56 protein-coding genes are annotated in these 57,671 nt (G+C 46.9%); 39 read left to right on the top strand and 17 right to left on the bottom strand.

Annotated features, from left to right (window positions below; all coding sequences use genetic code 11):
- Positions 1-311 precede the first annotated feature (311 nt).
- Entirely contained in the window at positions 312-560 is a 249-nt protein-coding gene (locus HP568_RS18260) for an SOS response-associated peptidase family protein (RefSeq protein WP_309142228.1), read from the top strand.
- On the opposite strand, the gene HP568_RS18255 is transcribed toward HP568_RS18260, so the two are convergent.
- Positions 506-1,114 carry a DUF4269 domain-containing protein gene (locus HP568_RS18255; RefSeq protein WP_048033339.1) on the bottom strand — a complete coding sequence of 203 codons (609 nt, stop codon included), beginning with the start codon at positions 1,112-1,114 and terminating at the stop codon, positions 506-508. The genes HP568_RS18260 and HP568_RS18255 overlap by 55 nt on opposite strands.
- Positions 1,115-1,221: 107 nt before the next feature.
- Between HP568_RS18255 and HP568_RS18250 the strand changes: the two genes are divergently transcribed.
- On the top strand, positions 1,222-1,707 hold the full coding sequence (locus HP568_RS18250) for a DUF456 domain-containing protein (RefSeq protein ID WP_173629859.1): 486 nt from the start codon (positions 1,222-1,224) through the stop codon (positions 1,705-1,707).
- A 51-nt stretch (positions 1,708-1,758) separates the two neighbouring features.
- Here the strand turns inward: HP568_RS18250 and lexA are convergent, their stop codons facing one another.
- On the bottom strand, positions 1,759-2,382 hold the full coding sequence (gene lexA, locus HP568_RS18245; protein ID WP_007718939.1) for a transcriptional repressor LexA: 624 nt from the start codon (positions 2,380-2,382) through the stop codon (positions 1,759-1,761).
- 162 nt (positions 2,383-2,544) lie between these two features.
- Between lexA and yneA the strand changes: the two genes are divergently transcribed.
- The 4 genes from yneA (at position 2,545) to HP568_RS18225 (ending at position 5,908) form a co-directional block, all read left to right on the top strand.
- On the top strand, positions 2,545-2,883 hold the full coding sequence (yneA, locus tag HP568_RS18240) for a cell division suppressor protein YneA (protein ID WP_173629858.1): 339 nt from the start codon (positions 2,545-2,547) through the stop codon (positions 2,881-2,883).
- Positions 2,884-2,959: 76 nt separating this feature from the next.
- The gene (locus HP568_RS18235) at positions 2,960-3,157 is read left to right on the top strand and encodes a DUF896 domain-containing protein (protein WP_007718933.1); all 198 of its coding nucleotides are present in this window, start codon (positions 2,960-2,962) and stop codon (positions 3,155-3,157) included.
- A gap of 97 nt (positions 3,158-3,254) precedes the next feature.
- On the top strand, positions 3,255-3,620 hold the full coding sequence (gene crcB / locus HP568_RS18230) for a fluoride efflux transporter CrcB (RefSeq protein WP_173629857.1): 366 nt from the start codon (positions 3,255-3,257) through the stop codon (positions 3,618-3,620).
- Between the two features lie 38 nt (positions 3,621-3,658).
- Complete coding sequence (locus HP568_RS18225; protein WP_173629856.1) at positions 3,659-5,908, top strand: HelD family protein; 2,250 nt, start codon at positions 3,659-3,661, stop codon at positions 5,906-5,908.
- A 63-nt stretch (positions 5,909-5,971) separates the two neighbouring features.
- On the opposite strand, the gene HP568_RS18220 is transcribed toward HP568_RS18225, so the two are convergent.
- The gene (locus HP568_RS18220) at positions 5,972-6,274 is read right to left on the bottom strand and encodes a HesB/IscA family protein (RefSeq protein WP_048033335.1); all 303 of its coding nucleotides are present in this window, start codon (positions 6,272-6,274) and stop codon (positions 5,972-5,974) included.
- 124 nt (positions 6,275-6,398) lie between these two features.
- Here HP568_RS18220 and ltaE point away from each other — a divergent pair, with 124 nt between their 5' ends.
- The 3 genes from ltaE to HP568_RS18205 all read left to right on the top strand — a co-directional run bounded on the left by ltaE (position 6,399) and on the right by HP568_RS18205 (position 9,641).
- Complete coding sequence (gene ltaE, locus HP568_RS18215; protein WP_173629855.1) at positions 6,399-7,424, top strand: low-specificity L-threonine aldolase; 1,026 nt, start codon at positions 6,399-6,401, stop codon at positions 7,422-7,424.
- A 230-nt stretch (positions 7,425-7,654) separates the two neighbouring features.
- Positions 7,655-9,298 carry a peptide ABC transporter substrate-binding protein gene (locus tag HP568_RS18210; RefSeq protein ID WP_173629854.1) on the top strand — a complete coding sequence of 548 codons (1,644 nt, stop codon included), beginning with the start codon at positions 7,655-7,657 and terminating at the stop codon, positions 9,296-9,298.
- Positions 9,299-9,449: 151 nt separating this feature from the next.
- Positions 9,450-9,641: a hypothetical protein gene (locus HP568_RS18205; RefSeq protein WP_007718905.1), complete on the top strand. Its 192-nt coding sequence runs from the start codon at positions 9,450-9,452 to the stop codon at positions 9,639-9,641.
- 3 nt (positions 9,642-9,644) lie between these two features.
- Here the strand turns inward: HP568_RS18205 and HP568_RS18200 are convergent, their stop codons facing one another.
- A complete protein-coding gene (locus tag HP568_RS18200) occupies positions 9,645-10,379 on the bottom strand; it encodes an alpha/beta hydrolase (RefSeq protein WP_173629853.1) in 735 nt (244 codons plus the stop codon).
- 328 nt (positions 10,380-10,707) lie between these two features.
- Between HP568_RS18200 and pdhA the strand changes: the two genes are divergently transcribed.
- The 5 genes from pdhA to HP568_RS18175 all read left to right on the top strand — a co-directional run bounded on the left by pdhA (position 10,708) and on the right by HP568_RS18175 (position 15,967).
- Positions 10,708-11,793 carry a pyruvate dehydrogenase (acetyl-transferring) E1 component subunit alpha gene (pdhA, locus tag HP568_RS18195; protein WP_015891588.1) on the top strand — a complete coding sequence of 362 codons (1,086 nt, stop codon included), beginning with the start codon at positions 10,708-10,710 and terminating at the stop codon, positions 11,791-11,793.
- Between the two features lie 3 nt (positions 11,794-11,796).
- Positions 11,797-12,777 carry an alpha-ketoacid dehydrogenase subunit beta gene (locus tag HP568_RS18190; RefSeq protein WP_173629852.1) on the top strand — a complete coding sequence of 327 codons (981 nt, stop codon included), beginning with the start codon at positions 11,797-11,799 and terminating at the stop codon, positions 12,775-12,777.
- Between the two features lie 103 nt (positions 12,778-12,880).
- Entirely contained in the window at positions 12,881-14,266 is a 1,386-nt protein-coding gene (locus HP568_RS18185; protein WP_173629851.1) for a dihydrolipoamide acetyltransferase family protein, read from the top strand.
- A gap of 6 nt (positions 14,267-14,272) precedes the next feature.
- A complete protein-coding gene (gene lpdA / locus HP568_RS18180) occupies positions 14,273-15,682 on the top strand; it encodes a dihydrolipoyl dehydrogenase (RefSeq protein ID WP_056488154.1) in 1,410 nt (469 codons plus the stop codon).
- Positions 15,683-15,805: 123 nt separating this feature from the next.
- A complete protein-coding gene (locus tag HP568_RS18175) occupies positions 15,806-15,967 on the top strand; it encodes an aspartyl-phosphate phosphatase Spo0E family protein (RefSeq protein ID WP_048033329.1) in 162 nt (53 codons plus the stop codon).
- On the opposite strand, the gene HP568_RS18170 is transcribed toward HP568_RS18175, so the two are convergent.
- Complete coding sequence (locus HP568_RS18170; RefSeq protein ID WP_173629850.1) at positions 15,962-16,717, bottom strand: hypothetical protein; 756 nt, start codon at positions 16,715-16,717, stop codon at positions 15,962-15,964. The genes HP568_RS18175 and HP568_RS18170 overlap by 6 nt on opposite strands.
- A 130-nt stretch (positions 16,718-16,847) precedes the next feature.
- Positions 16,848-16,997 carry a hypothetical protein gene (locus tag HP568_RS18165; protein ID WP_015891582.1) on the bottom strand — a complete coding sequence of 50 codons (150 nt, stop codon included), beginning with the start codon at positions 16,995-16,997 and terminating at the stop codon, positions 16,848-16,850.
- 235 nt (positions 16,998-17,232) lie between these two features.
- Here HP568_RS18165 and HP568_RS18160 point away from each other — a divergent pair, with 235 nt between their 5' ends.
- Together HP568_RS18160 and HP568_RS18155 are read left to right on the top strand one after the other, a co-directional pair.
- Positions 17,233-18,090: a HEPN domain-containing protein gene (locus HP568_RS18160; protein ID WP_048033327.1), complete on the top strand. Its 858-nt coding sequence runs from the start codon at positions 17,233-17,235 to the stop codon at positions 18,088-18,090.
- Positions 18,091-18,128: 38 nt separating this feature from the next.
- On the top strand, positions 18,129-19,700 hold the full coding sequence (locus HP568_RS18155; RefSeq protein ID WP_048033326.1) for an ABC-F family ATP-binding cassette domain-containing protein: 1,572 nt from the start codon (positions 18,129-18,131) through the stop codon (positions 19,698-19,700).
- Between the two features lie 44 nt (positions 19,701-19,744).
- Here the strand turns inward: HP568_RS18155 and HP568_RS18150 are convergent, their stop codons facing one another.
- Both HP568_RS18150 and HP568_RS18145 read right to left on the bottom strand, forming a co-directional pair.
- Complete coding sequence (locus HP568_RS18150) at positions 19,745-20,260, bottom strand: DUF6886 family protein (RefSeq protein WP_173629883.1); 516 nt, start codon at positions 20,258-20,260, stop codon at positions 19,745-19,747.
- A 37-nt stretch (positions 20,261-20,297) separates the two neighbouring features.
- Positions 20,298-21,362 (bottom strand): phosphodiester glycosidase family protein, encoded by a 1,065-nt coding sequence (locus tag HP568_RS18145; protein WP_173629849.1) that lies wholly within the window; start codon positions 21,360-21,362, stop codon positions 20,298-20,300.
- Positions 21,363-21,496: 134 nt separating this feature from the next.
- Between HP568_RS18145 and HP568_RS18140 the strand changes: the two genes are divergently transcribed.
- The 3 genes from HP568_RS18140 to HP568_RS18130 all read left to right on the top strand — a co-directional run bounded on the left by HP568_RS18140 (position 21,497) and on the right by HP568_RS18130 (position 23,229).
- Positions 21,497-21,640 (top strand): hypothetical protein, encoded by a 144-nt coding sequence (locus HP568_RS18140; RefSeq protein ID WP_162837736.1) that lies wholly within the window; start codon positions 21,497-21,499, stop codon positions 21,638-21,640.
- Positions 21,641-21,792: 152 nt separating this feature from the next.
- Positions 21,793-23,037, top strand: coding sequence for a DEAD/DEAH box helicase (locus HP568_RS18135; protein ID WP_173629848.1), 1,245 nt, complete (start codon positions 21,793-21,795; stop codon positions 23,035-23,037).
- 36 nt (positions 23,038-23,073) lie between these two features.
- Entirely contained in the window at positions 23,074-23,229 is a 156-nt protein-coding gene (locus HP568_RS18130; protein WP_173629847.1) for a hypothetical protein, read from the top strand.
- A 33-nt stretch (positions 23,230-23,262) separates the two neighbouring features.
- Here the strand turns inward: HP568_RS18130 and HP568_RS18125 are convergent, their stop codons facing one another.
- Complete coding sequence (locus tag HP568_RS18125) at positions 23,263-24,093, bottom strand: serine/threonine protein kinase (RefSeq protein ID WP_254551325.1); 831 nt, start codon at positions 24,091-24,093, stop codon at positions 23,263-23,265.
- Between the two features lie 122 nt (positions 24,094-24,215).
- On the opposite strand from HP568_RS18125, the gene HP568_RS18120 reads away from it, so the two are divergent.
- The 3 genes from HP568_RS18120 (at position 24,216) to HP568_RS18110 (ending at position 26,940) form a co-directional block, all read left to right on the top strand.
- On the top strand, positions 24,216-25,331 hold the full coding sequence (locus tag HP568_RS18120; RefSeq protein WP_173629845.1) for a DUF3900 domain-containing protein: 1,116 nt from the start codon (positions 24,216-24,218) through the stop codon (positions 25,329-25,331).
- 27 nt (positions 25,332-25,358) lie between these two features.
- Positions 25,359-25,946 (top strand): DUF1444 family protein, encoded by a 588-nt coding sequence (locus tag HP568_RS18115; RefSeq protein WP_173629844.1) that lies wholly within the window; start codon positions 25,359-25,361, stop codon positions 25,944-25,946.
- A gap of 64 nt (positions 25,947-26,010) precedes the next feature.
- A complete protein-coding gene (locus HP568_RS18110; protein ID WP_173629843.1) occupies positions 26,011-26,940 on the top strand; it encodes a sugar phosphate isomerase/epimerase in 930 nt (309 codons plus the stop codon).
- On the opposite strand, the gene HP568_RS18105 is transcribed toward HP568_RS18110, so the two are convergent.
- The 3 genes from HP568_RS18105 to HP568_RS18095 all read right to left on the bottom strand — a co-directional run bounded on the left by HP568_RS18105 (position 26,907) and on the right by HP568_RS18095 (position 29,137).
- Positions 26,907-27,851 (bottom strand): prenyltransferase/squalene oxidase repeat-containing protein, encoded by a 945-nt coding sequence (locus tag HP568_RS18105; protein WP_173629842.1) that lies wholly within the window; start codon positions 27,849-27,851, stop codon positions 26,907-26,909. The genes HP568_RS18110 and HP568_RS18105 overlap by 34 nt on opposite strands.
- A gap of 21 nt (positions 27,852-27,872) precedes the next feature.
- Positions 27,873-28,928, bottom strand: coding sequence for a DUF2515 family protein (locus HP568_RS18100; RefSeq protein ID WP_173629841.1), 1,056 nt, complete (start codon positions 28,926-28,928; stop codon positions 27,873-27,875).
- 68 nt (positions 28,929-28,996) lie between these two features.
- Entirely contained in the window at positions 28,997-29,137 is a 141-nt protein-coding gene (locus HP568_RS18095; protein ID WP_173629840.1) for a hypothetical protein, read from the bottom strand.
- 101 nt (positions 29,138-29,238) lie between these two features.
- On the opposite strand from HP568_RS18095, the gene HP568_RS18090 reads away from it, so the two are divergent.
- Positions 29,239-29,547 carry an iron-sulfur cluster biosynthesis family protein gene (locus HP568_RS18090; protein ID WP_254551323.1) on the top strand — a complete coding sequence of 103 codons (309 nt, stop codon included), beginning with the start codon at positions 29,239-29,241 and terminating at the stop codon, positions 29,545-29,547.
- Here HP568_RS18090 and HP568_RS18085 read toward each other — a convergent pair whose 3' ends face one another.
- Positions 29,548-29,997 (bottom strand): DUF441 domain-containing protein, encoded by a 450-nt coding sequence (locus HP568_RS18085; protein ID WP_048033316.1) that lies wholly within the window; start codon positions 29,995-29,997, stop codon positions 29,548-29,550.
- A gap of 99 nt (positions 29,998-30,096) precedes the next feature.
- Between HP568_RS18085 and HP568_RS18080 the strand changes: the two genes are divergently transcribed.
- Positions 30,097-31,134, top strand: coding sequence for an RCC1 domain-containing protein (locus HP568_RS18080; protein ID WP_173629838.1), 1,038 nt, complete (start codon positions 30,097-30,099; stop codon positions 31,132-31,134).
- Positions 31,135-31,180: 46 nt separating this feature from the next.
- On the opposite strand, the gene HP568_RS18075 is transcribed toward HP568_RS18080, so the two are convergent.
- A complete protein-coding gene (locus tag HP568_RS18075; RefSeq protein ID WP_048033314.1) occupies positions 31,181-31,492 on the bottom strand; it encodes a YfhH family protein in 312 nt (103 codons plus the stop codon).
- Positions 31,493-31,593: 101 nt separating this feature from the next.
- On the opposite strand from HP568_RS18075, the gene HP568_RS18070 reads away from it, so the two are divergent.
- Positions 31,594-32,358 (top strand): SDR family NAD(P)-dependent oxidoreductase, encoded by a 765-nt coding sequence (locus HP568_RS18070; RefSeq protein ID WP_173629837.1) that lies wholly within the window; start codon positions 31,594-31,596, stop codon positions 32,356-32,358.
- Positions 32,359-32,669: 311 nt separating this feature from the next.
- Here HP568_RS18070 and HP568_RS18065 read toward each other — a convergent pair whose 3' ends face one another.
- Together HP568_RS18065 and HP568_RS18060 are read right to left on the bottom strand one after the other, a co-directional pair.
- Positions 32,670-33,293: a cell wall hydrolase gene (locus tag HP568_RS18065; protein ID WP_048033312.1), complete on the bottom strand. Its 624-nt coding sequence runs from the start codon at positions 33,291-33,293 to the stop codon at positions 32,670-32,672.
- Positions 33,294-33,520: 227 nt separating this feature from the next.
- Entirely contained in the window at positions 33,521-34,216 is a 696-nt protein-coding gene (locus HP568_RS18060; protein WP_173629836.1) for a peptidylprolyl isomerase, read from the bottom strand.
- A gap of 126 nt (positions 34,217-34,342) precedes the next feature.
- Here HP568_RS18060 and HP568_RS18055 point away from each other — a divergent pair, with 126 nt between their 5' ends.
- The 8 genes from HP568_RS18055 to HP568_RS18020 all read left to right on the top strand — a co-directional run bounded on the left by HP568_RS18055 (position 34,343) and on the right by HP568_RS18020 (position 41,938).
- Positions 34,343-35,500 (top strand): trans-sulfuration enzyme family protein, encoded by a 1,158-nt coding sequence (locus tag HP568_RS18055; RefSeq protein WP_173629835.1) that lies wholly within the window; start codon positions 34,343-34,345, stop codon positions 35,498-35,500.
- A gap of 137 nt (positions 35,501-35,637) precedes the next feature.
- Positions 35,638-36,192, top strand: coding sequence for an RNA polymerase sigma factor (locus HP568_RS18050; protein ID WP_007718835.1), 555 nt, complete (start codon positions 35,638-35,640; stop codon positions 36,190-36,192).
- On the top strand, positions 36,189-37,265 hold the full coding sequence (locus HP568_RS18045) for a TolB family protein (protein ID WP_173629834.1): 1,077 nt from the start codon (positions 36,189-36,191) through the stop codon (positions 37,263-37,265). The genes HP568_RS18050 and HP568_RS18045 overlap by 4 nt, the downstream gene beginning before the upstream one ends.
- Before the next feature lie 14 nt (positions 37,266-37,279).
- Entirely contained in the window at positions 37,280-39,508 is a 2,229-nt protein-coding gene (locus HP568_RS18040; protein WP_173629833.1) for a hypothetical protein, read from the top strand.
- Positions 39,502-40,434, top strand: a complete 933-nt coding sequence (locus tag HP568_RS18035) for an ABC transporter ATP-binding protein (RefSeq protein ID WP_048033307.1) — start codon at positions 39,502-39,504, stop codon at positions 40,432-40,434. Before HP568_RS18040 ends, HP568_RS18035 begins: the two co-directional genes overlap by 7 nt.
- On the top strand, positions 40,431-41,297 hold the full coding sequence (locus tag HP568_RS18030) for an ABC transporter permease (RefSeq protein ID WP_173629832.1): 867 nt from the start codon (positions 40,431-40,433) through the stop codon (positions 41,295-41,297). The genes HP568_RS18035 and HP568_RS18030 overlap by 4 nt, the downstream gene beginning before the upstream one ends.
- Complete coding sequence (locus HP568_RS18025; RefSeq protein ID WP_017249136.1) at positions 41,287-41,499, top strand: hypothetical protein; 213 nt, start codon at positions 41,287-41,289, stop codon at positions 41,497-41,499. The genes HP568_RS18030 and HP568_RS18025 overlap by 11 nt, the downstream gene beginning before the upstream one ends.
- A 139-nt stretch (positions 41,500-41,638) precedes the next feature.
- Positions 41,639-41,938, top strand: a complete 300-nt coding sequence (locus tag HP568_RS18020; RefSeq protein ID WP_007718819.1) for a DUF1292 domain-containing protein — start codon at positions 41,639-41,641, stop codon at positions 41,936-41,938.
- Between the two features lie 68 nt (positions 41,939-42,006).
- Here the strand turns inward: HP568_RS18020 and HP568_RS18015 are convergent, their stop codons facing one another.
- On the bottom strand, positions 42,007-42,384 hold the full coding sequence (locus HP568_RS18015; RefSeq protein WP_048033305.1) for a YflT domain-containing protein: 378 nt from the start codon (positions 42,382-42,384) through the stop codon (positions 42,007-42,009).
- Between the two features lie 485 nt (positions 42,385-42,869).
- Between HP568_RS18015 and HP568_RS18010 the strand changes: the two genes are divergently transcribed.
- The 6 genes from HP568_RS18010 to HP568_RS17985 all read left to right on the top strand — a co-directional run.
- A complete protein-coding gene (locus HP568_RS18010; RefSeq protein ID WP_375154942.1) occupies positions 42,870-44,885 on the top strand; it encodes a DNA gyrase/topoisomerase IV subunit B in 2,016 nt (671 codons plus the stop codon).
- Positions 44,886-44,887: 2 nt separating this feature from the next.
- Positions 44,888-47,383 (top strand): DNA topoisomerase IV subunit A, encoded by a 2,496-nt coding sequence (gene parC / locus HP568_RS18005; RefSeq protein WP_173629831.1) that lies wholly within the window; start codon positions 44,888-44,890, stop codon positions 47,381-47,383.
- Positions 47,384-47,447: 64 nt separating this feature from the next.
- On the top strand, positions 47,448-47,768 hold the full coding sequence (locus tag HP568_RS18000) for a hypothetical protein (protein ID WP_048033303.1): 321 nt from the start codon (positions 47,448-47,450) through the stop codon (positions 47,766-47,768).
- A gap of 186 nt (positions 47,769-47,954) precedes the next feature.
- The gene (locus HP568_RS17995) at positions 47,955-48,602 is read left to right on the top strand and encodes a nitroreductase family protein (RefSeq protein WP_173629830.1); all 648 of its coding nucleotides are present in this window, start codon (positions 47,955-47,957) and stop codon (positions 48,600-48,602) included.
- 173 nt (positions 48,603-48,775) lie between these two features.
- Positions 48,776-49,456 (top strand): metallophosphoesterase family protein, encoded by a 681-nt coding sequence (locus HP568_RS17990; protein WP_048033301.1) that lies wholly within the window; start codon positions 48,776-48,778, stop codon positions 49,454-49,456.
- Between the two features lie 726 nt (positions 49,457-50,182).
- On the top strand, positions 50,183-57,671 hold a 7,489-nt coding region (locus tag HP568_RS17985), incomplete at its 3' end, for an aminotransferase class III-fold pyridoxal phosphate-dependent enzyme (RefSeq protein ID WP_173629829.1).

The following is a 57,671-nucleotide window of genomic DNA, read 5'->3' as shown; positions in this document are numbered from 1 at the left end:
GGTCCATTACCCGATAAATGTCACGGGAACAAAAGTTGTAGACTGGAGTTATTAATACTACACATATGTTGAATAGTAACTTTGGCAACTTTTTTAACATAAGTTATAGACTGATCCCTATAAATAAGCAGCATCAGACTAAGACTTGGAAAATAAGGACTTTGACTGCTGCTGTTATATAACGTTATCTCTCACAACGAAAACATGAAGAGGAAGGTCAATCAATGCAAATACTAAAATCTTCATGCTTAGAATGTTAACAATGTGTTACATCATATATAAAGTCAAGTAAATTAATAACTTTAACGATTTTGTTGACACTTAATATAAATGAGCGGATGCCTGTCATCTTAAAAAAAGAGGACGAGGACTTATGGCTTGATCGAGAGAAGTATGATCGGTTGCAGCTCCAGTCGCTGTTTACCCCCTATGATTCCAGCGAGATGATGGTGTATCCGGTATCCACCAAAGTGGGCAGCCCGAAAAATGATGATCCTTCCTGCATTCAAGAAGTAGAGATCGACTCATTGTTTGAAGATGAATCCTTTCGTAGGACCTGAACTCTTTGTCGTAATTCCTGTTCGGTTAACGACTCTAATTGCAACAAAGCCTCGTATGGATCATCACCCGGAATATGAAAGTATCGAGCAAATGCAGGCTCTGTTTTGATGCCGTTTTGCTTCAGAGCTCTGATATGTTGGTACGCATGCACGCCTCCTATGTCTAGCAATCGTGCTTCGATGTCCATATGACGATAGGCATTTTGCTTTTCGACAGCTACCGGTTGAGCAAACAATTCAAACCAAAAGTCAGCTGTGAAAAACGAGATTACGCACGTAGGAGTAGTTTTTACATCTAGGTGTGTCACTTCAAATCCGGGAAAGCATCCAAACGCTGTACGAACAGCTTGCTCAAACTGTTCCAGATCGTGACTCTCGCAAATAATATCCAAATCGCTTTGCACAACGTCAATATCTAATGGGATGGTTCCGGCAAGCACAGGACGGAATTCGGATAGTACCTCCATGATGTGGGTCTGTTGTATCGCGTCCCACGCCGCTTTTTGGCGCATCGTCCCTCTACCCAAGTAAGAAAGATCATGCCAATTTCTCATGAGACTACCTCCAGTCTACTTTCTTTTAAAATAGTTTAGACAAAAGTGAATAAGTACGCAACGAAATTGGTCATCACTCGTATACCTAGATGAAGGGAGTGTAGTAGATGGAAATATTTTTGTGGGTAGTGGTTGTGTTATTGTTCTTGCTAAGCATCGCAGGAATTTTTTTACCCGTTTTACCTGATACGATATTACTGTGGGCGGGCTTCTTGCTCTATCACTTTTTCATTGCAGATCCGGGAGCGGGATTGCCGGCCTCCTTTTGGTGGGGAATGGTCGTTCTAAGTATTCTGCTTTACGGTGCTGACTTACTGACGAACATGTACTTCGTGAAAAGGTACGGAGGGTCCAAATGGTCGTCCATTGCTGCGGCGGTCGGAATTATTCTTGGGATTTTCGTTTTCCCACCGTTTGGTATGCTGATTTTGCCGTTCGTATTCGTCGTTCTTGTAGAGTTAATGGTGCAGAAGCAATCGATGGAGCGAGCAGTGAAAGCGGGCGTAGGTTCATTGATCGGATTTTTGGGCAGTGCAGTCGTAAAAGTCATCTTGCAAGTTTCGATGATCATCTGGTTTTTTGTCGCCAGATAACATATAGAAAACGAAAAGGACAGCCGAGGCTGTCCTTTTTTTACGTGGAAACTAGTGAATGAGTCGATAAACACCGATGACTTTACCGAGAATGGTGACATGCTCCAGAATGATCGGTTCCATCGTGGCATTTTCCGGTTGGAGACGGAAGTGGTTCTTCTCTTTGAAAAATCTTTTGACGGTCGCTTCGTCTTCTTCTGTCATCGCTACGACAATGTCACCATTGTTTGCTACGTGCTGTTGGCGAACGATTACGTAATCTCCGTCGAGAATTCCGGCATCAATCATACTGTTCCCGGAGACGCGCAGCATATAAACCTTGTCAGAAGTCACGATATTGTCTGGAAGAGGGAAGTATTCTTCCACATCCTCAATGGCAGTAATCGGTTGTCCAGCGGTTACTTTTCCGATTACTGGCACACGGACGACAGAGTCTTCGAAATTGTCTTGAAAACGATCTTCATCGGATAGCAATTCGATGGCGCGAGGTTTGGTAGGATCTCGACGAATGAGGCCTTTTTTCTCTAAGCGTGCCAAATGCCCATGTACCGTTGAGCTGGAAGCTAGTCCAACAGCCTCTCCGATTTCACGTACAGATGGCGGATATCCTTTATCACGAACTTCCTTTCGTATGAACTCGATGATGGCTTGTTGTCTACTCGATAATTTTGACATAGAAAGACACCCCTGATTTCTCGAACATATTTTCCTATATTATACCATGGGAGCTTGCGTTCGACAAACATAAGTTCGATTCTTTGTTGACATGAACATATGTTCTCATTTATCATGAGGTTATAAGTGATCAGAACGTATGTTTGTGAGGAGGCTATTATTATGAATTCATCGACTGTTCGTAATCGTTTCGAGAAAAAAGAAGAACGCCGTGTTCGTTTTGGTATCACGAGAGGACAAGCTCTCTTGTTTCTTATTACATTTACTCTCTTTTTTTATTTGTTGACCGAACTAGTGTTTGCTTCTTCGCCAATAGAGGAGCCACAAGGTATAGAAGTAACCGTACAATCTGGAGATAGCCTATGGTCATTAGCTGTTCAATACAATCCAGATCCGCATATGGATGTTCGAGACTATATAATAGAGATTAAAGATGCGAACGGTTTAGAGAGCAACAGGATTTATCCAGGTCAGACTCTCATCCTTCCTGATACTCCGTAAGTGTTCGGCTGTCTTGCGGGATCATTCGAATGTGGTATAATGAAGCGGCACTACTACAGAGTGGGAGGAACCAGCAGTGGTATCTGACGCAGAAATTAAACGCATTAACGAATTGGTCAAAAAATCTCGCGAAGAAGGTTTGACCGAAGAGGAAAAGCTTGAACAAAAAGCATTGCGCCAAAAGTACATTGACGCCGTTAAGCTTTCATTGAGAGCAAATTTGGATTCCATCCGTTATGTGGAAGACCTTGAAGAAAATAAGCCAAAACAGTAAGATAACAATTACTGATACGACAGACATCCTCGCTTGACGCTAGGGTGTCTTTTTCTGTGACATACATAACAGCTTTGATAGCCAAGGAGGGAAAGCGATGGCCTGGATAGCTGTGGCGGTTGGAGGAGCAGTTGGCTCTCTTTTGCGCTACCTATTGTCTTTACTCGCAAACCAACCGGGATGGCCGTGGGGAACCTGGATCGCCAATGTTTGTGGATCTTTGATCATCGGCATCTTGTTCGTGCTAGGGAAAGAACGTGGCATTTTATCTCCGACACTCTATCTTTTATTTGCAACGGGGGTCATGGGAGGATTTACGACGTTCTCTAGCTTCTCCTTGGAAGTGGTCTCTTTTTGGGGAGAAGGCCACTTGTTGCGTGGCACTTTGTACGCTCTTCTCAGTTTGGGAGTCGGACTACTTTCTTGTGCGGTTGGAATATGGTTGGCTAGGCAATGGTCCTAATACGTTCAATGACACGATACATGTGAGGGGGAATGATTGTGAGTACACAGCATCGTGATTATGAATTGGAACAAAAAAAGCTGGATGATACCATTTCAGCGATCGACGAAGAAATGGAGCAGCTTCGTAATGATATTCGCGAGGCAACAGATGACTATGTGAAACAGGTCGTTAACTATAATAAGGCAAAGGATTTGCGTTACCTAGAAGATCAGGGGCGAGAGAAGCCTTATTTCGGCAGAGTGGATTTCTTGAAGGATGAAATCTACGAGCTGGACCAGGTCTACATAGGAAAACGGGGAATTGTACGCAGTGATACGTTTGATTCTGTCGTCGTGGATTGGCGTGCGCCTATCGCCAGTCTTTATTATTCCGGTGAGAGCAAAGACGCGTTTTACCGGATGGGACGCGAGATCGTACGTGGTGAAGTTCGATTAAAGCGTAATTTTGCGATCGAAGACGGAAAGATCGTCGGCATCTATGATGGAGCAGTAAAAGAAACGATTAACCGTGAGATGGGGCATCCCGACGAGTTTTTGCAAGAGGGCTTCATCGATGAATTTTTGGCAGCCAATCTGAATCAGGCGAACGATAGCAGACTAAAAGACATCGTCGCAACGATTCAATCTGAGCAAAATGATATTATCAGGGCGGAAAAAGAACGGCCCATTGTTGTGCAAGGAGTAGCAGGGAGCGGAAAAACGACCATCGCGCTGCACCGACTCTCCTATTTGATTTATAACTACCAGGATTCCATGATGTCCAAAAAGTTCATGGTGTTTGCACCTAACCGGATGTTTCTTACCTATATATCCGAGGTTTTGCCTGAGTTGGGGGTCGATGACGTTCAACAGTCTACCTTTGTAGATTGGGCAGCACGTCTTGTGAAGCCTCTGCTGCCAAAAGGATGGAAAATCGTGAGTCCTGATAAGCCCCTTCAATTGTTCTTCGAAGAGGGGCAGGATGAGCGCCAGCAAGAAATGACGCGAAACAGACTTCGCTTCAAAGGATCACTCGCTTGTCGGGAGGCGCTTGAGCAATACATTCGTCATATCGTCGACACAAGAATTCCTTTTAAGAAGCTCAGCTTTTTATACAACAAGACGAAGCAAGTCTTTTCCATTCCGGGTGATTTTATTCGTCAATGCTTCCTGGAGTTATTCGCGAATATGCCGTATCATCGCCGGGTAGAAGCGCTTCGCAAGCATTTGAAACAAGAAATGAACAAGCAATTGTTTGCTCATTTGCGAGAGCGAAAAGTCGATTTGGACAAAGAAGGCTTGTACAAATTCGAGAAAATGCTGGAGCAAATACTGGATTCGTACCTGACTTCGTTTCCAAGACTGGAAATCTTTGCGGCTTATCGCGAGTTGATTGCTGACGAGGAATTGCTGCGCAAGCTCGTACCTGCTGACATTTCAGACGAAGTTGTGCGTGATGTGACGCAGTCAAGTGCTGCGCTGTTTGCAGAGGAGAGATTGGAGCCGGAAGATATCGCGCCATTGCTATACTTGCAGCATATTGTTGAAGGAATGAATAAGGCAGAGCATTTTGATCATACAGTTGTGGATGAGGCACAAGACTTGAGTGCGCTGGAAATAGCCGTCATTGCATTGGCAACCAAGCGAAACTCGTTAACGATCGTGGGAGATATTGCGCAAGGTATTCATAGCTACCGGGGGATTCATGCCTGGGAAGAGTTGACGAAGGGCATTTTTGCACAGTTGTTTCCTTCCTATTACACGTTGTCGCAAAGCTATCGTTCGACAATTGAGATCATGCGTTGTGCCAATGAAGTATTGCGGCAGATTGAATTGCCCGAGACGGTATTGGCAAAACCGGTTTTGCGACATGGCGAAAAACCAAGCATGGTCAAGGCTCGTTCACGAGCGCAACTGTGGGAGGACATCTCTTCGCGTGTGGCTGCCTACCAGTCGGAAGGCTTCAAAACGATAGCGATCGTAGCGAAAACCATTCAAGCGAGTAAAAAAGCACATAAAGGACTGCAAGACAAGATAGCTGATCTGACCCTGTTGGGCAGCAAAGATAACCAATTTCCGGGTGGCGTAACCGTCATGCCTGCTTTTCTAACGAAAGGTTTACAGTTCGATGTGGTCATTTTACTGGATGTGGACGCCTATCAAAGTAACGAATGGGACGCAAAACTGTTGTATGTCGCAATGACACGTCCGGTCCATCGCCTTGTTATGACGCAGGTGGATAACGTTTCTTCGCCGTTGCTGAAAGATTTATCGACAGAGCTGTACACCATGGCTACTGACGAATAAGAAACTAGGTATCAAAGAAAACCCTCTGCCTGTAAAAAAGCAGAGGGTTTATCTGTATCATGCTTAGTGGTCACCTGTGTTACCTTTGGAAGGGTTGGTAATAACAAACCCTTCTTGTGGCAAGAAGAGGTAATCAATGATGACGCCATCGAGCAATGGCTCATCCTTTTTCACGATCACATCGATCTCTTTATCTGTCGAGATCACAACATCTTCTTCTGTTGGCTTGTCCAGAGCGAGTCCGTAGTGTGCATGATCACCGTGAGCGTGAGTAATATAAAGGCGCAGTTTCAACTCTTTGTCTTCTTCTGCCTCGATGATTGGAGTCAATTGCTTGGCAGCGTTACGAGTGATTTTTAGTTTCACAGGTCAAATCCCCTAACTGTATGTAAGTTACCCCTCCATCTTAGCAAGAGGGAAATCAGGATGCAATGTTGAAAGTGTTACGATATGTCTAGAGAATGACAACAGGGTGGAAGGAGAGTCATCTATGAAAATCGATTTGCGCAGTGATACCGTTACGAAACCAACCGAGGAGATGCTTCGAGCAATGGCAGAAGCGGAGGTTGGTGATGATGTTTATAGAGAGGACCCAACTGTCAATCGTTTGGAAGCGATCGCGGCTGAAATACTCGGAAAGGAAGCTGCCCTGTTCGTAACAAGTGGTACGCAAGGCAATCAGGTCGCTGTTTTGACGCATTGTGTCAACGGAGATGAGGTCATTGCTGAAGCGGATTCGCACATTTTTTACTATGAAGGCGGTGCTATGTCGGCATTGGCTGGTGTGCAAACACGGACGCTGGTTGGAGAACGTGGTGCTTTGCGTGCAGAAGAAGTGGAGAGGGCGATTCGGGGCAATAATATCCATTTTCCTCGCACAAAATTGATCTGTCTTGAAAATACACATAATCGCGCTGGCGGGGCGGTAATCTCTGTCGCGCAAATGAAGAGTGTCTATGAAATCGCCAAAAAACACGGTATTCCCGTTCATTTGGACGGTGCTCGTCTCTTCAATGCGGCTGTGGCCCAAGGGGTTGCAGTCAGTGAGCTAAGCGCTTTTGCCGATACCGTTCAGATTTGCATGTCCAAAGGGCTGAGTGCTCCAGTTGGTTCCATTTTGGCTGGAGATCGTGCATTTATCGAAGAAGCGAGATGGTGGAGAAAAAAATTAGGAGGCGGGCTGCGTCAAGCAGGATATTTGGCAGCACCAGGCATCATCGCTCTGACGCAGATGACCGAACGATTGGCAGAAGACCATGAACGGGCACAGCAATTGGCAAAAGGCTTGCGCCAGCTATCGCTTCAGGTCGAGCAAGTCGAAACGAATATCGTACTGGTGAAAACAGACTCGATTGGACAAACAGCTGTCGCCTTCTTGGAACGTTTGGAGGAAAAAGGAGTGCTCGCTGTTGATTTTGACGAGTATGTCATTCGCTTTACGACGCATCGACACATTAGCGAGCAACATATCGAGACCGTTGTTGCAGCAGTAGAGGCATTATTGGAAACGGTGTAATCGTTTCAACCGATTGTAGCCAGTCGAAGGGGAGACTGGCTTTTTTCTTTGTTTCAATAACGAATTCAAAATAATTAGACAATTTGTATAAAATAAGAGTCTATACGCGATCTGTTTTTCGCCATACCGTCTGATTTGTTTCGTCCGCACTTGCGTTATCATGGTAGTGTGATAAAGCACTAGCGTTTACTGGTGTGTGGAATCGAATGGAATCAAGGGGGATGGTCTCGATGAGAAAGAGGATGAGCTTGATTTTGGGCTGCTTCTTGCTGCTTCAAGTTTTAGCGGGATGTAGTTCAAGTGAAACGGCGGTAACGAATAAACCGAATGATCAGGCATCTCAACCAACGCAGCCAACGGGAAAAGAGATGGTGTTGAATTGGAACGCAGACGGTGGAGAGCCTCCGACAGCAGATCCCGGACTTGCTTCCGATGGCACTTCCTTTGATGTCATTACTGCCTGTTTTGAAGGGTTGACTCGCTATGGACCGGATGGGAAAATTGCCAACGCCATTGCCGACAGTTATACAGTATCCGAGGATTTGACGACGTACACGTTCAAATTGAAAACGAATGCGCAATGGAGTAACGGAGATTCGGTAACCGCCCATGATTTTGAGTTCGCCTGGAAACGAAATCTCGATCCAAAGACAGCATCCGAATATGCCTACATGCTTTATTTCATTAAAGGCGCTGAAGAATTCAACACAGGGAAAGGTTCGCAGGAAGGTGTAGGGGTCAAAGCGCTTGACGATTTTACATTGGAGGTCAAGCTCAATTCACCAGCACCGTTTTTTTACGAGCTAACGGCTTTTCCGACATTGTTTCCTTTACATAAAAAGACCCTGGAGGCACATCCGGACTGGGCAGCGTCTCCAGACAACTACGTGGGCAACGGCCCATTCAAAATGGAGCTATGGGAGCATAAAAACAAAATAGTTCTTGTGAAAAACGAGAAGTATCATGACAAAGATGCTGTGAAGCTCAACAAAATCGTTTGGAGCATGATTACCGATACCAACACCGCTCAAGCGTTGTTTGATTCTGGTGATTTGGATTGGGGAGGGCATCCAAGCTACGTGTTGCCCGTCGATGTGATCCCAGCATTGCAGGATGAAGGAAAAATCGTAATGGCGCCGTATCCGAATACAGTTGCCGTCACCTTTAATACAACCATGCCCCCCTTTACGAATAAAAAGATTCGGCAAGCCTTCTCGTATTCGATTCAACGGCAGCCTCTCGTAGACGGAATCGTACAGACAGGGGTACCTGCGGCGTTTGCATGGGTTCCGCCCTCTATGCAACTCAGCGGAAATGACTATTTTCAAGAGGATGTAGACAAGGCCAAACAGTTATTGGCTGAAGGGTTGAAGGAACTGGGGCTTTCAACGATGCCGGAAGTGACATACACGTATGGTTCAGGTGACGATCGTCAGAAAAAGCTGGCTGAAGCTCTTCAGGATCAATGGAAAAGAAGTCTGGGTGTAGACGTAAAAATCAGTGGCTTGGAGGAAAAAGTTTTTTTACAAAACAAGCGCGCCAAAAACTATCAGTTTGCCTACCGCAATTGGGGTGCTGATTTTAACGACCCCATCAATTTCCTGGAAATTTTCAAGGACAAAACAGTGGGGACGAACGACGCTGCTTGGGAAAACGACACGTACCGAGAGCTAATCGTTCAGAGTTACTTGGAAAAAGACCTGACAAAGCGTAATGCGATCATGCGTGAGGCAGAGACCATTTTAATGGAGGAAATGCCGATTGCTCCTGTGTACTATGGCGCTAGACCTTATATAAAAAATGACAAAGTCAAAGGATTTTTGATCAACCCGTTTGGTGGTAGAGATTTTAAATATACAACCATCGAACAATAAGTAAAGTCGTATAAAAGTCTTGCCGTGACCGGAAAATGGGAGAGCGGCAAGGCTTTTTTTGGTTCCCTTCGGTTGACTAACTTGCGTGTAATTCAGACCCGCCAATGAAATACTATAGCTATCCAACACAGGGGAAAAGAGGGATGGATATATGATCTCGGCCAAAGAGCGAGAACGCATTCTCAATCAAATGAAACGGGATGAGAGTAAGATTGTCAACATCGTCCTAAACGACGCCAATCAGGTTGCGGGTGAAATTGAAAAAGCCAACCACCAAGGCATTTTCCTGGTGGATGGCCGGTATTACGGGTACGAGGACATCAAAGAAATCAATGGCTCGTAATGGTTACAGACGGGGAGGTGGGAAGAAGTAGCGCAAGGCGTCAGGAAGCTCTTTTTGCCACAAACCCCAGACGTGATTCCCTGGTTTTTCTCGATACGACAAGGTTGCTTGTTTGTCCTCAAGAATCTGTTTTGCCTCGCGATTCCATTGCACGAAATCGAAGGTGCCCGCACTTGTTTCCACTGCTGTCTCATCGAGGCCAACGACCATCCAGATTCGCAGCCAGGATAGGCTGGACTGCTTCAAAAGCGGATCGAGTGTCGTTTGGAAAAACGCCCCTGACAGCGCGAGTACTTGTGGAAAGAGGTCGGGGTGTTCCAATGCGAGATGCAAAGAAACGGTTCCGCCCAAAGAATCTCCTGCCAGTATTCGTGAAGCAGGATCACGGCGCACAGGATAACGCTCCTCTATGTAAGGAATCAGCTCTTCGGTGAAAAAACGCTGATAGGCTGCATTTCTCGACCCCGCTGGAGAATACTCGCTCGTGCGTTTGTTGCGATCGACTGAGACACCGACGACGATGTAGGGTACGATACCTTCTTCCAGAATCAATTGATTGGAGATGGTCGCAATTCGCCCCATTGTAAAGAAGTCGTTCCCATCCTGGCAATACACAACAGGGTAAGAAAGAAGCTCATTGTACCCCGGCGGTAGGTATACTTTGACCGAGCGGGGAGTGTCCACGTGGATGCTGGGCACTTCTTCTTTTATTATGGTTCGCTTTACATAGTCAGACATCGATTCACACTCCCTGTTTGCTCAAATGAAAAACTAAGCCTTGAAAAAAACTGATACAGCTTATATAGTAAATGATAACAGAGAGGAAATAAACCCTGTAATATCAATACTGTAACACATTAAACAGGTATTTTGACTGCAATATAACAGGGTGTTGCAAACGGCGCTGTAAGCCCTTTCTTGCACCATGCAACTTTCTTCTGGTTTTTATCAGGGTCACTTCCGCCGCGTATGGCAATCGTCGCTCATCGAGCAGATGCTCAGATTGAGGCGACAAAGGGCAACGCGGGAAAAGGAAGCCCCTTATTCTAGTGACGAGGTGAATGTGATGAGCGTATCCACTGCTGTTGAACAAACAGAGAACAACGCCCCGCTGCAAATTCTTGCCCCGGATGGTACGGTTGTTCGTCCTGACTTGATGCCTAAGCTCTCCGATGATGAATTGCGTGAACTGATGCGTAAAATGGTATTTACCCGTGTATGGGACCAACGCGCAATCAGCTTGAACCGCCAAGGTCGTCTTGGTTTCTATGCACCAGTAGCTGGTCAAGAAGCAAGCATGATCGGTTCCGAGGCTGCACTTTCCAAAGAGGACTTTGTCCTGCCTAGCTACCGTGATATTCCACAAATGGTATGGCATGGATACCCTATGCACAAAGCATTCCTGTACTCCCGCGGACACATCGAGGGTGGCAAGATTCCTGAAGGTGTAAACGTATTGATGCCACAAATCATCATCGCAGCTCAATGTACACAAGCAACAGGTGTTGCAATGGGTTACAAGCTGCGCGGTGAAAAGAAAGTGGCGATCAACTACTTCGGTGACGGTGCGACCTCCCAAGGTGACTTCTACGAGGGTATGAACTTTGCAGGGGTATACAAGCTGCCTGTTATCTTCTTCTCTCAAAACAACGGTTATGCGATCTCCCTGCCGTTCGAAAAGCAAACGGCTTCTGAAAATATCGCAGTCAAAGCAGTTGCGGCTGGTATTGCTAGCGAGCGCGTGGACGGTATGGATATTCTCGCCGTTTACTATGCGGTTCAACAAGCAAAAGAGCGCGGCGTGAATGGCGAAGGTGCGACTCTGATCGAAGCAATGACGTACCGTTATGGTCCTCATACCATGGCTGGTGATGACCCAACTCGTTACCGTACAGGTGAAGAGCAAAGCGAGTGGGAGCTGCGCGATCCATTGATCCGCTTCCGCAAGTTCCTCGAAGCAAAAGGTCTCTGGAGCGAAAAAGACGAAGAAGCTGTCATCGAAGAAGCGAAAGCAGCAGTTGCGGACGCAATCAAAAAAGCGGACGAAACACCTAAGATGAAAGTTAGCGAACTGATCGATGTAATGTTTGAGACACTGCCGCCTGCACTCGAAGAGCAAAAGGCAGAATTCCTGGCGAAGGAGTCGAAATAAGCCATGGCACAAATGACAATGGTTCAAGCCATTACGGATGCAATGCGCGTAGAGTTGAAGCGCGATGAAACCGTTCTTGTCTTCGGTGAAGACGTAGGTAACAACGGCGGGGTGTTCCGTGCAACAGAAGGTCTGCAAGCTGAGTTCGGCGAGCAACGCGTTTTCGATACACCGCTCGCTGAGTCCGGAATCGGCGGTTTGGCTGTTGGTCTTTCCGTAAACGGCTTCCGTCCAGTAGCAGAAATTCAGTTCTTTGGTTTCGTATTTGAAACGTTCGATGCAATTGCATCTCAAGCTACTCGTATGCGTTACCGTTCCGGCGGTCGCTTCACGAGCCCAGTTACATTCCGCTCCCCATTTGGTGGCGGTGTGAAAACGCCTGAGCTGCATGCTGACTCTTTGGAAGGCTTGATGATGCAAACTCCGGGTTTGAAAGTGGTTATCCCTTCCAACCCGTATGATGCAAAAGGACTGTTGATCTCCGCGATTCGCGACAACGATCCAGTTGTATTCCTCGAGCACATGAAGCTGTACCGTTCCTTCCGTCAAGAAGTTCCAGAAGGCGAGTACACAATTCCACTCGGCAAAGCAAACGTAGTAAAAGAAGGTAGCGATGTTACCATCATCACCTATGGTGCGATGGTGCATACCAGCCTGAAAGCAGCAGAAGAAATCGAGAAAGCGCGTGGAGCAAAAGTAGAAGTAATCGACCTGCGCACCATCAGCCCACTCGATATCGATACCATCGTAGCTTCTGTGAAGAAAACAAACCGTGCGATCGTTGTTCAAGAAGCACAAAAAACGTCTGGTGTTGCGGCAGAAATCATCACGCAAATCAACGAGCGTGCGATCCTGCACCTCGAAGCACCAGTACTGCGTATTACAGCACCAGATACCGTTTACCCGTTTGCTCAAGCAGAAGATGTATGGCTGCCTGACGTAAAACGCGTAGTAGATGGTCTGACACAAGTACTCGATTTTTAATTGAGAAACAGACATAATGGCGGAAAAGTTGAAAGCTTTCCGCCTTCTTTTGGCCGATAATAACTAAAAATAAATGATAAATCTCTATTAAGGAGGAGATACTGTGAGTCGTTTTACATTCAGGCTCCCGGAGCTCGGCGAGGGTATCCATGAAGGCGAAATCGTCAAATGGCACGTACAGCCCGGAGATTCCGTAGAAGAAGACCAAGTCATCATGGAAGTACAAAATGACAAGGCGGTTGTAGAAGTACCATCGCCTGTTAAAGGGAAAGTTATCGAACTGAAAGTAACCGAGGGTACGGTTTCCGTAGTCGGCGATCCACTGATCGAGTTTGACGTAGAAGGCGAAATTCCGAACCTGCCAGACCATGGTCATGGCGATTCCCACGCTGCTGAAGCGGCACCAGCGCCTCAAGCTGCAGACAAAATGGAGCCAGGCTGCGACATTGGTTCCCAAGTGAGTGCAAATGCGAACCAAACTTTGGAAACGCCAATGGCACAAGCAACGGCAACAGCAGTAGCGGCACCAATTGACCGTAAGCATGTGTTGGCTACCCCTTCCGTTCGTAAATACGCTCGCGAAAAAGGCGTTCAATTGGCTAATGTACCTGGTACAGGCAAATTGGGTCGCATCACACGCGAAGACGTAGATCGCTTCGTATCTGGCGGAGCAGCAGCACCAACCGCAGTGGCAGCTCCAGTAGCAACTGAGGCTCCTGCAGCAGCAGCTACAGGTGTAGCACAAGCAGCAGCGGCTCCAACTGTTCACCACGCACCTACAGCAGGCGAGCTGGAAGAGCGCGTTCCGCTGAAAGGTATGCGTAAAGCAATCGCGAAAGCAATGGTGAAATCTGCATACACAGCACCACACGTAACAATCTTCGACGAAGTGGATGTTACAGCCCTTGTTGCGATGCGTAAAGATGCGAAGCCACTTGCTGAAGAGCGTGGTGTGAAGCTGACTTACCTGCCTATGATCGTGAAAGCAGTTGTAGCTGGTCTGAAGAAATTCCCAGAACTCAACGCTTCTATCGACGATGAAAAACAAGAAATCATCTTCAAAAAGTACTACAACATCGGTATCGCTACCTCGACAGAAGACGGTTTGCTTGTTCCAGTTGTGAAATCCGCTGACAGCAAATCCATCTTCCAAATCGCAGGTGAAATCGGCGAGCTGGCGAAGAAAGCACGCGACCGCAAAGCGACTGCTGACGAGTTGAAAGGTTCTACTTTCAGCATCACAAACATCGGTTCTGCGGGCGGTATGTTCTTCACGCCTATCATTAACTATCCAGAAGTAGCTATTCTGGGTGTTGGCCGCATTAGCGAAAAGCCGATTGTGAAAAATGGAGAAATCGCGGTAGGTCAAATGTTGCACCTGTCCTTGAGCTTTGACCACCGCTTGGTTGATGGCGAACCTGCACAGCGTTTCGTCAACTACGTGAAGCAGCTCCTCGAAAACCCAACGCTGCTCGTCATGGAGGGATAAGAGACAATGGTAGTAGGTGAATTTACTACAGAGGTTGACGTACTCGTAATCGGTGCCGGTCCAGGTGGATATGTTGCAGCGATTCGTGCAGCTCAACTTGGTAAAACAGTAGCAGTCGTGGAAAAAGCTGAGCTGGGCGGTGTTTGCCTGAACGTAGGTTGCATCCCTTCCAAAGCAATGATCCACGCTGCACACACATATGAGCACACACAACATACAGAATCCATGGGTATCACCATGGAAAATGTAAAAGTGGATTTTGCCAAAGTACAAGAGTGGAAAAGCGGCATCGTGAAGCAACTGACTGGTGGTGTAGGCTCCCTCTTCAAAGGCAACAAAATCCAGGTAATCCCTGGTGAAGCGCTGTTCGTAAGTGAAAATGAAGTACGTGTATTCCACGGTTATGATGTCAACCGTTATCGCTTCCAGCATTGCATCATTGCAACTGGTTCGCGTCCAATCGAGTTGCCTGCCTTCCCGTTTGGCAAACGCGTAATGTCTTCTACAGAAGCGCTGTCCTTGACTGAACTGCCGAAGAGCCTCGTGGTAATCGGTGGCGGATACATCGGTATCGAGCTTGGTACGGTGTTCGCTAAGTTTGGTACAAAAGTTACGATTTTGGAAGGTTCCGATCAAATCTTGCCAGGATTTGAGCCAGACATGCCACGTTTGGTGGAACGCAAGCTGAAAAAGCTCGACGTTACCATCCATACAAAAGCATTGGCACAAGGAATGGAAGAGACAGAAAACGGCGTGATCGTGACTGCAGAAGTAAAAGGCGAGCAACAAAAAATCGAGGCGGAATACGTACTCGTTACTGTTGGACGCCGTCCGAATACGGATGAACTCGGTATTCGCGACATCGGCATGAACGTGACTGACCGTGGGTTGATCGTTGTTGATAAGCAAGGCCGCACGAGCATTCCTAACGTGTACGCGATTGGGGATATCGTAGCAGGCCCTGCATTGGCTCACAAAGCTTCCTACGAAGGTAAGGTTGCTGCTGAGGCGATTGCTGGCCATCCGGCAGAAGTAGATTACAAGGCAATTCCAGCGGTTGTATTCTGCGATCCAGAAATCGCAAGCGTAGGAATCAATGAGAAAGAAGCAAAAGAAAAAGGCATCGATTACATTGTAGGTCGTTTCCCATTCGCAGCAAACGGTCGCGCTCTGTCTGTAAATGCAGGCGAAGGCTACGTGAAGCTGATTGCAGAAAAAGAAACGAATCTCGTATTGGGTGCGCAAATCGTTGGTCCAGAAGCATCCAACATCATCGCAGAGATCGGATTGGCGATCGAAATGGGCGCAACACTCGAAGATATCGAGCTGACCATCCACGCACATCCAACACTGGGTGAAGTAACAATGGAAGCTGCTGAATTGGCTCTGGGTCGTCCGATCCACGTTATGAAATAAGAAGTGGAAAAAGCCTTGTGCCGGAAAATGGGTACAAGGCTTTTTCTTCGACATCTTACCCTTTCCACCTGTTCTGAAATAATGTAAAATAGTGGGAGACAACGTTAGGTGGGGGTCTACAGCATGGAAACAATGAGTAAGATGATTGATGACTTGCGACTAAAGCTAGAGCGCGCAGCAAAAGATGCAGGTTACAATTTTCTTGACCCTGAAATCGTGAGAATCAGTCAACAATTAGATAAATTGATTGTCGCACATATGCAACATGAAAAACGCCCTTCATGAGGGCGTTTTTCGTTGAGGGGGAACTTCCGAGATGGAATACAGCAAATGGGCATTCCAACCCTTTTTCGTAAGCGTGGGTTCTTGGGCATAATAATAGCTAGGATAAAGAATGAGATGCTGTGCATCGTAGCTTGGACCATTACTCGGACAGGTGAGTTGATGAGTTTCTGTGTCATAGGTAATTGCGGGAGAAATGGTTTGAAGATAGGTAGTAAGGGATTCGATTCCTTGTAAAGAGTAATAAATCCGTTCTGCTTCACGTACGAATTTTGGAGCAATCGCCTCCCAATTCGCCTCAAAAAATAACTGCCAATAAGATGAAACGAACAGGCTGAAACGGCCTTTCACATAATCGGCATCCTCTTCTAAATCGAAGGCAACCATAGGAGCATCGTGATGGGATATCCACTCCTCCAGGATCGGTTTCATGCTACGCACAAAATGATCGGTGGGAAGTGTTACGAAGTACTCATATTGATCATCGACAGCCATCACACCTTTTGTATGTAGGGGGTCAAATGAGTCTGGGATCCCATATCGAAAGAGGGGAACAAAATAACCCCATTCTTTTAAAAGACGGGCTGACTCAAACTGCTCTACCTTTTCTTCGGTCCAATACGCAAATCGCTCGGGAGGTGTCTCTTGGGCAAGTGTGTACAAACTAGCAGCCATCTCGTACAGCGGAGAAACACTATAGCTGATCAAATTGGAAAGAGGGCTTTGGTTGCCCGGAAGTGGAATGGTGATCATCTTCACTTAACCTCCATCAAGGATACTAAATTTATCATAGTGCATCCTTGTAGGACAATTCAATCTTTTTCGATGTAAAAAAAAGGAAAAGGCAGTGGCACCCGACTGCAATGGAGCCGGGTGCCATACATTATCCTTCGCGTGTTTGAATGGAGCGCGAATGATTTTGCTGCTTCACTTTTTTAGAGCCGGGCTGGGGTTCGCCAGTCTGTTCCAGAGGTCGAGCTACATTATTGTAAGTTTGATGCGGATTTTCATCAAGAATATGGTCCTTTTCCATAAAATCAACTCCTTCTTTACCTAGTTTGGCGTAAACACATGATGACGAATCATAGGAAATGCTGGTATTCTATAGTGAGGTTGTTCCAAACACGTATGGTGAGGAAGCATGTCCACATATTAGAAGGAATTGATATGTTGTCAAAATGACAGAATGGCACGATACTGTTTATAGAACATAATATTTATTATGTAAATAATAAACGAGCTCTGCTGGTCTGGAAGGAGCGAGAACTATGCCGGTCTTAATCGCCCCCGTATTCAATTCAACAACAGCTCAGCCCGTTCGGATCGATTTGCCTAATTCGTACACGCTCATATCAGGCGCAAAGAGACCATATGAGATCGCATCTCGTTTCTTACGTAATGAGATGGACGAGAACAAGCGAACCTTTGATTTGCGTGTAGATCCCAACAGTTTATTTTTAGTCGCGGATCACGAAGAGATGAAAGTAACGGATGATCGGGTGTGGATTGAAGAAATCGAAAGTAAGTTGAATCTAGCTTCCACAACGGGGACTTGTTCGATTCCTTACATCATCACCGTCAATGGCAATATGTATGGCATTACGTATTTGAAGCGATCGCTTGATGGGGACAAGTACACATTTGATGATGAAGCGGCGGGCATTTTTACTTCATTAGTCGAACAGAAGCTGCCATCCCTTGCTTTTCGTCGCTATGCGCTTTCGCTGGAGAAGAAAAACTACGAGGATCAGTTGTTGGATCTGTGGATAGCATTGGAATCGTTGTTCGTTCCCGACGGCAAAAAAGGCGAAATTACCTATAAATTGCGTGTACGAATGGCGTACTATTTTGGAGATACCGCCTTGCAGCGTGAACGGATTGCGCAGTTTGTAAAAAAATCGTACAATCATCGCTCAGAGATTGTGCATAGCGGCAAGTTGTTCGGTGACAAGCTGGCTACTGAAGTCACTATTCTGAGGGCGATGACACGAGCCGCGATCTTGAACATCGCCGGGGAAAGCATCAATCTTCAGGATATGCGTGTCCGGCTAGACGAATTGGTATTTACGGGCGAATCTTATGTGGCAAGGTACGCGCCTACTTTTTTTGAAAGAATTTTGTTGTAAGCCTCATAGAGGAAACAGATCAGGAGGAAGAATAGAGCATGAGTGTTTTGATTGTAGAGAATTTGTCCCATGGTTTTGGGGATCGTGTTTTGTTTCGCGATGTGTCTTTCCGTTTGCAACCGAATGACCGTGTAGGACTCGTAGGCGCAAATGGTACCGGAAAATCTACGATGATGGGGATTTTGACAGGCCAAAACTTGCCTGATAACGGGCGGATTGAATGGATGCCCAAAATCGAATACGGATATTTGGATCAGCATACCAAGCTGCAAGCTGGCAAAACGATTCGCGACGTACTCAAGGACGCCTTCCTGCCGCTGTTGGAGCAAGAGGCTGAACTGATGACGATTGGTGAAAAGATGGCCGAGGCAACGCCAGAGGAACTGGAAGAATTGCTGGAGCGCATGGGCGAAATTCAAGACAAGCTGGAAACAAGCGGCTTTTATTTGATCGATGCAAAAGTAGATGAAATCGCTAACGCTCTGGGTTTGAGTGCAATCGGTTTGGAACGTGACGTTGCATCCCTCTCTGGTGGTCAGCGTACCAAGGTTCTTTTGGCAAAATTGCTGCTGGAAAAACCTACTGTTCTTTTGCTGGATGAGCCGACGAACTACTTGGATGAAGAGCATATCGTGTGGCTGAAAAACTACTTGAAGGAATATCCATATGCCTTCATGCTGATTTCCCATGACACGACCTTCATGAACGAAGTCGTGAATGTGATTTATCATTTGGAATTTACCAAGCTGAATCGTTACACAGGGAACTACGAATCCTTCCTGGCACAGTCTGAGATGAAGCGCAGTCAGCACTTTGACGCATTTGAGAAGCAGCAGGAAGAAATCGCAAAAATGGAAGACTTTATTGCGCGCAATAAAGCACGTGCGTCTACTACTGGTCGCGCGAAGAGCCGTCAAAAGCAGCTCGATAAAATGGATCGCATCGACAAGCCGGAAACGGCTGCGAAACCTTCGTTTATCTTCAAAGAATCACGAGCAAGTAGCCGTTTTGTCATCGAGGCTGAAAACCTGGAGATCGGATATTCTCATGCATTGCTGCCGAAGCTTAGCGTGAAGCTGGAGCGCGGTGAAAAAGTAGCGATTGTCGGCATGAACGGTGTCGGTAAGTCTACTTTGTTGAAAACGTTGCTGGGTGTGATTCCTCCGCTGGGTGGAAAGCTGGAAAAAGGCGATTTCCTCCATCCTGCTTACTTCGAGCAAGAAGTAAAAGCGAAGCCAATTACTGCACTCGATGATGTATGGAATGAATTCCCTTCCATGAATAACCATGAGGTTCGCGGAGCGCTGGCACGTTGTGGTTTGAAAAATGAGCATATCAATCGTAACTTGAACGCTTTGTCCGGGGGCGAGCAAGCAAAAGTTCGTCTCTGTAAATTACTGCAACGCGAAAGCAACTGGCTGGTATTTGACGAGCCGACGAACCACTTGGATGTCGTCGCCAAGGAAGAACTCAAACGCTCCTTGAAGGAGTTCAAAGGGACCGTCCTTCTCGTATGCCACGAACCTGAATTTTATGAGGATTGGGTTACACAGACGTGGGATGTTGAGAAATGGAGCTTGGAGCAGGCAAAAACACCGATTAAATTGTAAAAGCAAAAACAGGCAGCCACCATTAGGTGAGACTGCCTGTTTTTTTATGTGAGCGACGCATTTCGCATACGGATCATGGAATAGTGCAGACTGCTTTGTAACAGTGAATCTCGAAGCGGTAACAGTGAAGGAGTGATTCTCAATTCAATATCCGCTTGGCTAAGGCAGTGCACGAGGTCACCTAATGCCCTTACGTCTAGTGGTGTAACGGTTTCCTTTGACAAATAGTAGCCCGCGTCTTCGTCCCAGCAATTAAAAGATTCTGGAGAGAAGGTATATTCATATAGTTTTGTTTGTGTAAGTACCGGATACCATTTGCTTTCGATAGCCATAACCATTTTGGCGCTCGTCAAGCCAAGAAAGCGCTCGACGTCAGCTAAATCGGAATCCGCTTTTTTGTAAAAGCAAATCCTCGGGCAATCTCTCGGTAAATAATACATCGGTGCTCGTGCTTCATCAATCGCCCAAACAGCCGGAGCAAGTGTGGGATGGGAGGGATGTGCGCGCGGCTGAAAAGTCGTAATGGTGGGGTCTTCACTGTAATGAAACAACTTGTCCAACAATCTTAAACCTCCTCGCAATCATCTCAGCCCTTCTTTAAAAAACAGCCCACGCATTTGGCAAATAGCGGCCTCGATGATAGGGAGAAGATGTTTTTGTGATGGCCTCACCATTGTGCAGCATCATGGAGCTGGAACCACCGTCCATGGCCATTGCTGTAACCACACCGCGCTCAGCCAATACTTCCGCCATGTCGTTCATGCTTGCCCCGATAGAATGCCCGGGTTGGCGACCGTCAATGACAGCAAATACGATCGTCCCGTCCTCTTTTTGTCCAATTGCGGTACGAGGTTGAATACCCCAGCTTTTGGCAGGCTTACCTTCAAACATATTTTTCCCGTTTACAATCAACTGCGGTCGGAAGCTCACAGCGTCTCGTACGCCCATCTTTACGAGTTGTTCAGCCGAGTAGCTGCCTGTAATCAGTTTACCGTCATAGGTAAGCCCTAATGCGGTTTCTCCGCTTCTCGGGTTGTAGCCTTGCAAAATCTTTCCGTCGTGGATGACGACGCCGTAGGCTCGCGCTCCTTTGCCGTAGCCGTCTGGGTCGGCGAATCCACTCGCATTGACAATCCCGATGGCTCCTGTTTTCTTCACAAACTCATCTAGCAAATCTCCACGGTCCTTGCGATTCGTGACGACGAGTCGTACTCTACTCGGGTCGCTAATGTACATGATTTTTCCTTTAAAGTAATAACTTCCTTTCGAGATGTCAATTTCCTCAATCTCGATTAGCTCCTTTGGTTTCTCAGGAAGTGTGACGGTTACCAGATTCGATTTTGGCGGAACAGGAGGTCCTGCCGTACCTATGCCTTCGGAATTGATAACGGTCGGATGTGTAATTTGCTGCTTTAGTTCTTTCAGTTTTTCATCGGGTAGAAACGTATAGGGGGCCCAGTAATCATGCTGTGTTGTCAACAAAGTGCCTGCCGCCCACTCACGTAATTCTTCTCCGTTTTTCGTTCCAAATAAAAAAATAATTCCCAGTAGTGCTAAGGTTGTGCAGGTTAAGGCAGTGCCGAGCAACCATTTTTTAACCCAACGCCATGGTCTTTTGCGCTTGGCTCGCTTTCGTGTGCGAATGCGCGATAACGTTTCCATTCCATATTCACATCCATTTGACAATTTATACGAGGGTTATCATTCCTATATGAGAAGACGCATGACCGGGCAAAAGGTTTCAGGAAAATAATATGTGATCACCCTGGTCAAAATAAGGTCAGGAGGTGATAGGTGTGCGTGACTATGATGAGGCGTTTCAAAAGGAAGTAGAGGAGTACATGGAAAGTCCAAAAGGGACACGTAACCAAACCACCAGCCGGGACCGTCAAGACCAGGGTGAGAAGCAGGAAACCCGTTTCGATTCCAATAACGGGTAAGAAGGAAGGTCAGGCGAAGTCCATTGCGGATTTCGCCTGTTTTCATCTATCTCCGATGGACCTTACCTCACGAGGACTGGCTTACCTCTGTTTTCTACCTGCAAAGTGTGGTAAGCTTACCCAATGCACGAATTTATGCCAGGAGGGTTTTTGTGAGCACCACGTTTGCAGATTTACAAATTAGCGCACCGCTATTGACTATATTGCGAGAGCGAAAAATGGAAACACCGACACCTGTACAGAGTGAAGCCATCCCGTTGATTATGGCTGGTCGAGACGCTTTGATTGAATCGCCGACAGGGACAGGCAAGACGTTTGCTTATCTATTGCCGATTTTATCGAAAATCAATATGGAGCAAAAAGATGTACAGGCCATAGTACTTGCACCGACGCATGAGCTCGTTGTTCAGATTGCGCGGGAAGCAGAAAGCCTTCTGCCGGGCAAGGACACGGCCGTGATGTCCATTATTGGTGGAGTCGATGTGAAACGCCAAATCGAGAGACTGAAAAAGAAGCCCGTATTGATCGTAGCAACACCAGGAAGACTGCTGGAGTTGATTGAGCAGCGCAAACTAAAGGTCCATGAAGTGAAGACAGTTGTTGTCGACGAAGCAGACCGGATGCTGGATGCGGGCTTTGGCAAGCCAGTTCAAGAGGTCATGAAAAAGACACTGCGTGATACACAACGCCTGTTATTCTCCGCGACAATCGCAGAGGAAGTCGTACATACGGCTGAAATTTTTACAAAAGATGCTGCTGTTATTCGCGCAGCAGCACCAGAAGGCGCCGCAGGAGTAGCACACATGTACCTGGTCACCGACCCACGTAAAAAGGTGGATACGCTCCGTCGTTTGTTGCGCCTCGTCAATGTTCGCTCCTCGATTGTTTTTGTCAATCAAATCGAAAAAGTGGACGAGATTGTCTCGAAGCTGAACTACCATCATTTGCCGTGCAGACTCCTGCACCGTGATGCTACAAAAGAAGATCGTGCCCGCACCCTGCAACAATTCCGGGATGGAGCATTCCCCGTGTTGATTACGACAGATGTATCGGCGCGTGGCATTGATATTCCAGGTGTGGAATGCATTGTTCATTACGATCCTGCATCGGATGCTGACACGTACATTCATCGCAGTGGCCGAACTGGGCGCATGGGGCGTGCCGGACTGGTATTTTCGATCATTACGACACAGGAACGTTTTATCATCCAAAAATTTTCCAAGCAAACAGGCTTGCCTATTGCTGAAAAATTCATGACGCACGGAGCACTGGAAGATCCGCGTCCTGTACGAAATCCCACGCCAGCACAAAAGTCAGGAGCTCCTTCAAAAAATGCGAGCCCTGCAAAACGGAATCAAAATCGTGCACATAAGAAGGGCGGCTTTGGAACAAAGTAGGACAAGAAGTACACAACTTGTCTGCAGGAGGTTTCCATGCGCAAAGATCGGTTATATGAAGAGGATTTGCTGGTAAACGGCACAGTTGGTGGAGAAGTTCTGACGAAACACGAACGACAAGTGCTGCGCCAGGAAGCAGGGGAACTGAAGAAAAAGATAGAAGAGGCGAAACAAGAGCCGATTGCAGAATGAATGACGAAGAAGAGCAGGGAGAATCCGTGAAGTCTACGGATGCCCTGCTCTTTTTTCTTGGTAGTGGATCAAATAGCGGTCCAGCTCTCTGAGCCAATCATGTACGCTTTCATAAGGGGCGTCCATTTGTAACAAGCGCCTTATCATCATGTGAATGGAAGGAGATAAAGATAGCTCCTCTTCCCAGCTTTTTTCGGGAGCGTCCGGTTCTTCTTCGTACCCGGAATAGAGCAAGAATAAAAAGAAATGCCCCAATGCATACAAATCACTGGAAGGAGCAACTTCTCGTTTCAATTGTTTTTCAGACGGGTAGGCAGAAAGAGTATCAGCTATGTAGGTCGGGCGATCACCAACGAACCGAGCGAGGCCAAAATCAATCAGGTACGGCTTGTCCTCTTTCCAGATGACGTTGGGGATGCGTACGTCGCGGTGAATCACATTTTGCTCATGGAGGTAAGCTACGAGTTCCCCGATTTGGCGAATCCATTCGGCGCATTTTTGCTCATCAGCCACGATGTTTTGATCGAACAGCATGTCTTCGAGTGTCGGGCCTGCTATATAAGTCATGACCATAAACGAGTCTTGCCGATAAGTGAAGGAATCCAGACAGCGAGGGATTTGCGGATGCGAGAGGGACATCAGCACCTTTTTTTCATACGCTTGCATGGCTTCTCCTTTTGGCGTATGACGAAGGCTTGGTTTGACTTGTTTCAGCACGACCTGATTACCTGTAGGGGTGTGCGTGGCGAGATAAGCGATCCCGTAGCTTCCCATCCCTAATACTTTTGTTATTTCATACTGACCTGTTAGGTGGCCGGGCTGATACGGTTTATCGCGTACCGTTTCGTTCCACCATGACTTCATACGAGTCCACATTGTGTGATTTTCCCCTCCTCCCTTCATCTTATCATGATTTGAAAAAGCTGACCTTTTTTTCAATAGGTTTGCTATAATCAGTTCGTTACATGCAGACAGGAGCGAAGGGTATGAATTTTACAATTGACTGGTTATCCTTTTATCTAATGGAACAGCCTGAAGAAGAGGATGGCATTAAACAAGTGCGGATGACGCGCTATTTGAGCCATGATGAATATCAGAAAAGCGAACTGAAAGATTTTCTCGATGGGGAATTCGCTCGGATTGCGAAAAGAAAAGTCGAGATGAATCCGAAGACAGAAGGCACGCCGACAAAACTGGGTCAATTTGTGCTGGAGCCTGGACATCCATTGGACTCGAACCCCAACTATGCTCTCTTGAATCGATTGCTGGCAGCGGAAACGTCAGGGGAGAGCAAGGAGCCCTGTCAGGAGCTGATTCAGTCGTATTTGCGAACCTCTCAGGTGAGAGGTGGAGTCATGATTGTGGTCCGGACGAGGCTAGAGCTGATTGACGAGCGCTATGTCTTTATTTTAAAATGCGATTTCGAACAAAAAACAGCGGTCATTACAGATGAGAAGAGCCTCATATCGAATGTACGCATGGCGATCAATGCCAAAAACATGAAATCGCTAATGTATCCGTATATGATCGAATCGGGGATGAATGACCCGTATCACGTGAAAATTCATCAGTTTTCTCATGCGCGGTATTTCGAGGAATTTCTGCGTTTTATCGAGTATCCGCAAACGATGACCCAGATCGTCTCCGAGGAAGTTATTTCATTGGCGAGACAGCACATCGAATATACGTATCCCGAAGAGTCCGAAGAGCGGGTACGGGAAGAGGAAGCAATCGAACTCATTGCCGCAAGTCCTAAGCGGGAGCTCGCTGAAAAATGGGAGCATGAGACCGTGATGGAAGCGATGCAAATCATTACAGATCGCCAACCAGAGGTCGAGCTGAAGTTCAAGCTGGATCATATGCAGATCCGCACATTATTGGCCGATTACGGAACCAGCCTGCATATCGCGAAAGTGAACGGGCGTTATTTGGTGCTACTAGAGGGCGAGCAGCTACAGTTCGAGCGTGGTATGTCCCCTGTGGAGTTTTTAAAGCCAAAGGCATTGACGGACATCGTGAAAGAAATCGAAGAGAGAAGCCGGAACGTTGCATATAACCCAGTAAGCAGGCTAACGGAGGATGATGATAATCCGCCTTGGTAATAAACGAAGGGAAGGGAGTGATGGAGTTTGGATCGACAACTACGAGTAAGCGACCAGGAGCATAACATTTATCCGGTTTTGCGCCATGCCTCTATGATCAACAAGTACCCGGAGCGGTGGGTGGTGAAGGAGCATACAGCTGATACGTACGTACTGTACGCCTTAGATCAAGGCGAAGGTTACGCATTGATTGAGAAGCGGATGTTGCAGGAAGCAGGCTGGACGAGCGAGCAGCTTCATTCATACGCGATGGAAAACTTGCGAAAGCTCCCCTTTTCAGTAAAGTCACAAGAGGTAGGAGGTCAGCGCATCCACTTTATTAGTCCGACAGATGGATACGCGGCAAGCCGAATTTTGCTTGATTCATTTCTGGCGGAGATGGATCAGAAGAAGCAAGGAGACTCACTTGGTGTCGCGATTCCACATCAGGATGTGCTGATCGTGGCGGATATGACAGGAGAAGCTGGGGCCCACCTGTTAGCGCGTCTCACCTATGATTTTGCATCGAAAGGACAAGTGCCGATTTCTGTCTTGCCTTTTTACTGGGAGGAAGGGGAATTGACCCCATTTCTCGTTGTGACGCACGACTCGGGTACGAAAATTGAAAGAAAGTAGAACAAGCGCGGGAGGCTTTTTCCCGCGTTTTCTATACCGCCGGAAAATGGGAGGAAACCCTCGTATGAAAAATTTCATGATTGGTCAATATGGAGGTTTTGATCAGGCAAAATACGCACGAGATTTTAAGGAGGGCTTTTACGGAATAGAGGCATGCTTGTTTGATTCGGAGGAGGATATCCAAAACCTACAGCGTGAATCTCAAGCAAAAGGGTTTGCGATCGGTGTTCATTTTCCGCTGCGTGCAGGTCAATCTGAGCTGCGGGATGCTCTATTCATGGATGCCAATGATCAGACGAGAGCCGAGGCATTTGAAAGGATAGAGAAGGAATTGGCATTTATGGCATTCATTCGGCCAACCTATGTCTTATTCCATTATCCGAAGCCTGTCATTTTGGATGATCGCGTCGACTGGCGTGTATGGCGATTTTATGATTCGCGAGACTATGTCTGGGAGCATACCTACACGGAAGCAGAGTTTCAGTATCGTAGCGAGCAGTTGTTTACGTGGATGGCTGAGAAAGGCAAGGAGTTTCGCTTCACGCCAGTCCTTGAATTCGATGCACTCAACCGTTATGTGTATGAGACAGAATTTTTAGAGTACTTGCTACAAAAATATTCAACGATAAAGCTCTGTCTCGATACCGGTCGCTTATTCCTTCAAGAAAAAATCGACCCGTTTTTCGATGCCCGCCACGTCATCCAAACGTATGCAAAATATGCCTGGAGCATTCATTTGAAGAGTATGAAGGTGACCGCCGGCGGGGTTGAATTCGTTCACTTTCCCGTTCTTCCTGAATGTAAACCGGAAGAAGGATGGGCTCCGATTGAGGACTACCTGACAATCATCCGGAAGGAAAACCCGAACGTAAAGATCATGTTCGAGCATCGTTCCGACCAGGTAACAGACGAACAGCTCGAGCGTTGCTATCGTTGGGTGAAGCAACTCCTGACTGAGCCTCAAGAATCCACGTCCAGTAATAACTCAATATAGCGTCCGGCATCTTGAATCAGCCAGTATGGGTACCTGGGGCCGTGTATGTACAAGTCTGTGGCGGTCACGAGCATCGTCTTCACCCGTGTTTTATCACCCATCAACTGCGCACATACCCCCATCGTCATCCACGGATATAAATCACCAGTCTGAAACGTATCAAAATGAGGGAACGCGTCCGTGATCCTTTGGTAGAGCAGTGAGGCGGTGTTGGCATCTGTCATACTGTAGACAATGGGAAACGCTTGGGAAGTGACGTCCGGGTACCATTTTCGCCAGCCGGGATACGTACGATCATACATCGCATACGACTTGCGCATCCGACTGTACATTCCACTGATGCCTAGCTCGCAGGCTTTGGCGCGAGAAGCCGCTTCCTCGGCAGCCTCCACATCCCCAATCAACGAAAATAAATACGAAGCATCTGCCAGTCCCTTGGCCACCTCGCAATTATCCATCAAATATTTGACCCGATACGAATGCTTCGCCCAGGTCAGACCGTCCTTCTGTTGGAGGCGGGCAACTGCTTGGAGAAGGGACAAGAGTGTAGTGTGGTTGGCATGCAGCCAGTCCATACGCCCCGTTGCTCGTATCCATTCCGCAAGCAGGCTGAAATAAGTGGTGTGGTAGCTATCTTCGCTGTCATTTGTACCGGTATCGATTTCTCTTCCTTGTTCAAGACGAAAATCATTGATATAACCGTCCGCATTCAAGTTCCGCAAATACCAATCGAGATGACCGCAAACAGCCTCTGCCTCCTTCATGCGGATGAGGGAAACAATTCCGAGGTTGGTGAAGTACGGATTGATCTGATCACGATTGGGGCCAAGGCGAAAAGTGCCGCTCGGTAATTGGCAGGATAACAAAAAACTTGTTTGATTCAACGCCATTTCTTGCATCCATTTTTCCATAAGGCTGACCTCCTCTCCAACCTACGTGATTGCTGTGACGAGTTTGACTCCATATTCGATCCATTGCAGGGAACGCACATAAGAATCACTGTCAATGGAAGACAGTGAAGCAGGTTCTTTCACGACCTCATGCCATTTGTCATCTCGAAACCAATCTACCCCATCTGCGGGATCGTGTCCATAATCAGCCCATGCATCTTGAAGACGTGGGCTGTATATCTTCGGACTTCCTTCTAGCAAATCATGTCCATCCAAGCGTAGTTGGTACTCATCTTTTGTGGTGGAAGGAATAGGATGAGGTGTGAACAAATGCGGCCAATAATCCGCTCGCGAGCCCGTATGAGGAATACGAGAGCAATAGGAGACCATTTTTTCGAAGCGAAAAGGCTCCCCAAACAATTGCTGATACAACGACTTTCCGACCTGAATGCGGTTTCTGACGTCGGGAAAATGATGAACATTCAACCCGATCAAGCTAAGTCGGCGGTCAGTAGGATGTGCTTTATAGGGAATAAGCACTTGATTCATCGAGAGAGCAGATTGAGCTACGAAAGCAAACGAAGTGAAAATACGATTCAGTGTAAACGGCTTCTGTACGACTCGTTGTTCGATATATTGCTGTTCATTAACGATGAGTGCATGGGTAAGGCGCGCACTGTCTCTGGATGCGAGGAACTCTTGCCAATACGATTGCATAAAGACGGAAACACCAAGTGGCGCCAAAAGCTTTGTTAAATCTGTCCCCGTTCGTTTCATCTCCGCATACAGTAGTAATTGTGGATAGGCATCGTGAAAAATCAGCCAGTTACATCTTTCCAAGAACCAAAAAAAGGGCTTGATCGCTTGTGCATCCATGATAAGCGGTAGCCATTCTCCTTTTAAATCGGTCATGTTCCACCCGCCATTTCGTGAGACCAAATGGGCCAATAACGCCCAGTGAACCTCTTGGTGCTCGAGATAAAAGGCGAGGTATGCTTGTGTACGGGTGACATTGTTGCGATTGACTTTGGCTGTTGCTTGTCTGATTTGAGCAACCAGGTTCTGCGCGGCAATTTTCGTTACAGTCGAATCTGTCATGGTTATGGGTAGCTCCTTGTTATTTTTACATTGAAAAAAGCAGGTCCATTGGGCGACCCGCTTTTTACTCAACCAATCATTTCTAGTACGAGAAGCCGAACCAGTAGTTTTTCCTTGGCTTCCTCCCACGTATTCGCAAAAATGACAACGTGCTCCGATTGGAACTCCGTTTCAGCGACAAAAATCCCATTTTGTTCGTAGATGTTCATAGATGATCGTCCTTTCTGATGCCTTTCAAGCATTGTATGCTATCATGTAAGAGATGATGCATCCAGCATGCTGGAAAATCATGAGAAGGGTGGCACCAAACATGTTAGTAAAAGTGACAAAAGAGGCAGTAGAACGCATAGCTAGTACAGACAAGCCCGTTCGGATCAACGGTGAGCTAGTCGGAGGCTGCGGGATGAATGTAGAGTATGCGTTGTGGTGGGATATTCAAGGTCCAGAAGATGAAGTCTACCAGGTCGATTCTTTGACGTTTCTGATAGATCGCGAAACCATTGCCTATATCGGGTCTGATCTGCTGACGATTGATTATCGTGCGCAACAAGGCTTTCGCATGGTTACGCCACAGCAAATTTTGGCCTATGGTCTTCAGTTGAAAGAGCGCTGGAGCTAATCACTTCGGGAAAAATTGCAAAATAAAGGCGAGAATACCTGCTGCAATTAAAGGGCCGACCGCAACTCCACGGAAAAAAGTGACACCCGCGATTGTACCTAGCAGCAAGCCAGTAACGATCAATGGATTTTGGGTCATCAAGACCGTTCCCTTTCCCGCCAGGTAAGCCACAAACATACCGACGGCGACGGCCAGTAACGAATGCCAATTCGTGAAAATCTCCAAGATGGAGGAAGGATTGATTTTGCCGCTTGCAAGCGGAGTCATGATGCCAACCGTCAGTATAATGATCCCGAGCTGTAGTCCATGCTGCTCGAGCAGTGGAAAATATCGGTCCAACGACAGGAGTCTCATAAGAAGAAGGAGAGCGACAGCAATGGACACAGTTGCGTTGTTTCCAATGACACCAAGTGCTAAAAGGATTAAGAGAATGATACTAATCCAGTCCATAAGTGTTGGTCGCTCCCTTTTTGTTTTTGTTAGTATATCCATGAGAAAGCAGCTTGTGTCGGACGGATAAAATTCTAACTGAAATGGAGGGGGAGATTCATGAAGAGTCGACTGCCAGCCGTAATAACCGGACTCTTTTTGATCTTTGTCCTAATCGGATTCGGAACGGTTCAGGACTTCATGCCTTTTCTCCAAAAAGCCTCGTCTGCACCTGAGTCAGGACAATCCCTTACACCGCTATACAACACAACAACAAAAGGTGAGCGTTCGAATAAGGCAGAATTTTCACGATTTCATAAGCCTGACCGCTCAACTGAGCTTGCCTCCTATTACGATCGACACCTCGCCATGAAGGATGGGAAAGTATATGGCTGGACTGGCAATGAAAAGCCGAAGCTTATGCTTGACAACGCCATACAAGTAGGCGTAAGTGATCAAGTGAGCTACGCCTTATTGTCTTCCGGTACGCTAGTTTCGTGGACGGATGAAGTACGAGATGCCAAGGAGGTTACGCGCGATGTTTCCTTCTTCTCCGCTGGAAAAACCGGATTGTTCGTGATTAGAAAAGACGGAAGCCTGTGGAGATATGCAGCCCCGGATCAAGAGGGGGTTCAAATTGCTTCTGGAGGCATTGCGTACGCGAGCATTGGGGACGGAGCAGACTATTACATAACGGAGCAAGGACACGTATTCGTGAAAGGTCTTGCCCACAGAGGTCAGTACGGAGATGGCCGTCTGGAGAGTACGCCAGATTATATGAAGGTCGCTGAGGATGCCGTCCAGGTCAAAGGGCACACCGGTCATGCGATCCTCTTGAAAAAGAATGGAGACGTGCAAGGTACGGGGGGCAATATTTTCGGACCGCTTAGCACGCATGGACTCGGTGACAAAGCGACAACTTGGGGGACAATTTTCCACGATGCCAAGATGGTTGCTACTGGCGCATCGCATTCGGCGGCAATCCGGAACGATAATACGTTGTGGCTATGGGGGAAAACGGTAGGTACGACCCCTGTCAAAGTGATGGAACGAGTCGTTGCAATTGCAGCAGGAACAGACGTAACGTTAGCGAAAACCGAGGATGGGCGCATTTGGTTCTGGAAGCTCGGCGAGAAGCCAAAGATTTGGTTAGAGTAATAAAAAAATAGACCTCATTGAATTGAGGTCTAACAAGCTCCTTACATTAATCAAACCACAGTTCCAGCATTCCTACTGGAAAACCTGTTTGTTCGTCCGAATCAGGGAAACGTCCCCAAGCAAAGACGCCGTTGAAATAATCAATTGTAAACGGCTGATCGTAGTCTGGCACGCTGTATTTGCTGCCGATTCGGAACTCACCCGTTCCTAAATAGTACGATTTCGCCATGAAGTACTTTTGTGTAATGATCGCAAGCTGTGAGTGATCACCAAGCTTCTTTTTTTCTTTCGCTTCGACGTGCAGGCGCTCCATTTCCTCCTGCAGCTCGGCGAGTGTCATTTGACTGTACAAACGCAACGGACTGCCCCCTTTCCATACAGGTATATTGTAGCAAAAGACAAGGGAAAAGGCGATGGATGCAGAATCTCTAAGGGAACGAAAGGGGAGTCGTTTCGAAAATGACACGTTTTGATTTGCATGGAAAGAAAGCAATTATATCAGGTGCTGGAAGAGGGATTGGGAAGGCACTGGCGTTGGGAATCGCAGAAGCGGGTGCAAAGGTTGCGGTAGTCTCGCGAACAGCTTCTGATTTGCAAGAAGTGGTATCGGAGATTGAAGCAAAAGGCGGAGTGGCTTTCCCCGTCGAGGCTGACTTGACTGTGTCTGATGCAGCGGAACGTATTGTGAAGCAAGTTGTCGAAGGATTAGGGGGTGTTCATATCCTGATCAACAATGCAGGTATGAATATCCGCAAAAAAGCTCATGAGGTAACGGAAGAAGAGTGGGACAGAGTAGTGGATTTGAATTTGAAAGCAGCATTTTTCATGAGTCAAGCTGCTGGCAAATACATGTGCGAGCAGCGCTATGGCAGAATCGTCAATATCGCTTCGGTCGCAGGTGTAGTAGCACTTCGTACGGGTGTCGCGTATGGTGCCAGCAAAGCGGGGCTCATCCAGATGACAAGGGTGCTAGCATTAGAATGGAGCAAGTTTGGCGTCAACGTAAATGCGATCGCACCGTGGTATTTTCGTACGCCACTGACAGAGAGCTTGCTTAGCGACGAAGCGTTCGTCCAAGAGGTGTTGCAGCGAACCCCGAGTGGCCGAATCGGGGATGTCGAGGACTTGGTAGGACCAGCGATTTTCTTGTCCTCTGATGCTGCTTCATACATATCGGGCCAAACCATTTCGGTTGATGGCGGCATGTCTATATACGGGTTTTGATAAAAAAAGGGGCATTCCCAGTTGGGAATGCCTAATTATTGGGGGCGATTGAGAAAAAGAACGACTGATTGTTCTATGACTGGTTTGCTCTCACCCAAAACAGTCAATCAATCAAAGCTATTAGCGTAGGCATACTCAGATTGAATGATCGATCTAAACATGCTTACGTTAAAAAGTCATCCAAAGAAGATAATCGAACTTTTTCTCAATGCGTTGAAAAAGTGCTTACACCTACAACATAGCAAGTAAAAGTAAAGTATCAATTAAATAAAAATAAAGCATTATTAAATCTTTTATCTGTAAGTAACTTGTTAACGAGCAAAACGATGGTTACCGATTTCTACCGTTACAGGGCGTGACCAAATCCATTTCGATGTAGCCGTATCCGGATTGAAGAAGTACAAGGAACCATTGCTCGGATCCTTTCCGTTCAGCGCGTCCTGGACCGCTTTTCTCGTGCTTTCATTTGATTTATGTGTCAAATTGCCGTCATGGACAGGCGAAAACGCATTGGGAGCATAAATAACCTCCCGTACCGTATTTGGAAATTCATCTGAAGCAACCCGATTCAATACAACGGCAGCAATCGCTACCTGTCCTTCATACGGTTCTCCCCGGCCTTCCGCATACACTAACCGGGCGAGCAGTTCCATATCCCTTTCCGAAACCTTCACTTTTCCATTGCGAACCACTTTTGGGCGACTATCACGACTAACCTGCACAGACTCGCGTTTTGTTGCTGTAGCAGATGTGGTTGTTTTCTTTTCCTTCTTCGAAACTTGTTCCGATGGCGCCTGTGCACTACCGAGAACAGGTAGGATTTGTACTGGCTGTGGTGCCATTGCACTTGTCGGTGTAACAAATAAACATAACAGCATCAAGCCAATACTGTTCAAAAAGAAGAAAAAGCGCGTTGGCGCTTCTCGTGTCAACATGGTGTGAACCACTCCTTTTCGCTTTTTGCGTTTTGATTGCGGAAGCGAATCAGGTCTTTTGCAAGTCTAGCGATCTTATGGGGATGGTTCAAGAGGTAATTGGTTCCATAGAACTATTTACAAAATCGAGAAATTTATGAAAGTGTTTTCATGAACGGATGCTCCTTCTATAAAAAAACCACTTTCCCGTTGAGAAAGTGGCTTTCGTGTGCAGTTTGAGGCTGCTCTTATTTTTCTGTAATCGTAATGGATTTAATGGTAATCGTTTGCTCAGGAACACTTGGTTCACCCGTTTGTGGGTTTTTCTTTACTTTTGTTCCGGCAATTTTTTGAACGACATCCATGCCACCCGTAACTTTTCCGAAAATCGTGTAATTCGGAGAGTTGTCCAATCCTGTCACGTCAGGTCCGGAACCAATGAAGAATTGGCTACCATTTGTGTTTTTACCGGAATTCGCCATGGCAACCACGCCTGCTTCGTATTTATGACCAGTTTTCAATTCGTCTTCAAACGTGTAACCAGGGCCACCCATGCCATTACCCAATGGATCGCCTGTTTGAATCATGAAATCTTTGATGACGCGGTGGAACGTGATGCCGTCATAGAACTTGTCCTTTGCGAGGAAAACAAAGTTATTGACAGCAATTGGCGCATCCTTTTCGAACAGGTCGATTGTAATGTCACCCATGGAAGTAGTGATTTTTGCTTGATAGTCCTTTGCTTTGTCAATCTGCATTGCCGGAGCCTTCTCGTATTTCTTCTCTCCGGTTGGGCCCGGTGGGTTAGCTGGCTCCTTGGATGCTGGTTTCTCTGCTGGCGTAGTCGGCTGATTAGGAGCGGCTTCATTGCTTCCTGTGGAACAACCCGTAACCAAGGCGATTGCCGTCAGACATGTGAACAGAGTTGTCATCATCTTTCTCATCTTATGCACCTTCCTTTGTTTCATACTGTTGGGTGGTTCGGTTTCGAATTATAACACAAATAGTCGAGCTTTTGCCAATCCGCTAGTTTCCTTTCCAATCTCGCATGGTATGATTGGGAGAAAAGGGTGATCAATGTGGCAGAGCGATTTGAGACCAAAACGGTACATATCGGACATGACCCTTTGCGGGGAGTAAAAAGCAAAACTACACCGATTTATCAAACCTCTGTTTTTGCCTTCGAAGGCTTGGAAGAAGTAGAACAGTACTACGTCGGCGAAGGAGACTACTTGTACACCCGAAATGGCAATCCCAACCAAGCGGAGCTGGCTCGTGCAATCGCTGCTTTAGAAGGTGCAGAAGCAGGTGTCAGTGCTGCCTCCGGTATGGGAGCGATCATGGCGGGTTTACTTGCCGTTCTTTCTCCTGGAGATCACGTGCTGGCTTCCCATGAAATTTATGGCGGTACCTACGCTCTACTGCACAAGGAGCTGTCGCGATTTGGGATCGAGCTTACATGCATCCAACTTGGCCAAAAGACAAAGCTTGCTGATCATGTTCGCCCAACTACGCGGCTGTTTTTCTTGGAGACTATCACCAATCCGCTATTGACTGTTGTCGATCTGCCTTACTGGATCAAGGAAGCAAAAAGTCTTGGCTTAACCGTCATGGTGGATAATACGTTTGCGACCCCGTATTTGGTACAACCCATTTCATTCGGAGCAGATCTCGTGGTACATAGTGGAACCAAATACATAGGTGGACATAGCGATGTGACGTCAGGTGCTCTGGTTGGAGCACAGGCGACAATCAAGCGTGCCACAGAGATCGTAGCCAACTACGGTGCATCGCTCAGTCCCTTTGAGGCCTGGTTGACATCGCGTGGTTTGAAAACATTGGCAGTGAGAATGGAGCGTCAATGCGATAATGCTAGCCAGATTGCTGCGTTTCTTCGTGAGCATCCAGCAGTTGGGCAAGTGTATTACCCAAGTCCTACGGATACTTTCTTTTTTTTAAGGCAAAAGCAGGGAGCAATGGTATCATTTGTTCTCACAGACGAGACGAAGATCTACGACTTTTACCGGGCACTTGACTGGATCAAGCTGGCTCCGTCTCTTGCTGGTGTGGAGACGAGTGTTTCTCATCCTGTTACGACGTCCCACCGTGCTTTTTCTGAAGAGCAGCGCAAGGAAACGGGAATTACGATGGGCCTGGTACGGTTATCGGTCGGAATCGAGGCTGTTTCCGACATTCAGTTAGCATTAGATGCTGCATTAGGTAAATAATTCAAAAAACTTTGCCACATCATGAAACTTTCTACCTAAGAAATACGTAATACTTAGTTAGAGTAGTCTCAGGATGCAGTGGGGAAAGCCCATTCTGAGAACATGCTTCAGTCTGGAAGAAACCGAGGAAAACGCAAATGGGAATGGCTATGAAGCAACCGTCGGGGCCATCATCCGGAGATTATTATGAATCTCGTCCATTTACGGAACTGTATGACGAATATTTTGATCGCGTCAACCGGTATTTACGATGCCGGGTTCAGAGTACGTGGGATGCCGATGATTTGACCACCGTGGTCTTTTTAAAAGCGCTAGAAAAATTCGAGCAATATAGCAGAACGAGTCCTTTCGCATCATGGATTTTTCGTATTGCTCACAATACATATGTGGATTTTATGCGGAAAAACAGGGAGTTACCGGTCGACCAGGAAGATTTTCTAGGAGCAGAACCGGACGACACATGGCAGCCAGAACGGCAGGCGCTGACGAATGAAGAGATTCGTCAGCTTCGTGATCGACTGGACTTGTTATCTCAGGATCAACGAGACGTGTTGATGCTCCGCTATTTTGCTGACCTCAAAATCAGTCAGGTAGCTGAGGTGCTTGGCAAAACAGAATCGAGTATCAAAATGATTTCATATCGCGGATTACAAAAACTTCAGAAGATGTATGAGAGGGGGGACTCCGAATGAGAGAAGAGGAGAAGCACCCCCAGGATCATCAATCGGATGATCAGACTGTAACCCAGCTCTTAGCCCATTTGAAGCAGATGCGCGGATCGGTTCCTGTCAACTATCAGTTAAAATCAGACCTCAAAAAACAATTGCTCCAGAAAATGAGAGATCTTGAAGCCAAGCAGGCAAAAGCTCCAAGTGCCGCACCCCAAAAATGGGGGAGGTTGGTATGGAGCGGAATCGCTGCTGCTGCTCTAATCCTTGCCATAGGCGGATTTGTGTGGTGGACCAATACCACTCTTGCCGTTCGAGAGCATGAAGTACTTAAGCTGCCAGCACAAGCAACCGTGGAGCTTGTTGATATTGACCAGAAAGCCACTCAGCTAGCTTATATCCATAACAATGCAGAGCTGAAAACCATTCCGATCGATGAGGAATTAAAGCCAATCACGATCAAGTTGCCGCCAACCGAAGGAAAATATACGGGGGTAGCATGGTCTCATTCTGGGAAGCAAATCGCTGTCGTCGAGCAGGATAAAAAATTATCGCGGATATGGATTGTGGAGATGCCAACGGCTTACAGCATGGGAAGCAGCCGATTGCTGAAGGAAGAAGAAGGGGTATTATACTCTTCACCAAGCTGGTCTGAACATGATGATTCGCTTGCCTTTACTCGCTCTAAAAATGGCGTCGAAGAAATTTGGGTGAGCAGCACAGTATCGTTCCAGGAATGGAAGCTTGTAGAAGGCTCCCAGCCTGAATGGTCACCAGATGGAAGCTTGCTTGCCTTCAATAAAGCCGGAGAAGTACAGCTGATGGAAATGCGGACGGGGAAAGTTACCTCACTTGCAGTGGGACAGTGGGCATCGTGGAGCTCCGATACGCGATTGACCTATACACACCCAAATGGAACGCTGATGGAAGTAAACGTGAGTGAAGAGCCTTTTGTGACACGCGAGCTACCATTGCGAAACCAGTCATCTGAAGAGCTGATCAAAGGCAACTGGGCAAACAAAGGTAAGCACTTATTGCTTATCTCACGTCATGATCAGTTGCAACAACTGGATATCTCTTTGGCGTCACGAAAATGAGCGGAGGAACAAGCATGAGATGGAAATGGGTGTTAATCTTTGTCATCACATGGCTTAGCTTTTCGATACGCCCAGCTATGGCAGAGAGCAACGTAGACATACAATTCGAGATACCTTTAAGTGGTATTGTCAAATATGAATCATGGATGAGATTAAACGTAAAGGTAACCAGCCAAGAACAGGATTTCACTGGGGCTGTAGAGTTATCGCAGCGACAAGTCAAAAAAAATAATGAATTAACGCTTCGGCGTCCAATAAAGCTCGAGCAAGGAAAGAGTACAACCGTGTACTTTGATATGCCTTCCCAAATCGTGCTCGATGATTGGTACGTCCAGGTAACGCAAAACGGTCAAGTTATCAAAAGCGAAAAGCTGCGTATCCCTTATCCAACAGACGGGCGCACCATTGGGGTAATCAGCGAAGAGGGCAATGCGTTTCATTTCCTAGCCGTCAATCAATCACAATCCAAAATGAATCGCCCCTTGTCCGTTCAAAATCTCACGGAACAAATGTTACCTGACCAATCGTGGATTTACGAAAACATAGACATGTTAGCACTGGCTGGTAATAGTGGTTCCACGATTAATGATCAACAGATGGCAGCGATCAAGGAGTGGATTCAGCTAGGAGGGATCGTGGTTGTTTCCGCAGGTCCCAATCAAGATGGGATGATCCAGCGGTTTGCTGATATCCTCCCTGTGGAAGCCGGAAAAGCTGGTAATATAGAGCTACAGCAAGCATTAAGTGAGTATGACATTGCGAATGTCGCGCCAAATGGCAGAATCGGTGTATACAACCGTGACTTGCCCTTATTTGTGTCAAAATCGTACGGCAGAGGATTGCTGCTATTTGTGAACTATGATGTGACAGCAGAGCCGTTGGCATCGTGGCAATTCAATCCACAGCTGTGGCAAAATGCAATGATCCAGCATGGTGCCAAGAAGATTTTTGAAGAAAAGCTTTATATGGATCAAATGACCCGGCCTTTTCTTGACTTGAGCAAGAAGATTCCTGAAGTACAGACTCCTCCACCGATCTGGATGGTGGCGTTATGGGGCGGCTATGCAATTGTACTCGCACCAGTGACATACTTCGTTCTGAAAAGAATCAGAAAACCTGAATGGGCGTGGGGAGTCATCCCGGTTGGAGGAATTTTCTTGACCGTCGCTATATTCGCGGTTGGAAAGCCTGCTGTCGTGAAAACGAGTACCAGCTACGCCGTAACCAAGATCGACATATTAGATGAGTCTCTGGCGCATGTTCGCTCAGCCGCAACGTTTTTGGGGGTGGATCAAAACGAATACGATGTTCAGCTTGAACCTTCGATTGTTGCACTACCCTTAACATTGGGGAGAAATGATTATCGACCAGAGGGATTAATGGTTGGCGATGAGGTTCTCTCTTTCCGCAATCTTCCCTATTTGACACCGAAACAGGCGATTGGTATCGGGGTAAAGCATGATATGGGTGCTTTTGAAACTTCCTTGCGAATCAATGAGAATCGTCTGCAAGGGCACGTGAAAAACAATACGGAGTTTGCCTATGATCAGACTTATATTGAAATAGGTTATCAGCGAATTTCGCTTGGGCCATTGAAAAAGGGCGAGGAAAAGCAGATTGACAGTGTGCTTGAACCTTTGTTTATGCCAAGAAAACAACAAACAACAAACGAATTGCAGACGTTGGAAGAACGAATCAAAGAAATGCAGGAAAGAGTCGTTGATTATGAAGAGGGGAATCAGGTAAGTATCATCGGCACAACAACAGAGCCTCTTCCTCTGATGACAATGCAAGTGCCTCACCAATCGCATTACTGGAATGTCATTCAGCAGCCTATTCAATTCCAGCCGAATGAACAAGGTCTAGTGACTTGTCCTTATGGCCTACTTGATGCCGATATGTATGAAATGACAGGAGACTTCGACAGCACCGGGTACATTTGGCAGCTTGGGAAGGGCAGTATTACGTTTGAATTGCGTACAGATAAAGCGGCGATCAATATGAAGCGAATAACGGTTCCGCTGAATCACAGCTCATTCAAGCCTTTCCGGATCGAATACTTCCACCAAAAGAGCGGTAGATGGATACCTGTTGAGCGCGGGACGAGACTTGTCCTCGATAATGAACTCCAGCAAGTTTTAACGCCAAATCAAACAGTATTGCTTCGTTTTTCCCATAATGGAACGTCGCGATTAGCTCTACCAGAGCCAATTTTCCAGGTAGAGGGGGTACGGAAATGGTAATCGAAACCGTTCATTTAGGAAAAAGATACGGCAATTTGCAAGCATTGACGGATTTGAACCTTTCCATCGAGCGAGGAAAGGTGTTCGGTTTCATTGGTCCAAATGGGGCCGGAAAATCTACTACGATGCTCATCTTGTCTACCCTTCTGGAACAGAGTGAAGGGGAAGCATTTGTCTGTGGCTACAATGTACGAAAAGATCCTGCGAGTGTACGTCAGTCTGTTGGCTACATGCCCGATTTTTTCGGCGTATATGACAATTTGACAGCGGTGGAGTATTTGGAGTTTTATGCCGGAGCGTACAAAATTCCTGCTTCCAAAAGACGGGCACTTGTCGGTGATCTTTTGGAGTTGGTGAATTTATCTCACAAAGCAGACGCTTTTGTCGATTCTTTGTCTCGAGGTATGCAACAGCGTCTGGGATTAGCGCGTTGTCTCGTACATGATCCGGCTGTGCTGATTTTGGATGAACCCGCGTCAGGACTGGACCCGCGAGCTCGTATCGAATTGCGCGAAATTATGAAGCAACTGCGTGAAATGGGCAAGACAATTATTATCAGCTCCCATGTTTTGCCGGAGCTAGCTGAGCTGTGTGATGATATTGGTGTCATTGAAAAAGGAAGATTAATTGCGTATGGTTCTGTGCATGAGGTCAGCAATCGGGACACAGGACAAAGCCGGATGCAACTGAGAGCCCTGCGGAATTTGGACAAAGCCGGACTTCTATTAGCGAGCTCTCCGTATGTCCATCAATTGACAGACTATATGGGAGGCTTTCGCTTCTACTTTCAAGGGACGGAGCAACAAAAAGCTGAATTGCTTCAAGAACTGCTGGATGAGCAGGTCGCAGTCGTCTACTATGGCGATTCCAAGAAAGATTTAGAAGACGTCTTCTTAGCGATAACGGAAGGAGTCGGTATGGAGTGAGCGACTTCTTGTTCAATCCTCTTTTGGTAAAAGAAATGCGGGACAGATTCCGCTCAAGAAAGACCATGCTAATTTTAGTGGTTTACTTGGTTGTCATGGGGGGAATACCGATGGGCTTTTTGCTCATGGACCCCTTAAAGGCCGAATCGTTAGGGGATAACCGGGATCTGTTTCTGATTTCCGCGGGGATACACTACGCGATAGTTTGCTTTGTTGCACCTGCTTTGACTGCTGGAGCGATCAGTGGAGAGAGAGAACGCCAGACCTTGCCTATTTTGCTGACGACCCAGTTGTCGACGCGCACGATTATTTTGAGTAAGCTCATTACGTCTTTGGCGTTCTCCACACTGCTCTTGGTTGCCTCGATGCCTTTGTACAGTATCGTGATGCTGTACGGAAGTGTCTCCCCGGAACAAATGGCCCAGCTCGTCCTATTTCTCGCGGTGAATATGTTTTTTCTCGGGTCGTTGGGGTTGTTCTGCTCCACATGGATTAAACGAACGTCGATCTCGACGGTCACCACATACGGCATTGCCTTCTTTTTTGTGGTAGGTACTGGCTTGCTGTTCTTTTTTATCGGTGAGTCCTTGCAACAGACATATCCAGAACGATACATCAATTCGAATGTTTGGAACATGTATGAGTTGCAGATGCTGGCTGGGACGAACCCTATTATCGTGTTGTTCGACATTTTAGGCGAGTCCTTCGATCAATCCAATGACATTAGTTTTGCACCGTGGTTGTTTTTCTCATGTGTGTACGTGGTTCTTTCCTTTGTACTCGTCATCTGGAGCGCTTATTTGTTAAAACCAATCCGCCGAAAATGGTGGAGTTGGAAGAAACGACCTGTTCGTGTACAATGAGAAAGGTGCATGGGAAAAGGGAGGTTTTTTTGTGAGCGATCAAGATGTGCAAATCATTGATTTTGAAGAACTGCTTCGTGCGATTGAGAGCCGTCTGGCATCTGCTGGAATGTATGTCAAACGCGAAGCGATCGTGACTATTCTTCAGGCAGAAGAAGCATTTTTGCTTGAAAAAGGTGTTCTTCAAGAGTATAGTGAGTAATCAGCTAACAACCTGCCTAACGTGGTAGGTTGTTTTTCATGGACAGGGAAAGCACGGAGTTATTCGCCTGTTTGCTTCTCCCGGAAAAAAACGGTATGATGGAACAGAGTACGAATATCAGCATAAGGACGTGAACACATTGACAGAAGAGAACAAAGACCTCGAATTGGGCGATATCATTACATTGGACGATGAAAACGGTGAACCGTTGGGGGATTTCGAAGTATTGGCTATGTTCGACCTGAACGGTAAAGAATATATTGCCTTGGCTGAAGCTGTGGAAGATGAAGAAAGCGAAGAAGATGAAGAAGTGGATATCTTCGTTTTCCAAGTGGACGGCGGCGAAATGGTACCATTGGAAGAGGACGAGGAGAGCACTGTTTACGCGAAGCTGAACGAAGTGCTGGAAGGCATCGAACTCATTAAAGAAGACAAGTAATCCCGCTATAAAGGAAACAAGCCACTGCTGGCGTTAGAACCCAAGCAGTGGCTTTTTCATGCGGTCGATCAGTCATTCATTTTAATAATGTTATCCTTAAGGTCTCGTACAACGAGAAGGCATGTATAGTCCGTGTCTTGCAGTTCCCGAACCAATGCCGAGCACTCGTCTTTGGTAAGACCAAGCTTTTCGAGACGGGTACGGAGTTCTTTACCGCCATTGTCAAAGAAATGCGCCATGCTGTCAATGTGACCGACGGCACTTTCAAAGTGGGTACTGTATTTATAAAAATTGTTTCGTTGATTCGAGTGATTTTTATCAGGATTCCATTTCAAAACCCAGATGTCATCACTGTTGTATCCGGCAGCATTTAACGCATGAACATCAGAAGCTAGCTCAGCATCATACTTATGGAATTTGACAAACGGCTTGGTAGCACTGATCAAAAGTATTCCCCCCTTTTTGGCCTCAGGAATCGATGCCTTACTAGGATGCCCATAGCCAAAGTGCGGATGAATGGAAATACCTGAGGCAAACTGATAACGCTACGTAAGAACAATTGACATATTTTCCATGATCGTAGCAGGATTTACGATGATGGGGGAAGAAATAGAGAAAGGGAAACAGATGTTTTGGTTTTTCGTTTTGACCAATCTTCACCATTAGTGCTACACTAATTGATGGAATATGCATGTCATGTACAGAACGAAATGAGAAACGAGGAATACTGAGAAGAATCGGCCATCTCGCTAGGGGCGAGGTGGCTTTTTTGCCCCATTTTGCTACTGGCGTTGAATACTATGGGAACCATACGGTACAATAGCGATTAAGTGTTCGCTTTTATTAGGAAAACGTTCCTCTCATGGGGATTGAATCATCTCGGCGTTTTTCAAAAAAGGTGAATACGACCCTAGCCATCAGTAAAAAAGGCATGATCGTTTTTCTACGTGTCCGAAGAGTAGAGGGGAGAGCGCGATTGAAGGAAACAGAAACACAGCAAACACTAACGTATACGGAAGAAGATATTCAGGTCTTAGAAGGCTTGATTGCCGTTCGAAAGCGGCCTGGAATGTACATAGGCTCCACGGGCTCGCGTGGCTTGCATCATCTGCTGTGGGAAATTGTAGATAACGCCAAAGACGAGGCGCTTGCCGGCGTTAACGATAGCATCATCGTCACTTTGTACAAGGATGGCAGTGTCAGTGTGGAAGACCATGGACGCGGAATTCCAACGGGTATGCACAAGACTGGCCGACCTGTACCAGAAGTTATTTTTACGACGCTCCACGCCGGTGGTAAATTTGGCGGTGGCGGTTATAAAAAAAGTGGTGGCTTGCACGGGGTAGGCTCCAGTGTCGTCGTGGCCTTGTCCCAATGGCTTGAGGTCGAAATCCACCGGGAAGGCAAAATTCATAAGCAGCGCTTTGAATATGTTGTGGATGCAAATGGAACTGAGCATGTCGGTAAACCGGTTACTGGTCTTGAAATCACAGGGACCACCAAACGTACAGGAACAACGGTACGTTTTCTGCCGGATGACGCGGTGTTTGGCAATGCTCGCTTTGACTATGAGACGATTCGTGATCGTTTTCGTGAGACGGCATTCCTTCTGAAAAAGCTGCGCATGGTTTTAATAGACGAGCGTGGACCTGAAAAGAAACGGGAAGAGTTTTACTTCGAAGATGGCTTGAAATCATACGTATCTTACTTGAACGAGGGGAAAAATACGCTTCATCCGATCGTTTACTTTGAAGGGGAAAAGGACAATATCTACGTCGAGCTGGCTTTTCAGTACAATGACGGCTATGCAGAGACACTGGTGTCCTATGTCAACTCGATTGTAACAACGGACGGCGGAACTCATGTCACAGGCTTCCGCAACGGTACGACCCGGATTTTTAACGAATTTGCCCGGAAAAAAGGGTACTTGAAAGAAAAGGACCCGAACTTGACTGGAAACGATTTGCGGGAAGGTTTCCTCGGTGTATTGTCATTGCAAATGGCTGACGTCCAGTTTGAGTCCCAAACAAAAGACAAGCTGGGGAACGAAGAAGCACGGGCAATCGTAGAACAGATTGTTTCCGAAAAGCTAGGCTTCTTCCTCGAGGAAAATCCGGAAATAGGCAAGCTGCTGATTGACAAGGCGTTGCGTTCTGCTGAGATTCGCGAAGAGCTGCGCAAACAACGCGAAGCCCTGCGCGGCGACAAGAAAGGCAAAACCACGAAAAAGCGCAAATCGATTTCGGAAAAGTTTACTCCGCCGCAATACAGAGACTCCAAGCGCAATGAGCTTTTCCTCGTCGAGGGGGATTCCGCAGGTGGCTCTGCAAAACAGGCGCGTAATTCAGAGTTCCAAGCTTTGTTTAGTCTGCGCGGGAAGCCGTTGAACACGGAAAAAGCAAAGCTTTCCGAGGTATTGGCGAATGAAGAGTTCCGCACGATCCTAGAGGTGCTTGAAACCGATATTGGTGAAGAGTTTTCCATCGAAAACTGTGCATTTGACAAAGTGATCATCATGTCTGACGCGGACGTTGACGGCTCGCATATTCAAACGCTGCTGCTGACCTTCTTCTTCCGCTACATGCGCCCGATGATTGCAGCTGGTCACTTGTATATTGCTCAACCGCCATTGTATCAGGTGAAAAGGCAGAGCAAGGGCAAGCAGACTGAGGCGATCTACTGTTGGAGCGATTACGAGCTGGAACAGGCGTTGAAAAAGGCTGGACGCGGTGCTGAAGTGCAGCGCTACAAAGGTTTGGGTGAGATGAACGCCGATCAGCTCTGGGAAACAACCATGGACCCTGAGACGCGCAAGCTCATTAAGGTTGAACTGGAAGACCTCGCTCACTGTGAGAAGCTGGTAACCGTTTTGATGGGTGACAAAGTCCCACCACGGCGTGAGTGGATCGAGAACCACGTCACCTTTGAAGTGGGGGAGGATGAATAAGCATGTTGTCCAATCAAATTATTAATCAAAGCTTCGCGGAGATTATGGGAAAGCGCTTCGGGGATTATGCCAACCTGGTTATTCTCTCACGCGCGATCCCAGATGCTCGTGATGGACTAAAGCCGGTACAGCGCCGTATTTTGTATGCCATGTACCAAGAAGGCAACACGAACGATAAACCATACCGGAAATCAGCGAAAACGGTCGGGTACGTGATGGGTACCTTTCACCCGCACGGTGACTCGGCGATTTACGAAACGATGGTACGGATGGCCCAATGGTGGAAAATGCGGCAGGTGCTCATCCAAGGACACGGAAACTTTGGTAGCTTGGACGCAGACCCACCAGCCGCTATGCGTTATACCGAATCCAGATTGTCGGCATTGGCCAATGAGCTTTTGCGCGATATTGAAAAGGATACGGTTACATTTATCCCGAACTACGACAACTCGGCTCAACAACCGGCAGTATTGCCTTCACGATTTCCTAATCTTCTCGTGAATGGTGCTGCTGGGATCGCGGTTGGTTTTGCAACGGACATCCCTACTCACAATTTGGGCGAAGTCATTGATGCGGCTGTTGCACAAATGAAGAACCCGAATATCTCGCTGGATGAGCTGATGCAGCACGTCAAAGGTCCAGATTTTCCGACAGGCGGTATTGTTCAAGGGCTGTCTGGAATTCGCAAGGCGTTTGAGACAGGCCGTGGCCAATTCATCATTCGCGGGAAGACCCATGTAGAGGAGCCAAAAGGCGGCAAGATCAAAAAAATCGTCATTTCCGAAATCCCATACGAAGTGGTCAAGTCGAAGCTCGTCGGCCAAATCGATGAGCTCGTAATGGAGCGCAAAATCGAGGGGGCACTGGCGGTTCGCGATGAAACCGGTCGGAAAGAGGCCGAGCAGAAAAAAGTCCGTATCGTCGTGGATATCCGCAAGGAAGCGGATGAGCAGGCGATTCTCAACTACCTGTACAAAAATACGGATCTGCAAATCTATTACAATTACAACATGAACGTGATTCATGAGGGAACCATCCGTCAGATGGGACTCAAGGCTTTGCTGGGAGCTTACATCGACCACCAAAAAGAAGTCGTCACGAATCGCTGCCAATTTGATCTGAATCGAAAACAAAACCGCGAGCATATCGTGGAAGGCTTGATTCGCGCCAAGTCCATTTTGCGTCAAATCGTTGATACGATTATGGATTCGGAAGACCGTGCAGATGCCAAGAAAAACATCATGGAGAAATACGGCTTCACGGAAAACCAAGCAGATGCGATCTTGAGCATTCAGCTCGCTTCTTTGACACGTTTGGATATCGTTAAGCTGGAAAAAGAATTGGCTACGCTGGCAAAGGAAATCGAGGAATTGAAATCGATTTTGGCAAGCGAGAAAAAGCTGATTCAAGTCATTACAGGCGAGCTGAACGAGATCAAGAAAAAATACGCCGAAGAGCGCCTGACAGAAATCCAGGGCGAAATCGAGGAAATCAAAATCGATATCGCGATGCAAATCAATGCAGAGGATTGCATCGTAACCCTCACAAACGAAGGATATATCAAGCGGACGAGCCCGCGCTCCTTCAAATCAGTGGGGGGAACGTTGGAGACATGTGGGGTAAAAGAAGGGGACCGTGTCCGTTATTTCATGGAGACGAATACGTCCCACACAGCTCTCTTCTTTACTCAGGATGGTAAATATTTCGCCACACTGGTCAACGCCTTCCCGGACGATAAATGGAAGGATATCGGTTCCGCCCTCGTCAACATCATTCCGTTGGAGAAGAATCAGCGGATCGTTGGTTTTACGATCGTAGAAAACTTCAAACAACCGCTGTATGTATACCATGTGAGTAAAAATGGTTTGATGAAAAAGACGGCGTTGTCCGAATACGAAACGAATCGTTCCAGTGCGTTGGTAGCTGCGAAGCTGAAAGCCGACGATGACGAGTTTGTGAATGTATTTGTGGCGGACGAAGCCGGGGCGATACTCGGTGCTACGAAGGATGGAATGGGCATTCGAATCCAGCGCAGTGAAGTCAGCGCAACGGGTAGAGCGTCGAGCGGGGTAAAAGCAATCGCACTTGCTCCTGGCGACGATGTCATCACGATGCTTCCGATTGAGGAAGTCGATTCTCGTGCCTTTAGCTTGTTGACGGCTGAAGGGGTTGTAAAACGCACAGCCATTGCTGCGATCCCCCTCCAGGCTCGCGCAGGCAAAGGCGTACAGTTAATTCGTAAACGAAAAAATAATCCGCATGAGCTTGTTGCGATGTTCATCGAGGAAACCGTTTATGCCTGGACGTCGCAGAACGAATGGACCCTTGTTGAGACAGAGCAAGTGATCGTCAACGAGCAAGGTGGCATCGGCCGACATCTGGTGGAGGGTGGGGTAAAAGCAGTTGCTTTTGAAACCGTTTTGCCGACAGATGAACCGAAGGACGAAGCGACTGCAAAGGGCTCAGGAGACGGAGCTGGCACAGCAGGACAACAGTAAACGCCTAATGTCCAGGCTAGCCTGTTTGATGGAAATCATCGTGAATAAAAGGAATGATGAATAGATGGCGTTTGAAGCCTTTGTTTCACCGCTGAGCTGGCAGCAGGTTTCTCTGCTCCTTGACACTGTGCAATATTTCGAAGACGCGCCGAAACTGCTCTCTCTTCCACAAGAGCAAGGAGCAAGTGTGCCTGTGCCGATTACGTCAGACACATTAAAGACCATGCTCGGTTGTTTGGACGAAGAGGAAGCATTTAGTCGCAAAGCTTTTTCATTGAGATGGGAAGTAGCTGCGGACGAAGGAAGTGGCTATCTTGTTGTCGAGCTCCCGAATGGAGACACCGTGAGACAGCCAGCGGTTCTATCCGCTTTTTCTCCGGTTTAACAAATAAACGCTTTGGTGACGCGCTTGCATTCATGACAGGATGCGAGCGGTTTAGCCAAAGCGTTTTTTTGCATACAAAAAGATTGCCAGCAAATTGGAATATGTGATAAAGTTTGAACACGAGTTGTTGTGTAATAAAGTTAGTTACTTACTGAATTGGCAACCTTACCACTGGAGGATGGAATCATGGAAAAAGTCATCGATCAAAAGGCTTTTATGGACGTCATTCGGGAGCGTCGTTCCGTACGTCATTACGATCCAACAGCAAAAATCTCGCGGGATGAACTCAAGGAAATGCTGAAAGAAGCAACCTTGGCACCTTCCAGCTCTAACCTCCAGCCATGGCGGTTTTTGATTATCGATGAACAGCCATTGAAAGAGAAGCTACTCCCCATAGCATTTAACCAAAAGCAGGTGGTAGAAGCTGCGGCGATCATTGCAGTCCTTGCTGATTATGAGGGCTACAAACAAGCTGGGAGCATTTACAAAAAAGCGGTAGAAGCAGGCTACATGACAGAGGAAGTAAAAGCTACACTCATCGACAACATCAACAAGCGCTATGAGAATCGGGATCGAGCAATCATCAAGGAAATTGCTTTGGTAGACGGAGGTCTCGTCTCGATGCAATTGATGCTCGTAGCCAAGGCAAGAGGGTATGACACGGTGCCAATGGGAGGCTATAACAGCGAGAAATTCAAGGAAGCTTTCCAAATCCCGGATCAATATGAAACGGTCATGTTGATTGCAGTCGGCAAAGCGGTAGAGCCTGGTCATCCGACTACTCGCCTGGATGTAGAAGAGATTACGTTCTGGAATGAGATGCCAAGTAAATAAGCATGGAGAAATGGAATAGCCTTGACCTGATAGGATTTTGGGTCTGGGCTTTTTTCGCGTTTGCAAGCTTTCGAGGAACAGACATGCTGGCAATCAGGAGAAAGGGGGCGTACAATAGGGAGACATGACAGTAACGAAAGAGAAGCCGCAGACGAGCGAAAGAAGGGTGTAGGATGAAAAGATTGTTGGCAATCAGCGATATTCATGGGGAATTGGAGAAACTGGAATCGTTGATGGAGCAAGTTCAGTACGATCCACAAAACGATCAATTGATCCTGCTAGGTGATTATGTAGACCGTGGACCAGAGTCGAAGGGGGTCGTCGACAAGGTGAAACAGCTCCAAGCAGAAGGGGCAATCGTGTTGATGGGCAACCATGATCATATGATGGTTAAATCATTCGAGCAAGACCCTGTCTTTATCGAACGATGGTTCCGAAACGGCGCACAAAAGACGTTGGCGAGCTATGGTCATGCCGCAGCAGATACGGAGTCTGGCGCACCGGAGGCCTTGGAAATCACCTCTTCAGTCAAAGAGCATCTGGAATTTTTGGCTGGCTTGGACTGCTATTATGAAACCGATGAGTATATTTTTGTTCACGGGGGTGTACATCCCGAGACTCCGGTTGCAGAGACCGACCCGTACCTGCTGATGTGGATACGTGATGAGTTCCATAAAGGCTACCAGGGTGAGAAAACTGTTGTTTTTGGTCATACACCGACCAGTTATTTGCACGGTAAACCTGATGTATTTTACGGCGAAAATAAAATCATCGGCATTGACGGAGGTGCCGTATACGGTGGCCGTCTACATTGCTTGGAGCTGCCCAGCCGAAAGGTTTATTCGGTAGAGTAATAGACAAGAACGAAAGGCTTTCACCTCTCTTTGCAAAGAGCGGCTGAAAGCCTTTTTGATAGGCGTCAAGATAAGTTCAGAGTAATATTGTAATGAAATTTTATTTAAATAAATTGCAAAAATTAATAATTTAAGGCTTGTCTTCTAATATTTGGGATAGTAAAATATTCCCAACTCACTCATATTCTTATTGTTTACCATCATATTAGCCCACGTGAATATTTGCAAATCAATGACCAATTTCCCCTGCCATAGTCGCTGTAATGTGACTGTTACTCTAACCGTAGCCCTTATTCCACTGCTAGAGAAGACAAAAGAACCAGCCATTTTAAAAAATCAATTAATCGATACATTCATTCCTGGCAAAAGGTAAGAATCACCCATCTCATTCTGGCGATGGTTTCTTACTGTTTCAAACTTCAAAAAAAATCAATAAAAGGGAATAAAAGTAATTCATGAATCTGGTCGCTGCATTCCAAAGTGCGGAAAGAAAAAAGAATGGGCTGAGCTTTGACTTCCGGGTGAGTGGATAAGGTTTCCGGGTAAAAGTTCCTAATATTCTGAACGAAATAATTGTTTGCTTATATCGGATACCAGTGAGTGACGGCTTGGGGAAATTCACTTCTCTTGTATACACGTGGGGAGCAAGAGGGAGCATTTGGAGTGGTTATGCTCACCAGACAAGGCTAGAAACTATCAAACACGGGACAAGGGAGGAACAACGCTTTGCATTTTGTTCAGACATTAGTAGAAGCGCTGGAATTGTGGAAGAACGAGGACCAAAAAGGCGTTACCTTCATTTTGGGAGACCAGAATGAGGTGTTTGTTTCCTATAAAGAATTGTATGAAGAAGCTCTTGGCTATTTATTTATCCTCCAAAAAAGTGGAATCAAGCCTGGTGATGAGGTCGTTTTTCAAATTGAAGATAGTAATCTTCGAACTTTTGTCTGCCTTTTTTGGGGATGCTTACTCGGTGGAATGATTGCTGTTCCTATCTCTGTAGGGGATAACGAAGAGCATCGTCTTAAGCTGTTAAAGGTTTGGCGGACATTAATCAATCCGTATCTCATTACAACGGATGGTGTCTGGAAACGACTGGAGGATTTCTTTAGGAAACACAACTACCTGACGGAAATGGAATCTTTGAAGTCGAAGTCCTTCCTGCTTGATGAGACCGTGAAAACAGAAGAGAAGGGCACAATCTATTATCCTACTGCTGATCATGTGGCCTTTATTCAATTTTCATCTGGGTCTACGGGGGATCCAAAAGGGGTTACCCTGACGCATGAAAACCTTGTCCATAATGTGCTTGCGATTAATAACAGACTTGAAACGACTGAGTCTGACTCTTTTCTAAGCTGGATGCCCTTAACTCATGACATGGGGATGATCGCGTTCCATTTATCCCCGTTGTACGCAGGAGTTCAGCATTATTTTATTCATACCTCACTGTTTATCAGGCGACCTACGCTATGGCTGAAGAAAGCAAGCGAGCACAAGGCGACAATTACTTCTTCTCCGAACTTTGGGTATAAATATGTATTGTCTAGGTTCAAACCAGAAGTGGCAGAAGAGTGGGATTTGTCTACGCTTCGCGCGATTCTAAATGGTGCAGAACCCATTGCTTCAGAGTTGATCCATCACTTTTTGGATCAGATGAGCCCTTATGGATTGAAGAGAACGAGCATGCTCCCGTGCTATGGATTGGCCGAAGCCTCTGTGGGAGTATCGATACCTGATCAAAACTTGCATTTTACTACGCTTTCTCTGGATCGAAGGTTTATCCAGATAGGAAAGCCAATCAAGATGACGGATCAAACAAATCCAGAAGCGCTTACCCTAGTAGAAGTCGGTTACCCCATTGATTTTTGCGAGGTAAGAATATGTGATGACGAGGATCACGAGCTGCCAAGCGATACGGTTGGCCATATCCAGATTAGAGGGAAGAATGTAACCGCTGGATACTACAACAACCCTGTTGCCACCGCAAATGTAATGACGGCTGATGGATGGCTCAGAACAGGGGATCTGGGTTTTATGCGAAACGAACGTCTTGTCATTACGGGGCGTGAAAAAGACATCATCTTCGTGAATGGTCAAAACGTTTATCCGCATGATATTGAGCGGATTGCTGAAGAAGTCGAAGGAGTCGAGCTTGGGAAGGTCGTTGCTTGCGGGGTATTCAACGAGAAAAGCAAAGAAGAAGACATTCTAGTGTTTATCCTTCACCGAAAAAGTGTAGACGAGTTCATTGCGCTTTCTAAGAAAGTGAAAACGCATTTGAACGAGCGAACCGGATGGAGAATAAGCGAGGTCTTGCCGATTCAGCGCATCCCCAAAACAACGAGTGGAAAAGTCGAACGATATAGAGTGGCTAGGGAGTATCAGTCGGGAGCATTTCGCGAGGTTTCCGAGGAAATGCAACGCCGAATCACCGAACAGGTAGAAGAGGTGGGAACCGATCAATCACCTCAGTTACGTGAAGAAGTAGAAAAACAACTCCTTGCCATTTGCCGCGAGGTGCTTCAATCAGACAGATTGGGACCAAACGACAGTTATTTTGACGTAGGCGTGTCCTCTATGCAGTTGACCCAGTTAGCAGGGCGGATAGAAGAAGAGATGGGGATTACGTTGGCCGTAACAGATTTGTTTGCCTATCCAACGATCTCCAAGCTTTCTCGGAGTCTCTTCCACGACGATCAATCGACTGATCGCCTAAAAGAGACAGATACGGGCCAACAGAAGCAAAAGGATATCGCGATTATCGGGATTTCTTGTAAGTTTCCGCAGGCTCAGGATCTGGATCAATTTTGGCAAAACATCCGGGGAGGAAAGGATTGCATTCACGAGCTTCATGGTCAGAGACGAAAGGACGCCGAACAATATGTATCGCTGGTAAGAGGCGAGCAGGGCAATTCTGGCCTTGTGGAGGGTGGTTATTTAGACGAGATTGATAAGTTTGACTATTCTTTCTTCTCGATCACCCCGAAAGAAGCGAAGCTAATGGACCCCAACCAAAGGCTGTTCCTTGAAAACGCCTGGAATACGCTAGAGGATGCTGGTTATGGCGGGCACAAGCTTTCAGGGGAAAAAGTAGGGGTGTATGTCGGCTTCTCCAAGTTAGGATACGATTACGAACGCCTTTTGTCAGTGGTAAGTCCCAAGGATTTGCCCTCTTATGCAGTAGGCAACCTTCCTTCCATTATTGCAAGCCGCATTTCACACTTGCTTGATTTGCGCGGCCCTGCTGTTACCGTAGATACAGCCTGCTCTTCTTCCTTGGTTGCGGTTCATATGGCGTGCAAGGCTATCCAAAATGGTGATTGTGAGATGGCATTGGCAGGTGGAGTCAAAACCATCCTGCTGGCGTTGAAGGCTGGAATTGGAATGGAATCCTCTGACAACCGTTCAAGGGCGTTTGACGATCAATCTGATGGAACAGGTTGGGGAGAAGGCGTAGCTAGTGTTCTGTTAAAACCTTTGGGCAAAGCCATCGAGGACGGGGATCACATCTATGCTGTGATTAAGGGAAGCGCTGTTAATCAAGACGGCATTACAGTCGGGATTACCGCACCGAACTCACAGGCCCAGGCAGAATTGATCGTAGACGCTTGGGAGGATGCGCAAGTCGACCCTGAAACGATTAGCTATATAGAGGCACATGGAACGGGTACAAAGCTGGGGGACCCTGTTGAGCTGGATGGAATTCAAAGAGCATTCCGACAATATACACAGAAGAAACAGTTTTGTGGAATCGGCACTGTCAAAGCGAATATTGGACATTTATATGAAGCAGCGGGAATTGCTGGCTTGATTAAGGCTGCTTTGCAGTTAAAGCACAAAGAGCTACCGGCCCTCGTCCACTTCCAGAAACCGAATCGGAATTTTGCATTTGAAAAGTCACCAGTTTATGCGCAAAACAGACTGGAAAAATGGGAAACAGATGGACATCCGCGGAGATGCGGGGTTAGCTCGTTTGGGTTTAGCGGGACCAATAGCCACGTTATCTTGGAAGAGTATGTGCCCGTTAATGAAACGGAGATGACAGTCTCAGACGAGGTGCAAGTATTTACCTTGTCGACCAAATCCGAGTCAGCCCTTCAACGTCTGATTCAAAAATACCGCGAGTTTCTTTCTTCCAGCGGACCGCTTTCTCTGTCTGATTTGTGCTATACAGCAAATACCGGTAGAGAAACGTTTCCCTATCGCATTGCGCTCATTTTGCATAGTCGCAGTGATTTCGAACAAAAGCTCGACCGATTGGCGGTCCGGCTTGAAAATGATCGAGATGTTTTTGTCTACGCACCTGGTAAAAAGCGCGTTCCAGAAGAAACCGTTCATCTGTTGAGTCAATCCGCTCGGGATGTGCAGGAAAAGTACCACACGGCGAGTACAGAGATGAAGTATTCGTATGCAACGACATTATGCGACTTGTATGTACAGGGAGCTACAGTTGACTGGGAAGCGTTCTACAGCGATGGCAAAAAGAGAAAAAAAATGCCACTGCCAGTCTATCCTTTCGACCAGCATCGCTCTTGGATTACAGATGATGTGATCAGTATCATTCCAGAACAGACGAATACTATGAGCGGAAATAGAGGTGCTACTGTGTCAGAGATAGGAACTGCGCCAATCGTAAAAGTTCTGAAAGAGTTGGTTCATCATGCTTCAGGTTTTGCTGTAGAAGAAATTGATCCATCCCTTCATTTTCTGGAGCTAGGCTTGGATTCTATTATGCTCGTACAAATCAATCGAGAAATTCAGGAAAAGTTTGGAGTGGTCATTCCGGCTCAAGAGTTGTTCGAAACCATTACCAGCGTGGATAAGCTAGCAGCGCACATTGCTCTGGAGCTATCCAGTAGCCCGGCTGTCGCTTCTGCCAAACAAATGGAATGGATGGCAATCGAGCAACCGAAAGCAAACGTAGTGTCGGAACCGAATGAAGTTCAGAGTGTTCAACAATCAGAGCCGAGCGAACAAACCACGAAGATGCCAGTCTCAAGAAGCACTGGGGCGGTTGAAACGATCATTGAAAAGCAGATTTCGCTCTTGTCTGAACACCAAAACCAAATGGCAACGTTGTTACAAAAGCAATTGGATCTGTTGAATCAGGAACAAAGCTATGTACCAAAACAAATCGCTGAATCTGCTCCTGTTGCTCCCGAGAGCAAGAAACCTGAGACAAAACCACCGGTCAAGGTGAAGGGGAATGAAGAGGAACGCCAGAAGCCATTTATACCGTATCAGCCACTGATGATCGGTGAACGAGGCAATTTTACACCGCAGCAAAGAGAGTATCTGAACGCATTCATTCAACGCTATACGGAAAAGACAAAGCACTCCAAGAAGTATACGCAAGAGCACCGATTTGTTCATGCCAACAATCGCAATGTGTCTGGATTCCGTTCGTACTGGAAGGAAATGGTCTATCCGATCATAACGCAAGCATCAGTTGGTTCAAAAATGTGGGATCTGGATGGGAATGAATATGTAGATCTGACGATGGGTTTCGGGGTAAACCTGCTCGGTCATAATCCCGCATTTATTATGAAAAAGCTGGAGGAGAAGATTCAATCTGATCTGCCTCCGCTGGGTCCTATGTCGGATGTAGCTGGAAGAGTAGCGGAATTAATCAGTGAGCTAACCGGAGTAGAGCGTGTCGCCTTTTACAATTCGGGGACAGAGGCAGTAATGGTGGCACTGCGCTTGGCCAGAGCTGTTACAGGCCGTTCGAAAATCGCATTATTTTCCGGCTCCTATCACGGTACATTTGACGGCATTCTGACTGTTGCTGATCCTGAGTCCCAGGACGGGAAGGCCATACCGATGGCACCAGGTATTACCCAGCATACGGTGGATGACGTGCTGGTCTTAAACTACAACCATCCAAAATCAATTGAGCTGATCAAAAAACATGCACATGAACTGGCCGCAGTATTAGTCGAGCCCGTTCAAAGCCGCCGTCCAGATCTGCAGCCAGTGGAATTCTTGAAGGAAGTCAGAGAGATTACAAGCCAGTCAGGCACTGCCCTTATTTTTGACGAGATCATTACGGGATTCCGCATACATCTTGGTGGCGCACAGGCGTGGTATGGAATAGAAGCAGACCTCGTTACGTATGGAAAAGTTCCGGGTGGTGGCATGCCGATCGGTGTTGTAGCCGGGAAAGCTGCGTTCATGGATGCAGTAGACGGGGGGACCTGGAATTTTGGAGATCATTCTTACCCGGTAAATGCGGAGAAAAAGACATTTGTGGGCGGAACGTTTTGCACGCATCCACTGACGATGCATGCCGCGATCGCTACGCTGGAATATTTGAAAGAACAGGGTCCGAAGCTTCAGGAAGCGTTGACTCAAAAGACCCTCTACTTGGTAGATACGCTTAACGCGTATTTTAAGAACGAGCAAATTCCAATCCAGATGATCAATTGCGGTTCCTTGTTCCGCTTCGTATCGTTTACCGATATAGAATTGTTCTTCTATCATCTAATCAGCAAGGGCATTTATATATGGGAGGGCAGAAATTGCTTCCTTTCCACTGCTCATTCCGATGAGGATATCGAGAAACTGATCCAAGCGGTGAAGGAAAGTATTGATGATCTGCGTCGAGGAGGCTTTTTGCCGGAGCCACCCCCAACTTCTCCAAATGGAGGCCGGAAACAAAATCAAGTCGTCGAAATGACAAACTTTACGAGACGGGATGGGCTAAAGCCAGAGGCAACGCTTGTGGAAAGGGTGGGGGAACAACTGAAGCTCCCCCTTAGCCCTGAACAGAAGCAAATGTGGTTTGCAGCCAAATATCGCGTGGAAGCATCAGCCGCTTTTAACGAGACCGCCTCCCTTCAGGTCGAGGGTGAGCTTGATATCCCTGTGTTTGAGCAGGCTGTCCAAACCATGGTGGATCGCCATGAAGCATTGCGAACCATCATTGATTCCAACGGAGAGTATCAGGTGGTACTACCCAAGAGGGACATACGTGTTCGATTCGTGGATTTGAGCCACCTTTCATCCCAGGAACAGGAAGAAAAAAAGAATCAGCTATTGAATGAACAAACAGGCACACCATTTGAACTGTCTTCTGAGGACCCCCTGTATCGGGTAAGTGTCATCAAGCTGGCTTCCGACAAATTCCTGACGTCCTACACCTTCCATCACATGATTGCGGATGGGTGGTCCATGGCTGTTTTTATCAAAGAGCTGGATGATATCTACTCGGCCCTTATACAGAAACGACCAATATTGCTCGAGCCTTCTACACCGTTTTCTGATTACCGAAACTGGCAAGAAGATCAGATGCAAAATCCAGCATTTCAGGACGCGCTCACGTACTGGAACGAAAAATTCGCAGATCCAATCCCCAAGCTCGTTTTTCCTTTAGCGCAACGAGAAACGGGAAAACCATCTTTTACAGGCGAGCGTATTACCTTCAAGATCGACAGTAACATCACAAGGAAGGCAAGAAAAAGAAGCATTCAAAACAAGAACAGTCTGTTTATTACCTTGCTCGCTTCTTTTAACCTCTTCCTTCATCGTATTCTTGGAAATAGAAAAATGGTGGTTGCGATTCCTACTGCGGGTCAATCTCATATCGGCAAAATATCCTTGATCGGAAACTGCGTCAATCTGTTGCCGGTTTGCACGGAGATTGACGGCAATGATACGGCTGCGGAGTATTTGTCCCGAGTGAAACAGGCGGTGGCGGAGATGGAAAAGCATCAAGCCTACTCCTTTGCAGCATTAGCTGAGAATTTGCCGCATCAGAACTTGCCGGAGCTTTCGGTGTTGTTCAATATGGATCGACCGCTTCACAACCTGACTTTCGCTCAAATGAAGGCTACGCTGTTGCCCAATCGGATCATTTACAGCAAGTACGATCTTTTTGTAAACGTGACAGAAGTGGGCGGAGAGCTTGTGGTGGATGTGGATGCACGAAGCGGGGTAGTAACCACGGAGATTCTTCGCCAGTGGGGCGTCTACTTTGCCAATCTTTTGCATCGTATTGCTGAAGACGATCAGGAAAAAATTCGTGCACTATCGCTTTTACAGCCCGACGAGATGGAAAGAATGATACGTGAATCCAGTGGCAACCTGGGCAAATATGCAGCGGATTGGACAGAACTTTTGCAGGATATGCCAGATGATCGAGTAGGACGAGCTTCTCTTTATGTCCTGGATCAGTATCAGCAATTGGCTCCTATGGGTGCAGTCGGACAGG

The organism is Brevibacillus sp. MS2.2, from assembly GCF_013284345.1.
Lineage (GTDB): Bacteria > Bacillota > Bacilli > Brevibacillales > Brevibacillaceae > Brevibacillus > Brevibacillus brevis_C.
This window is presented reverse-complemented; position numbering and strand designations above follow the sequence as displayed.

Bases quoted from the DNA above. Each gene is read 5' to 3' on its own strand.
- HP568_RS18105 (WP_173629842.1), bottom strand. From the start codon at position 27,851: ATGGAAAAATGGATGCAAGAAATGGCGTTGAATCAAACAAGTTTTTTG.
- HP568_RS18080 (WP_173629838.1), top strand. From the start codon at position 30,097: ATGAAGAGTCGACTGCCAGCCGTAATAACCGGACTCTTTTTGATCTTT.
- HP568_RS18070 (WP_173629837.1), top strand. From the start codon at position 31,594: ATGACACGTTTTGATTTGCATGGAAAGAAAGCAATTATATCAGGTGCT.
- HP568_RS18170 (WP_173629850.1), bottom strand. From the start codon at position 16,717: ATGATCACCATTCCACTTCCGGGCAACCAAAGCCCTCTTTCCAATTTG.
- HP568_RS18000 (WP_048033303.1), top strand. From the start codon at position 47,448: ATGGCGTTTGAAGCCTTTGTTTCACCGCTGAGCTGGCAGCAGGTTTCT.
- HP568_RS18250 (WP_173629859.1), top strand. From the start codon at position 1,222: ATGGAAATATTTTTGTGGGTAGTGGTTGTGTTATTGTTCTTGCTAAGC.
- HP568_RS18095 (WP_173629840.1), bottom strand. From the start codon at position 29,137: ATGAACATCTACGAACAAAATGGGATTTTTGTCGCTGAAACGGAGTTC.
- HP568_RS18165 (WP_015891582.1), bottom strand. From the start codon at position 16,997: ATGGAAAAGGACCATATTCTTGATGAAAATCCGCATCAAACTTACAAT.
- crcB (WP_173629857.1), top strand. From the start codon at position 3,255: ATGGCCTGGATAGCTGTGGCGGTTGGAGGAGCAGTTGGCTCTCTTTTG.
- parC (WP_173629831.1), top strand. From the start codon at position 44,888: ATGTTGTCCAATCAAATTATTAATCAAAGCTTCGCGGAGATTATGGGA.
- HP568_RS18190 (WP_173629852.1), top strand. From the start codon at position 11,797: ATGGCACAAATGACAATGGTTCAAGCCATTACGGATGCAATGCGCGTA.
- HP568_RS18175 (WP_048033329.1), top strand. From the start codon at position 15,806: ATGGAAACAATGAGTAAGATGATTGATGACTTGCGACTAAAGCTAGAG.
- HP568_RS18120 (WP_173629845.1), top strand. From the start codon at position 24,216: ATGAATTTTACAATTGACTGGTTATCCTTTTATCTAATGGAACAGCCT.
- HP568_RS18050 (WP_007718835.1), top strand. From the start codon at position 35,638: ATGGGAATGGCTATGAAGCAACCGTCGGGGCCATCATCCGGAGATTAT.
- lexA (WP_007718939.1), bottom strand. From the start codon at position 2,382: ATGTCAAAATTATCGAGTAGACAACAAGCCATCATCGAGTTCATACGA.
- ltaE (WP_173629855.1), top strand. From the start codon at position 6,399: ATGAAAATCGATTTGCGCAGTGATACCGTTACGAAACCAACCGAGGAG.
- HP568_RS18200 (WP_173629853.1), bottom strand. From the start codon at position 10,379: ATGTCTGACTATGTAAAGCGAACCATAATAAAAGAAGAAGTGCCCAGC.
- HP568_RS18090 (WP_254551323.1), top strand. From the start codon at position 29,239: ATGTTAGTAAAAGTGACAAAAGAGGCAGTAGAACGCATAGCTAGTACA.
- HP568_RS18205 (WP_007718905.1), top strand. From the start codon at position 9,450: ATGATCTCGGCCAAAGAGCGAGAACGCATTCTCAATCAAATGAAACGG.
- HP568_RS18035 (WP_048033307.1), top strand. From the start codon at position 39,502: ATGGTAATCGAAACCGTTCATTTAGGAAAAAGATACGGCAATTTGCAA.
- HP568_RS18060 (WP_173629836.1), bottom strand. From the start codon at position 34,216: ATGAGAAAGATGATGACAACTCTGTTCACATGTCTGACGGCAATCGCC.
- HP568_RS18125 (WP_254551325.1), bottom strand. From the start codon at position 24,093: ATGAAGTCATGGTGGAACGAAACGGTACGCGATAAACCGTATCAGCCC.
- HP568_RS17995 (WP_173629830.1), top strand. From the start codon at position 47,955: ATGGAAAAAGTCATCGATCAAAAGGCTTTTATGGACGTCATTCGGGAG.
- lpdA (WP_056488154.1), top strand. From the start codon at position 14,273: ATGGTAGTAGGTGAATTTACTACAGAGGTTGACGTACTCGTAATCGGT.
- HP568_RS18155 (WP_048033326.1), top strand. From the start codon at position 18,129: ATGAGTGTTTTGATTGTAGAGAATTTGTCCCATGGTTTTGGGGATCGT.
- HP568_RS18010 (WP_375154942.1), top strand. From the start codon at position 42,870: ATGATCGTTTTTCTACGTGTCCGAAGAGTAGAGGGGAGAGCGCGATTG.
- yneA (WP_173629858.1), top strand. From the start codon at position 2,545: ATGAATTCATCGACTGTTCGTAATCGTTTCGAGAAAAAAGAAGAACGC.
- HP568_RS18160 (WP_048033327.1), top strand. From the start codon at position 17,233: ATGCCGGTCTTAATCGCCCCCGTATTCAATTCAACAACAGCTCAGCCC.
- HP568_RS18045 (WP_173629834.1), top strand. From the start codon at position 36,189: ATGAGAGAAGAGGAGAAGCACCCCCAGGATCATCAATCGGATGATCAG.
- HP568_RS18210 (WP_173629854.1), top strand. From the start codon at position 7,655: ATGAGAAAGAGGATGAGCTTGATTTTGGGCTGCTTCTTGCTGCTTCAA.
- HP568_RS18255 (WP_048033339.1), bottom strand. From the start codon at position 1,114: ATGAGAAATTGGCATGATCTTTCTTACTTGGGTAGAGGGACGATGCGC.
- HP568_RS18100 (WP_173629841.1), bottom strand. From the start codon at position 28,928: ATGACAGATTCGACTGTAACGAAAATTGCCGCGCAGAACCTGGTTGCT.
- HP568_RS18085 (WP_048033316.1), bottom strand. From the start codon at position 29,997: ATGGACTGGATTAGTATCATTCTCTTAATCCTTTTAGCACTTGGTGTC.
- HP568_RS18145 (WP_173629849.1), bottom strand. From the start codon at position 21,362: ATGGAAACGTTATCGCGCATTCGCACACGAAAGCGAGCCAAGCGCAAA.
- HP568_RS17990 (WP_048033301.1), top strand. From the start codon at position 48,776: ATGAAAAGATTGTTGGCAATCAGCGATATTCATGGGGAATTGGAGAAA.
- HP568_RS18110 (WP_173629843.1), top strand. From the start codon at position 26,011: ATGAAAAATTTCATGATTGGTCAATATGGAGGTTTTGATCAGGCAAAA.
- HP568_RS18040 (WP_173629833.1), top strand. From the start codon at position 37,280: ATGAGATGGAAATGGGTGTTAATCTTTGTCATCACATGGCTTAGCTTT.
- HP568_RS18065 (WP_048033312.1), bottom strand. From the start codon at position 33,293: ATGTTGACACGAGAAGCGCCAACGCGCTTTTTCTTCTTTTTGAACAGT.
- pdhA (WP_015891588.1), top strand. From the start codon at position 10,708: ATGAGCGTATCCACTGCTGTTGAACAAACAGAGAACAACGCCCCGCTG.
- HP568_RS18130 (WP_173629847.1), top strand. From the start codon at position 23,074: ATGCGCAAAGATCGGTTATATGAAGAGGATTTGCTGGTAAACGGCACA.